Genomic DNA, 57,671 nt, shown 5'->3' with positions numbered 1-57,671 from the left:
GCTTTGCCGTGCCCTGCGAGGAATATGTGGTCAACCCGGTGCTTGCCCGTGCCATGGACCGCATCTTCATCCTGCACGCCGATCACGAGCAGAATGCGTCGACATCGACGGTTCGCCTCGCGGGCTCTTCCGGCGCCAACCCCTTCGCTTGCGTCGCCGCCGGCATCGCCTGCCTCTGGGGTCCCGCTCACGGCGGCGCCAACGAAGCTGCGCTCAACATGCTGACGGAAATCGGCACGGTTGACCGCATTCCGGAATATATCGCCCGCGCCAAGGACAAGAACGATCCGTTCCGTCTGATGGGCTTCGGTCATCGCGTCTACAAGAACTACGATCCGCGCGCAAAGATCATGCAGAAGACGACGCACGAGGTTCTCGGCGAACTCGGCATCAAGGACGATCCGCTGCTCGACATCGCGATCGAACTGGAGCGTATCGCGCTGACCGATGACTATTTCATCGAGAAGAAGCTTTACCCGAATGTCGACTTCTACTCCGGCATCACGCTGAAGGCTCTCGGCTTCCCCACGACCATGTTCACGGTGCTGTTTGCGCTTGCCCGCACCGTCGGCTGGATCGCCCAATGGAACGAGATGATCGAAGATCCGGAACAGCGTATCGGCCGCCCGCGCCAGCTCTATACCGGCGAACCGCAGCGCGAATATGTTCCGGTTTCCAAGCGCTGAACGACATCCGTGACGGAACGAAAGTCCGGCTGCTCAGCTGCGATCTCGCAGGATTGAATTCAAAAGCCGCCGAACAGGCCCAATGGTGTCTGTCTGACCAGCCTCGCTCCATTGCAACTGGCGTCGGCTTGCCAAAGACGTCGAAAGCGACCGTTCTGCTCGTTGGCGCAGCCACTTTCGCAGACGTCAATTCTATCTATGCTTCCTTCGTCAAGACCCCCTACCCCTGCTTGTAGGCTAAGGCGTTGCCGAAAGGTGCAAAAGTGAAAATCGAGACCTTGATCGCTCTCAGCCAAGCTGCGCGCCGCCTGCACCGCAACGATCATGAACAACCATTGCTCCGGCGCCCCTGTTCAGCATAAACGTTCGGAAGAACAAAGCCATAGACGTTGACGATCGGAAGAGGAAAAACGGGGATGACGCTCACTGCTGCATTAACGAGGCATCTGAAAAATCCGGAGCAATTCCTCCACCTAACCTCCGAGCCTGGCACGCACGCGGCTGCATCCATGAAGCGCTTTGCGGTCTTTAACCCGTCTACCGGTGACCTGCTGGCCGAAGTGCCGGATATGAGTGCTGAAGAGGTTTCCGTCGCCATTGACAAGGCGCATGCTGCCCAAGCGCGTTGGGCGGGGCTCACCGCCCGGGAGCGTTCGGACATACTGTGGAACTGGCACCGGCTGATCCTCGAACATAGCGACGATCTTGCCGTGATCTTGACGGCCGAGATGGGAAAGCCATTGGGAGAGGCGAAGTCGGAAGTCTTGCACGCGGCGGCATATCTTCAATGGTACGCCGAAGAGGCTAACCGCATTTACGGCGAGACTATTTCAGCCCCCTCCAATGACAGGCGCATGCTGGTGATCAAGCAACCAATTGGTGTTGTAGGCGCCATTACCCCTTGGAACTTCCCGGCCTCGATGGTAGCGCGCAAGATTTCGCCGGCGCTTGCCGCTGGCTGTACCGTTGTCTTGAAGCCCGCTGAGCAAACGCCTCTCGTAGCCGGGGCCATGTTCGCTCTCGCGCGTGCAGCTGGTTTCCCGGAGGGCGTTCTCAATCTGGTCTATGCGTCAGAGGGTGAGGCTATCGGTCGTGAATTGTGTTTCAACCCGAAGGTGCGAAAGATCAGTTTCACCGGATCGACCGAAGTCGGCCGATTACTGATGCGCCAGTGCTCCGACCAGATCAAGCGCATCAGCTTCGAACTCGGCGGAAACGCGCCTTTCATCGTCTTCGACGATGCTGATATCGACGCCGCCGTCGATGGCGCGATTCAAGCCAAGTTTCGCAATGCTGGCCAGACCTGCGTGTCTGCCAATCGGCTGTACGTCCAAAAACGCGTCTATGACGAATTTGCTGAAAAGTTCACCGCGCACGCGCGCAGACTTCGCGTTGGCGACGGTTTTGAACTGGACACCGCGATCGGGCCCCTAATCGACAATCATGCTCTGACAAAGATCGAAGCGCATGTCGATGACGCTGTAAAAAAAGGAGCAATAGTGCGATGTGGTGGGCGCCGGATCGGCACGTCCGGAACATTCTTCGAGCCGACTGTGATTACAAATGTCGTCAGCTCAATGCGCATTGCCCAGGAAGAGACTTTCGGTCCTCTGGCGCCAATCATCCGTTTCGACGACCCGGAGCAGGTCGTGCGAGACGCCAATGATACAATCTACGGCCTCGCCGCCTATTTCTATGCTTCGAACCTCAAGCGGGTCTGGCGTGTGGCCGAGGCGCTGGAATACGGAATGGTCGGCATCAACACCGGCCGCATGTCGTCGGAGGCTGCACCCTTCGGAGGGATCAAGCAGTCAGGCATTGGACGTGAGGGGTCTCGCCACGGCCTCGAGGACTATCTTGAAATGAAGTACCTTTGCCTGGGTGGCCTATAACGCGGGTTACGACCTCCCGCGATTTGACGATGTTGAAACTGGTCGATCGTGGAATAAAGAGGCTGCCGTCGAAACTAGTTCGGCGGCAGCCAAGTCACTTGGGAGGCGAATTTAAAGCCCAAGCCACTGATCACAAAAGCGAAGCCCTTGAGCGGCGTGCGGCCGATCAGATACCTATCGCTTCATAGGCATCGGCAATCTGTCGGATAGATGCGACATAGGCGGCGGTTCGGTAGTCACCGAGTTCCGGTTGCTGCTCCCTCAGGTCGGCGATGCGTCCCCAGGTGCTGCGCATCACGTCTTCCAGTCCGGACCGAACGAGATCGATTTCCGCCCCACCTTCGAGGAACTCCTCGCGCATGTCCGCCGGAAAATCCTTGCCGGTCATACGTTCGAGTGCCGTGGCGATCGTCTGGTTGCGCCGCTCGCGCCGGCGCCGTTCCATCAGGCCGAAGGGAATATGCGTCAGGTTCTTCACCCACTCGAAGTAGCTGACGACCACGCCGCCGGCATTGACGTAAAGGTCGGGAAGGATGGTGATCCCACGGGCGCGGAGAACCTTGTCAGCCTCGAAGGTCACCGGGCCGTTGGCAGCTTCGACGACGAGATTTGCCTTGATGCAATCTGCATTCCCCGCATGGATGGCATTTTCCATCGCCGCTGGAATGAGAACATCGCATGGCTGCTCGATGCCCGTCATATTGCCGGGAAACGATGTGGCACCTTCAAAGCCAAGGATGCTGCCCGTTTTGATCTGATGCTGCTTCAGCGCCTCGATCGCGAGGCCCTCGGCGCTGGCGACATAGCCGTCCCGTTCTGCAACGACGGTCACCCGGGCACCATCCTCATCGGACAGGAATTTTGCGGCATGGTAACCGACGTTGCCAAACCCCTGAACGATGACCGCAGCACCCTTCAGGTCACGCTTGCCGTTCAATCCGGAGGTTCGAGGATCGCGGAGATAGCTTTGGATGGCGAATTGGACGCCCCTACCCGTTGCTTCCGTCCGGCCGGCAATTCCGCCCTTCGACAGCGGCTTGCCCGTGACGCAAGCGCGCGCATTGATCACGTCGGTCGGATTGGCGCGGCGGAACTCGTCCATCATCCAGGCCATTTCTCGCTCGCCTGTGCCGATGTCGGGAGCCGGGACATTGACGCCGGGACCGATCAGGCCACGTTTGTTGAGTTCCTGTGTGAAGCGGCGGGTGATGCGCTCGAGCTCCTGCGGCGTCCATTCGCGCGGGTCGATCTTCAGGGCACCCTTCGAGCCGCCGAACGGAACATCGACCAGCGAGCATTTGAGCGTCATCAGCGCTGCCAGCGCTTCAACCTCCTCAGCATCGGCATTCGATGCATAGCGTATGCCGCCCTTCACCGGTTCGCAGTGCTCGCTGTGGACCGATCGCCAGCCGATGAAACTGTACATGCGGCCGCGTAGGCGAACACCGAAACGAACAGTGTAGGTCGAGTTGCACTGCATGATCCGTTCTGACAGCCCTTCCGGCAAAACAAGGAACGTCATTGCATGGCGGAAGTTCTGGTCAACGCTATCCAGAAAGCCTGCGGAGCTTGTTTCTCCGAGGTGTACTTCGCGTTGAGGTATTGCATTCACTTGGGGTTCCTCCTTGGTCTGCAGTTGGGGGCCACAGCTATCTCAGCTCAGCAGAACTCTATGGTCGGCATTGCGCACGAGCAGGGCGTAAATCAGCGTGAACAGCCGGCGCGCGGTGTTGTTGTCGATGGTCACTTTCGTTGACAACCGGGCTCGAAGCAGTTCGGCAGCCTCGTTGTGGACGCCACGCCGACCCATATCGATAGCCTCAAGCCGCTCAGGTCCAGGGTGGCGGATGGCGTCGTAGTAGCTCTCGCAGATGCGAGCGTAGTCTCTAAGCAGCCGGCGGAAGGGCGTCAGCGACAGATAGTGACTGGCGACATGCTCGCCCTGATCATCAGCGACATGCAACGCCAGGCGCCCGTCGACCGCTTCGATCCTGAGACGATAGGGGCCACCGTCGTGACCGACCGGAATGAATGTATTGCATTCCAAAAGGTCGATGACCGCGAGCGCCTGCTCTCGCTCAATTCTCGCATCCCGGCCACGGAACGATCGGTCGAGCGATACGTCGCAAAGACGGTATTCCGCCGAGGTCATGACGCGGTCCTCCCTCACATCTCTTCCACGCACATGGGGACACCGATGCCGCCGCCGATGCAGAGTGTTGCAAGCCTCTTGGAAACGCCGCGGCGCCTCATTTCGAAGAGCAGAGTGTTAAGCGCGCGGGGGTCCGAGGCGCCGCGTTCGCGCGCCGGCGTATTGCCGAAACCTCCGTCGAAGGACCCGACCGCGGTGCGGGCGGCGCTGGCGATGACGATCGATGGGGTGCTCATGGTGGTCTCCTCTATGGTCCTTGCGAAGCCGGTAGAGACCGGCTCCAGCGTCTCGGCAATAAGCCGCAGGCCTAGTTGACGATGGTCGCCTCGGTCGCGCTGCGGATCTCGCCGTCTGTCACGCCCTCGGCAAGCTCGACCAGCTTCAGTCCGCCATCGACGACGTCGAACACACCAAGATTGGTGATGATCCGATCGACGACGCTCTTTCCGGTCAGCGGCAAGGTGCAGGCCTTCAGCACCTTGGATTCGCCGGCCTTGTTGGTGTGGTCCATGACGACCACCACCCGCTTGACGCCGGCGACCAGATCCATCGCGCCGCCCATGCCCTTGACGAGCTTGCCGGGGATCATCCAGTTGGCGAGATCGCCGTTCTCGGCCACTTCCATGGCACCGAGGATTGCCATAGCGATCTTGCCGCCGCGGATCATCGCAAAGCTCTGCGCGGAGTCGAAGAAGGCCGAATGCGGCAGCGCCGTCACCGTCTGCTTGCCGGCATTGATGAGATCGGCGTCGATCTCGATTTCGGTTGGAAAGGGACCGATGCCGAGCAGGCCGTTCTCCGACTGCAGCGTCACATGGACGCCTTCGGGGATGTAGTTGGCGACAAGCGTCGGAATGCCGATGCCGAGGTTGACGTAAGTGCCGTTTTCGAGTTCGCGGGCAGCGCGCGCCGCCATCTGGTTTCTGTCCCAGGCCATGTGTCTTCCCCCTGCCCTTCAAGCCACCGCGCGCGTGGTGCGCTGTTCGATGCGTTTCTCATGCTGACCCTGGATCAGACGATGCACGTAGATTCCCGGCACGTGGATATGGTCGGGATCGAGGCTGCCGACCGGTACGATCTCCTCGACTTCGGCGACGCAGATCTTGCCGCAGGTCGCGGCCGGCGGATTGAAGTTGCGGGCGGTCTTGCGGAAGACGAGATTGCCCGATGTGTCCGACTTCCATGCCTTGACGATCGAGAGGTCCGCGACGATCCCGGTCTCGAGAACATATGCCTCGCCGTTGAAGGACTTCGTCTCCTTGCTCTCGGCAACGACGGTACCGACCCCGGTCTTCGTATAGAACCCGGCAATGCCGGCGCCACCGGCACGCATCCGCTCGGCGAGCGTTCCCTGCGGGTTGAACTCCAGGTCCAGTTCGCCGCTGAGGTACTGGCGCATGAACTCGGCGTTCTCGCCGACATAGGACGAGATCATCTTCTTGATCTGCTTCGTCTTCAGCAGCACGCCGAGACCGAAGTCGTCAACACCGCAATTATTCGAGGCGATCGTCAGATCCTTGGTACCCGCCTCACGGATGGCACCGATCAGCAGTTCCGGAATACCGCAAAGACCGAAGCCACCCGCCGCAATGAACATGCCGTCGAACAGCAAGCCATCAAGCGCCAACGTCGGATTCTCGCAAATTTTGTTCATACTGCCCCCATCAGGTTCGTCGATCGCGACGCCGAGGCGCCTCGCAATTCAGTCTATTAGTTTCCGAACACCGCAGCGGTTCCGAACAGCTGCGTGCCATCTCGCTCACCCGCGATTGATGCAGATCACCTTCGGCTGGGTCATCTCTTCATAGGCGAAGTGCACGCCTTCTCGGCCCATGCTGCCGTATTTGAAGCCACCGAACGGCATGGCGTCGAAGCGATAGTCCGAGGAGTCATTGATCATCACGCCACCGGCCTCGATCCTGCTCGCCGCCTCCAGCGCCACAGACAGATTGCTGGTGAAGATGCCGGCGTGAAGGCTATATTCCGGCGCGTTGGCCAGATCGATGGCCTCATCGAGCGTCTCGAACGGTGCAAGCATGACCACAGGGGCGAACACTTCCTCGTGCCAAAGGGGGCAGGTTGTCGGTGTACCTTCCAGCACCGTCGGATGATAGAGCGACCCTTCACGCTTGTGACCACAAAGCAATTTGGCGCCGACAGCAATCGCTTCATTGACCGCTGCTTCGGTGCGCTCTGCCACTTCCTTCGAGATCATCGGACCGACATCTGTGTCCTCCCTCAGAGGATCGCCGGCCTTGAGCTTGTTCGTCGCGGCCAGGAACGCGTCACGGAATCGCTCATAAAGCTCGGCCTGGACAAGAACACGCTGCGCGCCGATGCAATTCTGTCCCGCGGCCCAGAAGGCGCCGGATACGCACCCTTCAACCGCCTTGTCAAAATCGCAGTCATTCATGACGACGACGGGCGCGTTGCCGCCGAGCTCCATTGCGAGTTTCTTGAGGCCCGCCTTCCGGCTGATCGCTTCTCCTGTGGCAAACCCACCGGTAAAGGAAACCATGCGGACGTCCCGTGCAGAGACCAAAGCCGTTACGATCTCTCTATCGCCGTGAATGACGGTGATAATCTCGCGAGGCAAACCTGCTTCCACCAAGGCTTCGACAAGGTTGATCGAGGAAAACGGCGTCAGGTTCGACGGCTTCAGCAGGACCGCGTTGCCGCCGGCGATCGCAGGACCAAGCTTATGAGCCACTAGGTTCAGCGGGTCGTTGTAAGGCGTAATTGCGGTGATGATGCCGAGGGGCTCGCGCGTGAACCAGCCCTGGCGCTGCTCCGATCCCACATAGGCATCGAACGGCACGATTTCGCCGGCATTGCGCTTTGCCTCTTCGGCAGACAGCTTCAACGTGTTGACGCAGCGAAACACTTCCTTGCGCGCCTGAACGATCGTCTTGCCGGCTTCGCGCACGATGGTTTCGGCGAAGATGTCGCGACGACGTTCGATGATTTGCGCCGCACCTTCAAGAATGGTTGCCCGCAGGTGCCTCGGCAAGGCACGAGAAAGCTCAGATCCGCGTTTGGCTCGAGCGATGAGTTCGCAGATTTCGCTCGCATCTGTCGGATCGATCGACCCTAAAAGAGACCCGTCGTAGGGACTGTAAACCGGTATAGACGACAAGCCCGACGTGATATGTAGTTTGGCAGCGGTCATAAAGCCAGCTTCCCTTCTCAGATGATACGCCAGCATGCGTGGCGGTTAACTTGCTTAATCAATGCACAACCCCATGACCGCCGCCGTGCTCCACTCGTCACGACGCACGAATGAGACCGGAGCTTGCATGGCGGTCCGGCTGACCCGACCGACTTCGCTTAGATTTTCTTGCCGTCGCGAACGAGGTCGTCGATCACACAGCGCACCGCCTTTTCGGCGATCGAGACGATCTCGTCGATTTCCGCCTTGGTGGTGACGAGCGGCGGCGCAAAGCCGAGGATGTCGCCATGCGGCATGGCCCGGGCGATGAGGCCGCGGTCGCGTGCGGCCTTGGAGACGCGAGCACCGATCTTCAGCGATGGATCGAAACGGGTTTTGTTCTCACGGTTGGCAACGAACTCGATCGCACCCATCAGGCCGACGCCACGCACTTCACCGACGATCGGCAGCTGTGCGAACTTCTCCTTGAGCTGCGCCTGGAAATAGGCGCCGACTTCGCGGGCGTTGCCGGGCAGGTTTTCCTTTTCGACGATGTCGAGCACCGCGTTTGCGGCGGCCGCGCCGATCGGGTGGCCGGAATAGGTATAGCCGTGCGAGAAGGCGCCGACCTTGTCAGCCCCTTCTTCCATGACCTTGTAAACCTTCTCACCGACGATCGAAGCCGAGAGAGGGAAGTACGCCGAGGTCAGGCCCTTGGCGACCGTTATGAGGTCGGGTTCGATGCCGTAGTGCTGCGAGCCGAACATCGAGCCGGTGCGGCCGAAGCCGGTGATCACTTCGTCGGCAATCAAAAGCACGTCGTGCTTCTTAAGCACCGCCTGGATCGCTTCCCAGTAGCCCTCCGGCGGCGGCGTGATGCCACCGGTGCCGAGCACCGGCTCGGCGATGAAGGCGCCGACATTGTCTGGACCCAGCGTCTCGATCATCTCGTCGAGCTCGGCAGCACGGCGGGCCGAGAACTCACGCTCTGTTTCGCCGGGGTCGGCACCCCAATAGTGGTGCGGAACGCCGGTATGATCGATCTGAGGCAGTGGCAGATCCATATGGTCGTGATAAAAGCTCATCCCGGTCATCGAGCCGGAGACGACGCTGCAGCCGTGATAGCCGCGCTCGCGCGAGATGATCTTCTTCTTCGTCGGCTTGCCGCGCAGATTGTTATAGTACCAGACGAGCTTGGCCTGGGTCTCGTTGGCGTCCGAGCCGGACATGCCGTAGAACACCTTGCTCATCTTGCCGGGCGCCATCTTCACGAGGCGGTCGGAGAGGATCGCCAGTTCGTCGGTCGTGTGCGCGGCGTAGGAGTGGTAATAGGCCAGGCGATAGGCCTGACGCGAGATCGCCTCGGCAACCTCGGTGCGGCCATAGCCGACGTTGACGCAATAGAGACCGGCAAAACCGTCGATCAGCTGATTGCCGTGCGCATCCTGGATACGGATCCCCGTGCCGGTCTCGACGATCGTCGGTTCGCCGAGTTTGCCAGTGGCAAAGTCCTTCAACTGCGTGAAGGGATGCAGGACCGAGTTGCGATCTTTTTCAGCGATGTCTTTGATGTTGATGGTCATTTTAACCCCTTCGGCCTCCGCTTTTCGGCTGCGAGTTGTTCTTCCTGTGAAATGGGCCAGATTAAGTGCGAGCAGCAGAACCTCGACCTGAGGATAGCTTTCGCTCGCCCGACCCGCTCAGATGATATTGCCTGCAGGTGCTAGCTTCATCGCACCATTTCGCTCGGGGGTGACGCAGGGTTCCTGCAATCTTTCTCGCTTTTTGCAGTAATTCGCTATCCATGCGGGCTTTGCTGACCCGTGCGGCCGGCTCCTTGGGTTGGATCGACCGCGGAGACATAGGTTAAAGAACAAAGCGGGGATCGAGGTTGTTTGAGGACAGACCCACCTCCGGTGAGATTGGAATGGTCAGGCCGCACTACCCACCTATCGCAAATCACGCCGGCAGCCGAAAATATCCACGAGGCCTACTTGACCAGCACTGTTCCCCCCAGGACATCGCGCTCGTTATGGGCACCATGGACGCTCCATTCAACCCGGTCGACTAATAGTGCGAACACACCCATCGCCAAAGTTTGCGACCTATCGATCGTTCCGTTCTTGTAGATCGGCACCGTCTCGTCGAACAGAACGACTTCTGCATCTTGACCGAGCCTTTGTCCCGCAGTCACCCGGTCCACAGCCGCCTGACGATCGCGGGAAGAGGCGCTAATCGTCTGCTCCAACTGGGCGAAATCTTCGAAGATCAAGTGGTTCGCATGGCCTTGGGGGCTGACGGCCTCCCGAATGGCGCAGCCTGAAGCGGGAGCCTCGATTGAGACAAGCCGCCGTGTTTTCGCCTCGCCGAGATTATGATGGAATCCACTGGCACGGTCCTTACGCTTGAGGATTTCTGCCGCATCGTCCAACGTCCTTGAGTCGAGGATGGCGCGGCAGATGATGTGTCGGGGCACCCCAGGCTGAAGATCATGCGCGGTGATGTTATTTATCGTCTGCACGAGCCCCATCTCATTGACGCCAAACGTGTGGCCGGGCAGCATGCCAGGATACATGAAACTGGCCCAGGCTGGTCCCTCGTCCGGCTCGACTTCAACCCAGAAGCAGGCACCGAGGAGCGCTTGGTCACCGTCCTCGTTGTGGGCAATCATTGCGGGACTGTCGCCCTGCGCCGGCAACAGAAGTGTCGTGCATCCATTGGCAGCAACCGCCCTTGTTGCCGGGGAGACATCCTCGGGAAGCCGAAGGTCTCCGCGGCAATTCCAGAGGAAGATCGAATCGAAATCTTGACCGGCGCCTTCGGCGATGCCCTCGATTTCGCGCACAAAACGGGGATAGGTTGCGCGCGCCGCAGCTTCTAGAGCCTTCAAATATCCAGATCGGCGCCACCGGGTATCCAACGCCCGATATTCTTCGGTGTACAAGACGCGCTCGCGGAAAGCAGAAGCGCTTGCTCTTCCGAGTACTATACCGATCGTGAAGGCATCGCCCTTCGCGCGGACGGGCGAAATGGGATTGTTGGCCATGTGACTTCCTCATCGTTTCTTTCGCAGAAGATAGGCAAAGAGAGCGGGTAGGAACGCTTTAATGGCGTGAGATCGCGTTCCCCGTTCAGAATCGTAGGGTGTCGGTCACTCTTCTGCAGGCGATCGATGCCACGGTGAAAGCTCGGTCGGAACGCGTCCCAGGTGCACGATGAACGACGATCCGCTGGCCGGCGTAACCGCCGGCCAGGAAACAGTGGGATCTATCTCTGCCCGCCGGCGAAAAGGCATTAGGCCTGTTGCTGAGGTGCCCAATTCAAGGAGACCACCCCGGCTTGTGACGAGACGTCATCGGGGGCGTTGTGGGATCAAGATTCCCCCCAAGGGATCGGACTCACGCAATGACGAGCAATTTGCGGGGGACATTGGACAGGAATTCGACCTCCCCCTCCGTGATCAAGAAACTTTCGGTAATTTCGATACCCCAGTCGTCGTACCAAAGCCCGGACATGAAATGAAATGTCATGCCTGGGCGCAGTACGGTCTTATCACCGTCGCGGAAGCTGGCGGAGTTCTCGCCCCATGCCGGCGGGTATCCCATGCCAATGGAGTAGCCGGCGCGGCTTGCCTTCTTCAAACCGTATTTCGCAAGGGCACTTCCGTAGGCCAGAGCGATATCTTCGCAGTAATTTCCAACGACAGCCCTTGCAAGGCCGGCGCTCATGCCCTCCAAGACGGCCTTCTCAGCATCCAGCATTTGCTGGCTCGGCTTACCGAGATAGTACGACCGAGAGAGTGGGCAATGGTATCGTTTGTGTACACCAGCAAGTTCGAAGAAAATGCTTTCGTTCGCACGAATGGGCTTATCGGTCCATGTCAGATGGGGAGCTGAGGCATCGGCGCCGGCCCCAAGGTTGGGTACGGCCGACGGATAGTCTCCCCAGTAGTCGCCCACACCGCGGGTGCCAACATAGGAGATTTCAGCGATTATGTCCGACTGTTTCACTCCCGGCCGCAGGACTTCTGTAATTCGCTCATACATTGCTTCGACAATCTTGCCGGCGCCGCGCATATATTCGATCTCACGAGGGGATTTGACGATGCGTTCCCAGTTGATCATCCGCATGGCGTTTTTGAAGCGCGCGTTCGGAAGTGCGGCGGTAAGGGCTTCGAAACCGGCCGGTGAGAAATAGTAACTGTCCTTCTCCAGACCGATTATGGCTGAACCGTGCCCCTCGTCCGTGAGGAACTGGCCAAGAACGGTCATTGGATGCAAGGTGTCTGATTGAACGTAGTGGTCCTCGTACCACCTGATCCGATCCTCGCCGATATATGCCGTTCGACGGCATCCATTGGCATCCTGACCACGGCCGAACCAAAGGGGATCCTTGTCCTTCGATACAACAACACATTGTGGCACGTAGAACGAGTTGCCCTCGTAACCGGTAAGCCAGCCCATGTTAGCGGGATCGGTAACGACCAGTACGTCTATGCCAGCTCGCTCCATGGCGCTGCGTGCCTTCTCGAGGCGTGTTCTGTATTCAGAAAGTTCGAACCGTAGTTTCTCGTCAGACATTTCAGTTCCTTTAGATTTGGGTGCGCTTAGTCAGACGCGGGCGGCCACAGTCGCGAGCGTCAGTTTGCAGAGGTCGGTGATGTCGTAGATAGGCAGTCCTGTCTTCAGCCGAAGGGCATTTGCAACGACAGGAAAGCCAGTGCACTCGAAGAGAATCATCGCAATCTCGGGATGATCGGAGCGCAGTTGATCGATACGGGCACCGACTTCCTGCTGGATCTGATCCAGCGCTGTGCGCACGAACGGCCGCGCCACGGCATTGCGCACGTATACGCCACCTTCGATACCTCCGACGACCACGCGCTTCCGATCCGCCGGGTGTTGGATGCCCAACAGGTCTTCGGTGCAATGTCGCGAGTCCGCTGTTAATACCGCGAGCTTTTTCGCGGGCGATAGCTGACGCAACAAAGTCGGGATGAGTAGCAGGCTTGAGGTTATGATGGGTACATTGACTGCTGCAGAGATTGCAGACTGGTGGCGGATAAGGAAACCGCAGTCAGCGGCAATAACGTTGGCACCTCGATCGACCAATCGCTGTGCAGCCGCAATGCAGGCGTATTCCAGCGAAGCATCACCTCGAATGACAACATCTGCAAAGGCGCCTTCCACCATTTCCGTGATCACAGGCCCGCCAAACGTTGCCGGGTGCAACAGGGATCCTTCGCGCGGGCTAAAAACCGGACTGTCTGGCGACACGCCTTCATCCAGCTCAAGTAGTCCAAGAACAGTGCTGCTTTGCGAAGTCATAATGAAGTCCTTGATTTCGAATGGGTTTGGTCAACGCGAGTATCGTAAGACGTGTGAACGTGCTCGACCGCGCCTCACGTCCAGGCGGCCCCCGACTTCAGTTTGCCGGCCCAGACTTCCGGCACGTCATCAGTCGATGGTGGTTCCGGCTTTGATGGCCAGCGCTCTTGCGAAAGCAAGATTTGCAATGGCAGTGTCTTGAATACCCGTCCCTGTCAGATCGGCGATCGTGATCTGGCGATCGTCGGTGCGTCCGGCCACAGCACCCGCAACAATCTGGCCGAGTTCGCGAAGGGCACGATCTTCCGCGACAGCCCCGGCCTCGATTGCGTGATGCAACTCACCAAGGCGTCGCGTCTGAGCGAGGCTGTCAGCCACGTAGAGATCGGCGCGCGCAATAGCCTCGGCCTCTACTTCGTTCTTGTGTTCGGCATCGGAGCCCATCGCCGTGATGTGCTGTCCTTGTTCGAGCCATCGAGCTTCTAGGATCGGTCGATCAGCCGGCGTTGTGGTGATGATCACATGCGCACCGGTAACGGCAGCTTCCCGGCTATCGCAAGCGATGACACTGATGCCCAATTGGTCAGACAGTTCTCGGGCCGTCTTCTCGGCTTTGGAAGCGTCACGCGCCCAGATCCGCGCCTCACGAATTTGTCGGACCAGCATGAGCGCCTGCAATTGCAGGCGCGCCTGCATACCAGCGCCAAAGACAGCAGCCACCGACGCGTCTTTGCGGGCGAGGTGCATTGCAGCCACGGCACCTGCCGCGGCTGTGCGAACATCGGTGAGATAGCCATTATCCAGCAACAATGCCTGAACCAAACCGGTCTTGCTTGACAGCAAAACCATCAGGCCGTTTGTACTCGGTAAGCCAATTTCCGGATTGCCGAAAAAGCCGGGGCTGATCTTGATGGCGAAGCCATCGAGACCAGGTACGTAGGCCGTCTTGACGTCGACCTCACCGCGATGCTCCAAAATATCGAGGCGAAGAATTGGCGGCATCACCACTTTTTTTGTTGCAAGCGTGCGAAATGCCTCTTCCACACAACGCACAGCCTCCAGATCAAGAGTCACCAGATCTCTCAGTTGCCGTTCAGTCAAAATAGTCATTGATTTCATGACGCGGTCCTCGGAAGAATATCTGCTGTCTCATCGCCCACGACGCGACGATGTAGATTCATATCGATGTTGCGGCCCGACAGCACAATCACGACGGGTCCGTGAAGGTTGCGCACTTTGTTCGCTAGGAGCGCCGCGATGCCAATCGCCCCTGCGCCTTCGACGATTTCGCGCTCCTGGAGATATGCATGTCGGATGCCAGCCGCTATTTCGGCTTCGCTCAACAAAATGACATCGTCCAACAGCTCGCGGCACATGGAAAAAGTCCATTGATTGGCGAGACCAATCCCGCCGCCGAGCGAATCCGCCAGACTTTCAAACTCATCAACATGCACCGGGCGACCTGCATCGAGGCTTGCCTTCATCGCGGCTCCGCGATCCATCGTGAGCCCGATAATCCGCACATCCGGCCGATGGCTTTTCACTGCTGCCGCCACGCCAGAGGCCAGACCGCCGCCCGAAAGCTGGATAAGCACGGTTGCCACGTCCGGCAGCGCTTCGAGGATTTCTAGCCCTAGCGTACCTTGGCCGGCGATGATTGCCGGGTGATCGAACGGCGGGACGAGGCACCGTCCCTCGCCCGCCAATCTCTCGGCCTCTTCCTGAGCGTCATCCTGGGATTTTCCGACGATACGGACCTCGGCGCCCAGCCTGCGAATCTCCGAGACCTTATTTTCGGGGACCAGGTTTGACATGCAGATCGTTGCCGTCACACCGCAGGTGTTGGCAGCGAACGATAGAGCACGACCGTGATTGCCCGTCGACGCGGCCACAACGCCGCGTGCCCGCTCGCCTTCGGACAGTTGAAGAATGGCATTGAAGGCGCCGCGCAACTTGAAACTGCCCGTCGTCTGGTGGTGCTCAAGCTTTAGATAAACAGGCACAGTGCAGTGGTTCGACAGGGACGGAGAGTGCGTGAGCGGCGTAGTAAGTATGTGGTCTTTGATACGCCTTTTTGCGCCTTCAATGTCATTGAGATCAATCATCAAAGTCCTCCCTCCGCACGCCGCTCGTTACGCGCTCTGAAACAGTTCCCAGCAGTAGCGGATCGCCAGTTCGGTTGTCGGCACGAGGGTCTGGTCGGACACCCCGAACGTCGGCGTATGGACGCCGGACTCGTTTCCCGGCTCCTTGCTGCCGAACCAGAAATAGATTGACGGGACGCAGCTGGAGTAAAAACCAAAGTCATCGCTGCCGGAGCTTGCCGAACCCTCGACATATCTGTCCTCGCCATCGGACTGCACGACGATCTGCTTGAACCGCTCGACCATTGAGCTGTCGTTGACCACAGGAGGCTCGCCCGCGTGTGAGCTAAATTCAGCCCGGCCCCGATGGATCGCAGCAACGCCCTCGGCAATTTCGCGCACCCGTTGAACCAGCAACTTTCTCCTCTCGGGACTGCTTGTCCGGATTGTTCCGGTCATTGTGACCGAGGGGCAGATTATGTTCGTCGCTTCCCCACCGTGGATCGTGCCGATCGTAACGACAGCGCCATCATCAACCGGCATTTCGCGCGACACCACCTTCTGAACTTCGTTGATAAAGGCGCCTGCTATCGCGATCGCGTCCACGCCCAAGTGAGGCTTGGCGCCGTGCGCCATCGTTCCGAAAAATTCGAGCGAGAACTGATCCGCCGACTTTGTTACGGCGCCGGCACGCGCTCCATAGGAGCCGGCTGGGATGTCAGTTCGGACATGAAATCCCACTGCAGCGTCGAACCCGTCCAGCAAGTCCTCTTCAACGACAGTCCGGCCACCAAGTGGTTCTGCTTCTTCCGCAGGCTGAAAGAAGACCCGCAGCCTTCCTGAGAAATTTTCGCGCATGCGATGGAAGGCGAGCGCCGCTCCCAAGGCGATTGAGCCATGCATGTCGTGACCGCACGCGTGCATGACGCCTGGCACTTGCGACCGATACGCTAGGTCGTCGCGGGCTTCCTGAATGGGAAGCGCATCGATGTCTCCACGCATTGCGATCGAACGATTTGCGCCTGGAGCCAAACCCTGGATATCGACATAGACGCCGGTCTTGTGGAACGTCTTTGCTTCGGTAAGGCCGAAGGCAGCCAAGGTCTCGATGATCCGTTTCTGGGTCTTCCACTCGTTGTTGGAAAGTTCGGGCTCGCGATGCATGGCGTGCCGCATCTCGATGACTGCATTACGCTCGACCTCGGAGAGGAAGTTGTTCGTAGTGGCGTTCATGGTGGTCTCCTGGTCATTCGTCATGGTGTCTGTATTGTCGCAGCTAGCAGCAGCGGAGCTGCGCGGCTCGTCGATTTGAATGCACATCACGCAGGGTTCCTGCATAAATGGACGCTGGCTTCGGTCGCCGCGACCTACGCCTCGAGTGGGATAGCGAAGCTTGCCTTAAGACGGTCCATCACAACCATGGTCTTGAAGCCTTTGATATCCGCGTTTTCATAGAAGAACCGACGCGTGAAGTGCTCGTAATCCTGCATGTCTTTTGCGGTGATCACGAGCATGAAGTCGGCATCTCCCGTTACGTAGAAGCCCATCATTACCTCACGCGTATTTCGTATCGCCGCCTTGAAACGATCGACGATGTCGGCCCTTTCCCGTTCAAGGGACACCATGACGATCATGGTGATATGTCGTCCCACTGCCTTGGGCGAGACGATGGAGACGTCTCCCTCGATTACGCCCTCGTTGCGTAACCTTCTCAAGCGCCGTTGGCATGCCGTCGGCGAGAGGTGGACCATCCCCGCGAGTTCTTCAGAGGTCAGGCGGTTGTTTTTCTGAACGGCTTGGAGAAGCGCAATGTCGGCGCGATCGAGTTCAACCATCACCTACCTCCCCGAACAGCAATCTGGGGAGCCCGTGCGGAGCCTGCAACGCCGATACGGCCTCGCATGTCGGTTGCTTCTCGGTTTCCGGCGCAGATACTCGTCCGAACTGGGTCACACCATTTCGGAAACGAGCAAGCCATACTGGAATCAGACGAGTATGCACCGAATTCAGTCTCTATTTGAAGAAGAGCTTGCGCGGAGTCTTCGTCAGGGGCTCGTAACCCGCGTCGGAGACCGCAAAGCTCTGAGTGATCGTGATCCCGACATTGTCGAGCCACAGACCAGGCATCATGTGGAACACCATACCCGGCTTGAGTACGGTTTCGTCGCCCTTGCGAATACTAGCGGTGCGTTCGCCAGAGGCCGGAGGGAACCCGATGCCGGTCGGATAACCGATGCGGGACTCTTTCTCGATGCCGTGGCGGGCAAGAGACTTCCGGAAATCGCCGTCAACCTCCGAGCAGGTGCGACCGGGTCGAACCGCTTCCAGCCCGGCGTTCAAGGCCTCAACAGCAATTTCCGAGAGGTTCAAGAAAGCGGATGACGGCTGGCCGACGACGATCGTGCGCGCCAGATTGACCTGGTAGCGATGTCGGCATCCGTTCAGTTCGAGATTGACAACGGTAGACTCCGGCAGGGGGTCGTCCGTCCAGGCGGCATGTGGTGCGATCGAGCGCTCGCCAATGCAGAGATCCGGAGGGCAACAGGGATAATCACCACCGAACTCAGGTGTGCCAGAAATCTGCTGGTGATAGATCGCAGCCGCAATATCGCACTCACGAACCCCGGCGCGCACCGTATCAATGACGCGCGTCATGGCGGCATCTGCAAGTTGGCCAGCTTGACGCATGATGGCGACTTCGGCCGGGCTCTTCACGAGGCGGATCCATCCCACCAGAAGGTCGGCGTCGACGAACTTGGCATTGGGCAGTGCCTGGGTCAGGTCGGCGTGGCCGCGAGCAGGATAGTAGTAGCCCCCCATTTCTACGCCGATACGCGCCTTTTCGCCGCCGAGCTCCTTCACGATATCGGCCATGAAGGTATAGGCTGACAGCGTTGGCGATTGAACATAAGTGTCGGGGTAGGCCCGGATGTTGTCCTCGGACAAATAGGTCGTCATCGAGGCCGAAACGCGGTCCATGAAACGACCGATCCAAATCGGTTCTGCATGGTTCTGAGCCACAATCACCATTTGGGGCGTATAGAAGGAATATGCATTATAGCCGGTAAGGTAGTTCTGATTAGGTGGTTCCGAGAGAAGCAGGAAATCGATCCCTCTCTTCGCCATTTCCGCCTTAACGGCTGCGAGGCGCGCCCGGAATTCACTAATTTCGAAATGCAGTTCCTTTATCACGTCATTCTCCAGGTACGAAATAATGGGATCCCTCGACTAGGGAGAGTGAACACGGGCCAGAGTTTGCGTCTCTGTGCCGCTTGCCCACTAGTCGATCGTCGAGCGCCGCTGTCGAAATCATGATACAGGAATCAATACTGTCGTGCAACAATCGTTTTATTTTCTTCCTTGTGGCACGAATGTATCGGCGGAAATCTGGGATCAGGTTATCCAATATCCGATCGCTCAAAGCGGATGCGTTGCGAACTCACGAGCTACGTTTTCATCGATTGGGGTATCGAAGGTCATGAGAATGTAACCGAGTACGGAGTAGAAGCCGACGGTCGCCATCAGGTCAAAGACGGCTCGCTCTCCCATGGTGGAAGAAATCGCCCGCTCAATGTGAGAAGGCAGACGCCGTTCATCAAAGAGCGCGTCGACAGCAGCGGCAATTAGGCCATCCTCTCCATCCGGAGCGCCAGCCATGGCCCGTATGCGTACATCCGCAATACCAAGAGCACGGGCGCGGCTGACGTGATGGGCCCATTCGTATGCGGACCCCATCCGATGTGCCGCGCGCAGAATGACCAGCTCGGACCGGACAGCGCCCAACGCGCTTTCCTTGACGACATGCTGCCGCAGCGGCGCCCACGCTCTCAGGAGCGCGGGGTGATGAGCCATGGTGCGATAGACATTGAGGGCGCCCGCAAAGCCAGCTTTCATATCCGCAATGTCTGCGGGCCACATGTCGTCTGAGATTGGCGGGCAGGATGATGTCGTCATTTGGAGAAAACCCTCAGTCTGCTACAGCGGCGCGGATGGCGTCGGAAAGCCGTTCGACAATCAAGTCGACCTCATTGGGTTGAATGATATACGGCGGCGCCAGCAGCACATGGTCGCCCTGCGCGCCGTCGATCGTACCGCCCATTGGGTAGCACATCAGGCCTCTACGCATGGCTTCCTTCTTGATCCGGGAATGCATCTTGCGGGCCGGGTCGAAGGGTTGTTTGGTGTCTTTGTCGGCGACGATCTCGACGCCGCGGAAAAGACCGCGGCCACGGATGTCGCCGACATAGGGCGACTGTCCAAGCGCTTCATCGAGCCCGGCCTGGAGGCGATCGCCCATCCGGATGACGTTTGCCATCATGTCCGGGCGCGTGATTATTTCAACCACCTTACTGGCTGCCGCTGCTGCGATCGGATGCCCGATATAGGTATGCCCATGCTGGAACAGACCAGACCCGTCGGCGAACGCACGGTAGATCTTTTCGGAGAGCAATACCGCCCCAATCGGCTGAAAGCCTCCGCCCAGTCCCTTCGCAATCGTGACCAGATCCGCGACAATGCCTTCCTGCTCCATAGCGAAGATTGTGCCGGTACGCCCCATTCCGCACATGACCTCGTCGAGGATAAGCAAGATGCCATACTTGTCGCACACCTGCCGAACCCGCTTGAAATAGTCCGCAACCGGGCCAACGGCGCCCAGCGTCGCACCGACCACCGGCTCGGCGACGAAAGCCATGACCTGGTCCGCGCCAAGTTCAAGAACCTTGTCTTCCAACTCCACAGCAAGACGCTCGGCATAAGCCTCCGGCGTTTCGCCCACCTTCAGGTCGCGGTAGGCATAGCAGGGAGAAACATGATGCGTTTCAGGCAAGATTGGCTTGAACTGGGCACGGCGCCAGGCATTGCCGCCTGTTGCCAAGGCACCGATCGTATTGCCGTGATAGCTCTGCCGACGTGCGATGATGTGGCGCCGCTGCGGCTGCCCGACTTCGACAAAATACTGGCGCGCCATTTTGAGAGCGGCCTCTACAGCCTCCGAACCGCCAGACACCAGATAGACATAATCGAGGCCTTCGGGCGCAAGTTCGACCAATTGCTCGGCAAGCCGCTCGGCGACATCGGTCGTGAAGAACGACGTGTGGGCGTAGCTGATCCGCCCCATCTGTACCTTCATTGCGTCCAGAACTTCTGGATGATTGTGCCCGAGGCAACTGACTGCGGCGCCCCCCGACCCATCCAGGTAGCTCCTGCCCTCGCTATCCACGACGTAGATGCCCTCCCCCGCGACCGCGGTTGGCAGAGTTGTTCCGATCGTTCGATGGAGAATTTTGGTCATGGTCATCTCGGGGTGCTTATCCGTCCGGCTTTCGAACGTTTCCATCCATTGATTTGCAGGTTTTGCGAAAATATGCAACAACTGTTTTATAAATCGTGTTTTGATGCATTTGTTTTCCTGCTCTCAGGTCAGTGTTTTTAGAGCGGTTGTGATGTGAGATAGCCGCCGGCTGTTTGACTTTTTAGTTCCAGAGAGAGATGGTCCAGGTGAATTATGACATCGTATGTGAGGCAAATGTTGCAAAAGGGCCCATTACACGCTCGGATCATCGAGCGATTCGACGACATGTCCGAGCAGTTGCAGCAAGCGGCTCGACACATATTGGAACATCCTCAGGAGGTGGCGCTCGTTTCGATGCGCGAACTCGCGCGCAATGCCGGTGTTCAGCCATCGACAATGACGCGGTTGGCGAAGTTTCTTGAATTCTCAGGATATGAAGATTTCCGAGAGCAGCACGCCGACGTCATCAGGGTGAGCGCCGACGGCTTTGCGGCCCGGGCTTTACAAAGAGATGAAGGGGCAGCGAATGGTGAGGGCTTGGCTTATAGGATGCTCCAAGGTCTCTCGGCGCAGATCGATCGGCTCCGCGACCCTGATACGATTTCGCGTTTGGATACAATGGCAGACCACTTGGCAAAAGCCAGGCGGATTTTCGTGCTCGGCTTGCGCTCTTGCCACTCGGTGGCGTGGCATTTCCACTACGTCATGACCTTGCTCGGCGAAAAAACTGTCCACTTGGATGGTCCCGCGGGAACAAGCGGCGACCCCCTCATCCGCGCAACTCATGAGGACGTGCTTTTGGCGATTTCCATCAATCCTTATTCGCTTCAGACGCTTGAGCTTGCCGAGGCCGCTCGTGAGAAGGGGCTGCCCATCCTGGCGATCACCGACAGCGAAGTGTCTCCCCTAGTGACGATTGCCGAGCACGTTGTCTTCTTCCCGACTGAAAGCCAAACATTCTTTCACACGCTGGCGCCGGCGCTGGCCGTCTCTGAAGTTTTATGTGGTCTACTGGCGAGCCGAGACCGTGCGGCGGCGTTGAAAGAGTTGAAGCTCGCCGACCGCCATCTTTCCGCGCTGAACACGTATGCGACGTCCATTCCGCGACGAAAGATTTAGCGACATTGACGAGGCCGGCTACTCGCGCAGTGGCCGTCTTCGAGCAACTCCCCACCTCGGCCACTGCGATTGACGTCTCTCGGACATCCGTCGATGTCCACTCAGCACCTGGCGCATGACGTCTGAATGCGTCAATGAGCTCAGAGCCTGCCGAGAAAGTCACATTGGCACCGTCGGGTCGGACCACAATGGACGGATGAGATCCGTTACGCTGTCAATGCATGGAGCGTCTGCGAGCAAAGAGCCTGTCCCAGTTCGCTCCGGGACAGGCAATTGGTTTCACGGCCGCGAGCAACGGAGCCGGCATGCGCGTGATGCCTCAGGTCGCAGCGACCGGAGCGCTCTTCAACGCCCCTCTTCCACGCCAGAGCGTGAAATAAAGCGCAACCAGCCAGACGATTGGCAACATTGTCAACAAAGCGCCAACGGCAGCGATCGTCGGGTCAAGTTGCTGCTTCAGGTTTTCCAGCATTTTCAGTGGCAATGTCGGGATCGCATAGCCGCTTACAAACGACGTGATGATGACCTCGTCGAAAGAAGCCAGGAACGCGAACAACGCGCCGCCGATGATACCCGAGCGGATCAACGGGAGTGTAACCCGCATGAAGGTCTGTGTCGGCCCGGCGCGCATGCTCATTGCCGCCTGTTCCAGCCTCCTGTCGAACCCTGCGAGTGTCGCCAGGACGATGACAACGACATAGCCGATGGCTCCGATCGTCTGGCCCAGGATGATCCCTGTATTCGTTCCAACCAGCCCTAGTTTGGCCAGTCCGGTGTAGACGGCAACACCAACAACAATGATGGGAAAGGTGATCGGCGTCAGGATCACCATGGTAAGACCCGAGCGCAACCGCGACGAGCACCGGCTGAGGCCAAATGCTGCCAGTGTGCCGACTATGGTGGATACGACGCTGACAATTACGCCGAATTGGAAGCTGTTCCGCAATGCACCGATCCACGAGGGGTCGTTGAAGAAGGAATAGTACCATCTGAGCGAAACAGCCTTGGGCGGAAATTCGAGGAACTCGCCTGCATTGAACGAGACGATGATGACTATGAAACCGGGCGCCAACAGATAGATGACAACGAGGGCAAGGAATGTAGCTCCCGCGATCTTCGACCATGGGGTTTCCCGCTGCGCTTGATGGAGCTTTGCTGCCCAGCGTCGCGCCCGATACGGGACGAGAAACTCGTTGAGATAACGGGACGCCTTGTCGAATGAAGGCAGTTTACGTCGGCGGACATTCTGCTCGCTTGATGCAGCCTGTCCATGTGCGCCGGCGAGATTGACGCCCGCCACAGAAAGAACCGCGAGCGCCATCGCCAACAGTATAAAGGCTGCCGCGGCAGTCGCCGCCATGTTCAACGATGTTGTAAGCTGGGAGTTGATGAGGGTTGAAAGCATGGTGTCGCCCAAGCCGCCCAGTGCTTGGGGCGTGATGTAAAAGCCAAGGCAAACAACAAAAACCAGTATGCAGCCGCTTCGAACGCCCGGGATACTAAGTGGTACGAAGACCCGGAGGAAGGCGGTGAACGGCTTTGCACCCATGCTGCGAGCAGCTGCCATCAAGGAAGTATCGATGCTCATCATCACGCTGACGATCGGCAAGATCATCATGGGCAACATGATGTGCACCATACCAACATAGACAGCGAAACGATTATAGATGAGGGACAATGGGCTGTCGATTATGCCCGAATTGAGCAACACGCGGTTGATCAATCCACTATCACCCAAGACGACAGTCCATGCGTAGGTCCGAACCAGAGCACTCGTCAACCAAGGCAGGAAAACAAGCACCAGGAGGATTGGTCGTGCACGGCCGGCGATCGTAATCAAGTAGGCCGTCGGGTAGCCGATAATCAAACAAAGCGCCGTGGCTATGAAGCTAATCTTGAACGTCTGAATCAGGATCAGGACAAATGAGCGCTGTTCGAAAAAGGCGACATAATTCACAAGAGAGAGGTTGGGCGCATTCAGGCTGGTCGCGAAAAGAAGGAGCATGGGTATGCCGAAAATCGCAAACAGCACAGCGAACGCTGGCAAAGTAAGCAACATCGGCGTGGACCGGATTCTCTGAAGTGTCGTCATAGATGCTGTCCTTCCGCTTTATGCAGCGACAAACCGGATGTCGGACCGAAGCCAATCAAGACGAACCTCTTCGCCCGGACGGAAGACCTGCTGGCCCGATGCGACATGTTCGCGCGCGATCAGCGTCGCGTTCCCAACCCGTACCCGGTACTTCCTCAAGGGACCGGCGTAGATCATATCGTCAACAATCCCCGAGACGGACTGTCTTTGATCGGCATCTGCGCGCCTTGCTGCTGAAGGCGCGCTGACGCAAACGCGCTCAGGCCGCAGCATTGAAACCATACCGGAAGAAGGAACAACGTCCGATTCAACTTTGAAATCAACGCTTTCGAGGATATTTGCTTCTCCCAGGAAGTTGGCGACAAAGCGCGTTTTGGGGCGATCGTACAAGGCCTCCGGTGTATCGATCTGCTCGATTTGACCGGCGCGCATGACAACGATGCGGTCCGACAGCGTAAGTGCTTCTTCTTGATCGTGGGTGACGCAGATGGTCGTTTTTCCGAACTCCTTGTGCAGCTCTTTGATTTCCACTTGCATCTGCTCGCGCAGGTTCCGATCGAGGGCGCCAAGCGGCTCATCCAGCAGCAAAATCGGTGGATCTGCGATCAAGGCGCGCGCGACGGCCACGCGTTGTTGCTGGCCCCCACTCAATTGTGATGGCATGCGCTCGCCAAATTCACCCAGGCGAACGCGCTCAAGCATTCTTTTGACCCGCGACGATCGGTCAGAGGCCTTGATGCCGCGCATTTCGAGGGGGAATTCCAAGTTGCGATGCACCGTGAGGTGCGGGAAAAGCGCATAGCTCTGGAAGACAATGCCTTGGTCGCGGCGGTAAGACGGGACCTCGGACACGGACTTGCCGGAAATGAGGATGTCCCCTCCGGTCGGCGTCGTGAAGCCGGCGAGCAGCATCAATGCTGTCGTTTTGCCAGAACCGCTCGGTCCAAGAATCGTAAGGAACTCGCCGCGCGAAACAGAGAGGGAGATATCCTTAACCGCAGCAACGGCCCCATACATCTTGGTAACATTGCGAAATTCGATTTGAGCGGCATCCGGAAGTTTCTGCAACACTTCGTCCTCGGCAGGAAGATGATTTTTCAGATTCAAGTTCATTACGATACTCCGGCAGGACCGATGAGCAACTTCGGCAAGCAGTCCCGTAAGGCAGGTAGTGGGATGAGGTGGCGCTGTCTTTGACGGCCGGAGCCGACTGGACGAGCGCCACCGATAGATCGTTGGGGACAGAGGATTACTGAAGAATCCACTCGTTCCAACGCTGCACGAGCCGCTCCTTGTTCGACTTTCCGTCCGATCCAACCTCGGCATACCATTTGGCGTTCATAGCGAAGCTGATGGCCTCGTAGTCGGGATGCGATGCCAGTTTTCGGGCGTTATCGTCGGGAATCAATTTGAAGGCGTTCTTGTTCGTCGGGCCCTGCGCGATCAGCTTTGCAAACTCGGCCTGTCGGTCCGGGCGGCTTGTTAGCGCAATAAATTTTTGAGCATTTTCGGTATTTGGGCTGCCCTTCGGAATGCACCAATAGTCCGTTGTCAGCTTCGCCTGGTTGCGGTTGATCTCGATTGGCCCACCTTCATCAATAAGGGTAAGGGCGCGCGCGTCATAGGACTGCACGATGTCGGCGATGTTGTCTCGCATGATCTGCAGAACTTCCGACCCGCTCGTCCACCATTTGCGAATGTGCGGCTTGATCTTATCCAAGCTTGCAAACACGCGGTCGATATCCATCGGGTAGAGCTTATCCATCGGAACGCCATCCGCGAGCAACGCTTCTTCCCAAGGACCACTCCCGTATTCGCCGGTATTGATGGAGCGAACGCCAGGGAACTTCTCGACGTCCCAGAACTCCGCCCAGGTGGTCGGCCGGGGCTTTCCTGCCGGGAACTTCTTCGTGTTCCAGACCATATTCACCGAGTATACGTACGAAGCGAAGCCGTTTGGTTGCCTCCAGTTGTCGGCGATTGCTTCAAGGTCTTCCTTCTTCCAGATCGAATAATCGATCTTTTCAAGGTAGCCCTTGGCAGTGAGTGGATCGACATTGGTTTGACCAAGGTTGACGACATCGGCCGAAACGTTTTTGGTGTCGACCATCATCGCAATCTGTGTCGATGAGAAGTCCGCATTGACTCGCGTCACCTTGACTCCGGTCTCGGCCTCAAAGGGCTCTACGTAAGCCTTCATCACCGCATCGCCCCAGTTGCCGCCGCTCATGTTGACTTTGAGCTCGCCGGTGGAGGCGGCCGTTGCGCGGCCGGCCGCGGAAGCCAACGCGCCTACCGCAATTGCAGTCGAAGTAGCCTGCATGAACTGCCGGCGATTTATCAGAATGCTCATCTCGTTCTCCCTCTTTTAATCCCTTGCACATGGCGCAAGGGGATCTCACTTCATCAGCTTACGGCGAACACGACCGGCGATGTCAGGTCAAAGCACGCGGGTTCCTGCGTTGCGACACTCGGTCCCGCATTCCACCAAAGAGGTGGCGCATAAACGATTGCAGTGTTCGGGCAGCGGCCTCCTCGACCGCTACCATCTATTTCCTAGCGCAACGCGATAAGGAATGCAACAAATGTTTTATAATTCTCAATATGCATCAAGCGTATTATTTAGGTGGACCTAAGTCGTCGCAGCTCACCATCTGCCGAACACTGCTGCCGACGCCAAGCCCTACGGCAGCGCCTGCAGACGCGTTAGTCCCGAGGACGGCTTTCCCATTACGTGATCCAATTGGATCATTGACACAACAGTGACTCATATGTTTCATTCGATTTCAAAGAGGCTGATTCAGCTGCGTGAACGCGGTTCCTGATCGGTATCAACTCACTCAGCGAACCGCCGGTCGAAGACTCCGGGTAAGCTTTCAGGAAACAGAGAAGAGGTCAGATGGCATACTTGGGCAACGATGTGCGTGAGTATCGGTACAAACTACTAAATGAGCTGATGGATCGCGAAAACCTGGATGCTGTCGCTTTCGCAAGCACAGAATTCTTTCAGTTCGCGACCAACTTCCAGACGGATGTCACCACGTGGGAGCGGCCAATTCTGTGTGTCGTCCCGAGAAACGGCGCGCCGTTTGTTGTCCTGAATGAGCTTTCGACCAACAATTGGCGATATGCGCACGAAGACGGGCGCCTCTGGGTATCCGACACAAGCTTCTATGCGGAGCATCCAGTCCTCTCCAATCGAATGCATCTTGTGCATGAATGGCCGGAGATGGTTGCTGAAAAGCTACGGAGTGCAGGCCTCGGGAGAGGTCGCATTGGGACCGATGTTGGCGGCGGTCCATTGCAGAAGGCGTTCGCGCTGCTACCTGAGGCCCGTCCTCTAATTAAGACGCAAGAGTTTCGTTCGCTTCGTTGGGTGAAGCATCCCGAAGAGATCGCACTCATGCGAGAAATAGCAGGCTTGACCGACTGGTTACAGGATCGCTACCGGGAGAATATCCGTCCAGGACGGCTTCTGATGGAACTGGACATGATGATGGGAGCCGAGTTCGCTCAGGAGGCCGCACGACGCTTTCCAGCGCAGGACGTTGCCTTGCTCGACCTGTGGTCGATCTCAGGTCCACCGTCGGCAGCTCCACACGGGGATGGCAAGCGATCCGGTGCGACCCTCGAAAAAGGACACGTGATGATCAACTTGATTATCCCGCGCATCAATGGAGTGGTCGTGGAGAATGAGCGGACCTGGTTCTGTGGCAAGCCAGATACTCTGCAGGAACGCTTCTTCGAGGTCGCGCTCGCTGCAAATGAAGCTGGAATTGAAGCCGCTGTGGCGGGTAGACCGGTGTCCGGAATAGACGCAGCAGCGCAGGCGATAATCGAAAAAGCGGGATTTGGAAGCTACATCATGCACCGGACAGGCCACGGCATGGGCTTGTTGTGCCACGAGTACCCCGGAGATATGGCATTCAATTACCGTGCCTTGCTCGAAAACGAAGTTTATTCGGTCGAGCCCGGATTGTATGTTTATGGACTTGGCGGCTTCCGACAAGACGATACGGTCGTGATCGGGGAAAAGCCTGAAGTGCTGACGCAGTCGCCCAAGGATCTAAGAAGCCAGACGGTTTTGTGACACTCAGTCTCGAGCGATCAACCGATCAAAGCTCTAGTCTTGGCCGCGATTTTGCCGCTTTACCGTTCCGCTATCGCTGCAGTCGAGCGGTGGCAAGAGCATTCGGGAAAGAATATTGAAGATCGGACAATAAAATAATGGCGATTGCTAATAGTGAGAGCCATGGTCGTTGATCGATCGTAACGCCAAGGGCCGCGTCGAAAGGCCTACCAAGAAGCCCCCTATGCTGGTGGCGGTCGCTCTCGCTAACAAATCGCGCCCGGCATTCGGAGACATTGTGCAGACGAAGCAGATAGATCGGTATCAGTGTTGTCGACGATGATCTACCTCGCATGGTTTTCGAAGGTGGGTCAAACCTTCAGGACCTTTCCCGGGGACCATCAACATGCATTAAGCAGACCTCATCACGCGCCTTAATGGCGAGATAATGCGTCGCACCTTCCTGCTATGCCCTGGTGCGGTCAAAATGGAGACGTGACGCCACTCCGCCCCTTCGAGCGCGAACCCTGCAGTAACAACTTAAATGCTGCAAAAACTACCTAATGATACAAAAGTCGCGATCACAGGAGCGTCTTCATGACCGATGCTCGCCGCCACGGAGATCGGCGACAGTTCGACCCAGTTCGACTGGCGTATACTAGCGACCCGCCGGAGAGCGGTCTGGAGATCACTGGGCATCCTGTTGTGGATCTGAACATAACTTCAACCCGCGAGGACGGTATTTTCCTCGTCTATTTAGAAGGAGCGAAACCTGACGGGACTTCCTGCTACCTTACAGAGGGTCAGTTGCGTGCACGTCATCGGAAAGTATGGGCTGCCTCGCCTTTCGCCGCGCTCGGACAGCAACAAAGCTATCTCGAAAGCGACGCGGAACCGCTCACGCCAGGTGAACCGACCAGATTGGAGGTTACGTTGCTGCCGATGTCGGCGCTCATTCCAGCGGGCTATAGCTTGAGGGTGTGCCTTGCGGGAAGCGAGAGCACGAGTTTCGCCAATGTACCCGCTGACGGAGCCCCGCCGCAGCTCAAGTTCCATCGCGGTCCTCACGGTTGTTACATTGACTTGCCCGTTGTTGAGCGGTGAAGCGCGGTCATGACCTCTCCGATAAAGTAGAGTGGCGGCGCTTACTAGGTGTCGCCGCCGGCTAATGGAAATTGGGCAGCCGACGCCCGATCGGACTAGTTGAGGACGAGTGGGCGATGTTGGCCATCACCTCCTGTGCCGATGGACTCGCCGTTTGTCACGATCTTGGTCGATCCGCACAGAGCTCGCCGCCGCCGCGCCAACAGGCGCGTGGAAGTATCCGATATTCGAACCCGCATTCGCCTCTTGTCACTCTCCGAAAGTGAAAACGCGGCTCAGCCAAATAATTTAAATGTTGCATGTTTTGTCGATACGATACATATGTCTCAGTATTTCATTCGACGCAGGGAGTAAGTTGCATGACCGATATACGTTGCGATTCGTACGGGACAGACGCGCCGACCGGGACAAAAGCGTCTCCGCAGCGGGGAATTGCAGACCCATATGAGACTCCCAGCTCGATCTACCGCCTCGATGTCAGTGGCGAAGCCACGCCCATAGAAAAACTCGGCCCCTTGAAGTCGGTTTATGTTCCCGCGCACGAAGGTGTTAGGTTGGCTCTGGACATTGTGCGTCCAAGGGGCGACAGCGCCGAAACTAAACGCAACACCATTCTGGTGATGACTTGCTATGGGCGCGGAAAGAACGGCGAGCCATCCAATCAGTATGCCGACCTCTTTGTTCCGCAAGGCTACGCGGTGATTGTCGGAGATGTTCGGGGCACCGGAGCCTCGTTCGGCGCTTGGCCGGGCCACCGCTCTCGCGAGGAAATCCTTGACTTCAGTCATGTGCTGGACTGGATTGCTGCGCAGCCTTGGTCGACTGGCAACGTAGTTGCCTATGGCGTGTCCTACACTGCCAACTCGGCAGACTTGATCGCCTCACGCAATCATCCCGCGTTGAAAGGGATCGTGCCGCGTTATGTCGATTACGATGTCTTTTTTGAGACCTATCCCGGTGGCGTCCCAAACCTCACGCTCGACAGATGGAGCGAACTGGTCGAATCCTTAAACAGAGATGAGAACAGCAAAATCAATGCTAATCGCGCGGTCAGCCTTCGGGCAGGCATTCGTCCTGTAGATGGCCAAGCGGAATTATCCGCGGCGTTGCGCGAACACGGGAAGGCGCCCTCATATTTGCCGGTGGAGAAAACCAAATCCCGGGAAGAATGGTTGGACCGGGTCTCCGGATTTGATTTTTCGCCACAGGCGTCGGCGGACCTCATTTCGAAGTCCAGAGTCCCAATACAAAACTGGGGCAGTTGGTTCGATTCAGGCACAGCGCAAGGGTCCATACGCCGGTTTCTGCTCCAGTCAAATCCGATGAACGTCATCATCGGCCCGTGGAACCATGGGGGTCGCATACCTTACGACCCTCTCCGTACTGACGTTCAGGACTTCGTTCCAGTTATGGCGAGTCAGCAGGCAAATGACATTCGATTTATAGATGCCTGTTTCAAGGGCCAGGCGGCCGAAGAAGCTGATAAGGTCATCCACTACTATACATGCGGTGAAGGGATGTGGAAGACGACCCGTTCTTGGCCAGTACCGGCCACTCGTCGAAGATGGTACATGGCAAATAATTCGCGCCTGAGCTCATCGCCCGATGTGACAGGATTCGATACGCTGCAGGTGGACCGTGAGTTAAGGGATGTACTTTCAAACAGGTGGGATACCAATGGCGGAATTGGGACGTGGGAAGTAGATTATGGAGATCGGCGAGAGTTTGACGCGGCACGCCTCGCGTATACCAGCGAGCCGCTGACGCACGACCTCGATATCACTGGACATCCCGTTGTAGAGCTGATTATCACCTCGACCCGCGACGACGGAAGTTTCTTTGTCTATCTCGAAGCCGTGAGGCCGGACGGAGTATCTTGCTATCTTACAGAAGGCCAATTGCGCGCACGGCACAGAAAGGTGTGGACTGCCTCGCCGTTCAAGACACTCGGACCGCAGCAAAGCTATCTTGAATGCGACGCCGAACCGCTCACGCCAGGTAAGCCGTCCACATTGGCGTTCACCTTGTTGCCGATGTCGGCGCTTATCCCAAGGGGTTACAGCTTAAGAGTTTGTCTCGCGGGAAGCGAGAGCACAACTTTTGCCAATGTACCCGCCGACGGTGAGCCGCCGCTGCTCGAGATTCATCGCGGTCCCGACGGTTGCTATATTGACTTGCCCGTTATTGAGCGGTGAGCAACCATTCGACCAATACTTTAGCAGATTTACCGGCCATTTGAGATGATAGGCAATCTTTGTGTGCTGTCACTTCCGTGCACGAGATGGCGGAGTCGGATATTGCACTGGCGGATCAGCTAAAGCCGTTCGTTCAGAAGCTGGGTCCCAGAAATAGCGGCAGATGGGCCCGGTGTATATTCAAGCGGCATCGGGCCGATGGCGGAAACGGCTTCGCTTGATCACTAAACCACCTACATCAGCCTGGATGGACTTCGGAATGCCGGGCCCATCGAGGCGGAACTGGCGATGCATGCCGGCAAGATTGTCAGACTTTAGATGCTTTTCTGGTGATCGATGACACAGGTCTGTCGAAGAAGGGCAATCATTCTGTTTGGCCGCGATGCCTCGCTCGCCCAACGCCTCCTCCAAGACATGCACAGAAATTGTGGCTCAATCACGATCAGATGCTGTGTCGAAATAGCGCCTAAGTGTCGCATGCTGCGAAATTCGCTGAGGCGTTTTGAGCGACGCGCCGCTAATCAGAAAATTGTAACTGACTCTTCAAATAAGATTTACAAGATCTTTGCGACCATAAATCGCCGACGATGATACGCTAATCGCAAGTCGCATGTCAGTCACGACTGTCAAGGCTCAGTCACGACTGTCAAGGCCGACGCCATTTACGCTCAACCCCCACACAGCCGCAACGAAGGGTCAACTATCAATGACGACAAGAGCGCTCATCCTAATCGAAGGCAACGAACACGGTACTGGTCTGCAATACGTCCGAGCCGCCGAGAATTTGGGCCTTCATGCAATTACCCTGTCGGCCGACCCGGCTCAGTACAACTATCTTGCGGCAGAAGGCGTCGAAGCAATCCAAGTCGATACAGACAGCCTCGACGCGCTCATCTACGAATGTTCGCGGCTGCGTGAGACTTATGAGATTGCCGGCATTACGAGCGCCCAAGAGAAGGACAATGCTACAGTCGGTAAGCTCTGTCGGCATTTCGATCTACCTGGACCGAACCCCGAGTCGATTGAACAGTGCTGTGACAAATTCACTCAGCGTCAGCTGCTCGCAGAAGCTGGCGTTCCAGTACCTGCTTATCGCTTGGCAACAAATGCGGCAGAGGTTGAAAGCTCTGCCGCGGAAATTGGCCTTCCGGTGGTCGTCAAACCAGCGGTCGGTGGCATTGGCTGCATCGGTGTTCGGCTATGCCGTACGATTGACGAGTTGGCGGAACATACGACCTATCTATTGGGAGGGAAGCACATATGGTCGTCTGCTCCGAGGGTCCTGATCGAAGAATTCGCACGAGGTCCATTCTATGAAGTCGACACAATGGGAGATGAGGTCATTGGTATCAGTGCCGCCGACTTCGACCATCCACCTCATTTTCGCTTTCGTGAGAGCATCTTTCCGGCCCTACTGACTGATGAGGAGCATGAGCGTATCACCAACGTTTCGCGGAGCTGCTTGAAAGCTCTGAGCCTTGGGTGGGGCCCGAGTAACATCGAATTGCGGTGGACGATACGTGGCCCAGTCGTCATCGAAGTCAATCCGCGTATGGCAGGAGGAACCCGTCCTGGTCGAATTCAGTTGGCTTACGGTATAGATCTCGTCACCGAGCACCTCAAACTTGTTATCGGTGCGAAATGGGACTTGCGCCGAAGATATTTGCAGACCACCGCCGTGAGGTTTCTCTTACCTGATAGCGATGGCATCCTTGAATGGATTGAGGGCAACAGTCGGGCTGCGGCTGTGCCGGGTGTCGTCGACGTAAGTTTGTATGTTCAGCCTAAGATGTCGATCGTCAAGAAGGGTGACTACCGCGACCGAATTGGACATGTGATTGCCGCTTCACCGAGTTTTGCTCAGGCCAAGGCGATACTTCAGCATGCGGCCGAGCTAATCGATTGGTCTATCGCACCATTTACTATCCCTAGCCAACAAGAACAAGCTGCGCTTCTAGCCTCCCAGCCACCCCGCTAACCGTAATCTCGGTCGACCGTGCAACAGCCAGGCTGTCCACCGCCGCGATGGACGAGATAGCTGCGAAACGTCATCAGGTTCCCAAACACCCACCGCCGAAGCAAACATTGCTGCAAAGCTTGCGGCACCAGCGAAAGCTGCAACGTTGTGATCTGTATGAAGAGGTGATGTGCCTGCGTGATGCCGGGATGATCTGCAAGGCATAGGCCACATGGACGCCAGAATTTCGCGCCGCGGCGGGCGTGTAACTCGGATCGGGGGTACGCCGTCCCTTCGTCAGACGCCCCGCCAGGGTCTCATCCTGATTGACTCTCGAACTCGTCTTGTTTGTCGCCGCGGCGTTGGCGACCGCCATTTCGGCGCGCATGCGCACGGCACCTGGGCTAGGACCCGCAATCTTATGATGTGAAGACCGAGTGTTTCCTGAATTATATTTACGAACATACGCCTAGTATCAGACTTCCTTCATCGAACCAATGAGCCTTGCTAATCTCGATGACTACCTCATGTCCGACAGCTCTCCAGCCGAGAGTATGCTGCTGTCCGGGCCGAACGACTTTTTTGACCGAGATCGCCGTCGGGCGTGAGGTAATTCCGTCTGAGGAGTGTTGCCGGTCATCTGGGGCGGAACTGCGCCTCGGTTTGATAATAGCCCGGGCTCGTTCCCATCATGCTGCCTGAACTTGCAACCGAGGAAAAAGAGCTGGTGGCTGACGAAGCAATTGAGGCCCTGCCGGACACCATTTTGGCGATTGGGGCCTATTGGCGTATTCCGAACTCGAAAAAACCTCTCTGCCGACCTGCGTCATTAGATAGCCAGCACGGCCTGAACGATCCATCCCGTGTGGATCAGGCAAAAAAATCAAGGAATGCTGAAATGCTACGGGACTGGCTCCAGGCAGAGAACCTGACCCGAAACAAATATGCGGAAAAACGCTTGATTGACGCCCTGCATCTGCTGGTGAATCGATGCAAACAATCCCGGACGGTTACCGTTCACCAGACGTCTCATTCGATGTGATTGACCAACCGATAAGGTCGACTGCACGTCGGATTATGCTCTTAGTCCGGGTATTGGTCGGTGACGCGGCGATGACATGTCCGATTGAGTCCAGGTAGTCACCTCTCCTAACGATCGGTGTTTTGGCCTTAACATAGAATTTGACTTCGGAAACGCCCGCTATTGCTGACGCATGACTGACGCCATCGATCCAATCGAGGATGCCATCACGATCAGGAATTAGGTTCCGCGCAACCGCCACATGCGAATGCGTTGCGCGCAAATCCCATTCCTGGCCGGTGACAAGCTTAATGTGTTCGGTGACGAGATCGGCACCATAAGCCAATTGAATGAGCCGAGGGGTAGTCCAGCCCGGAAGGCGAGGATTGACTTCGATGACAACTGGGCCGCGCTTTGTCCATCGGAATTCAATATTACTGGGCCCCCAGCCAAGTCCGAGCGCACGTAAACAGCTCAGCGAAAGATCGGCGATACGTTTATATTCATCATCAGTTAGCGAGGCCGGGAATATGCACTCATGAACGACGAAATGCGGCAAGGGACCGAACTCAGCCGCACCAACCGCAATGAGCGATTCTCCCATTGTATCAGTACTATAGTATGGACCATCTGCGAATTCTTCCACCAATATCTTTTGTGATAATGGACACATATGCTCCCCGCCCAACAGATAGCTAGTGTGCTTGGTTAATTCATCCATATCTCGGCACAACCGAACACCGCTACTGCCGCTGCCTTTGGCCGGCTTAACAATCACTGGCAGCCCGATCTCTGCGGCAAAGCTCTTTACTTCCGTCACATTTGCAGCCAAACGATAAGCAGGTGTTGGAACGCCAGCTTCTGCGAGCAGCTGATGTTGAGTGAATTTGTCACAGCATCGTTCAATCGATAATGGGTTCGGTCCTGGTAGATCGAAATGCCGGCAGAGATTTGCAACTGTCACGTAAAGTGACTCGTCAAATCCGGTAAATCCAGTAATGCCACTAATGTTATATGTTGCTTGCAACCGGGAACATTCGCGAATCAGGGCCTCTTGGTTGTTTGTATCAACGCGAACTGCATCAATGCCTTCCGCCGCAAGATAGTCGTACTGGGCCGGATGAGCCGACAAGGTGATTGGCTGAAGACCTAGACGTTGGGCCGCTTGGATGTATAACGGACCGTTAGCCCTGTGACCTTCAACCAGAATAAGCGCTCTTATTGCCATTGGGTTGACCTTCACGTTTTATCTCTTGAAGCAGCTGAAATAACTCGGCTCCGTCACTCGCTGAGTGCCTTCGTAGTGAACGTACCATTGTCAACAGCTTGCAGTCGTAAAGATTTTGTAAATTGATTTTGCCGGTTTGTTGTAGTGGTAGACTAGGTCACTTACTCCTATAATGGTTTTGGATTTGAATGATTTGTGATGCTTTGTCTCTCAGGCTTGGAAGCAGTGCTGGCGCGCGTTGATTTGACGGACTTCGAATGGGCGGTGATTGAACCTCTTCTACCCACAAAGGTTCGTGGTAAGGCCAGCCTTGATGACAGGCGCGTATTGAATGAGATCTTCTGGCGGCTGAAAACTGGTGCGCCGTGGGCGGATATTCCCGCGCGCTATGGCCCTTTACGACCTGTCTCAACCGCCTTAAACTGTGGCATCGTGCGGGCCATCGGGCATGTATTCCCGATCCAAATGCCGCGCCGGGCGGTGAACCGCGCCGGGTTTACCGGAGGCCGTTTGGTTTAAGTTATGCAGCCATGGCTGGTTCGTCCAGCATGGCGTAATACTGCTCCTCGGCTTCGGCTGGCGAGATGTTTCCGATAGGCTCCAAAAGCCGTCGATGGTTGAACCAATCGACCCATTCGAGGGTGGCGAATTCAACCGCTTCGAAGCTCCGCCATGGTCCGCGCCGATGAATGACCTCGGCCTTGTAGAGACCGTTGATCGTTTCGGCGAGCGCGTTGTCATAGCTGTCGCCGACGCTTCCGACGGAAGGCTCGATTCCCGCCTCGGCCAGGCGCTCCGAATACTTGATCGAGACGTATTGGACACCGCGATCGCTGTGATGGACGAGGCCGCCGCTATGAACGGGACGCCGCTCATGAAGGGCCTGCTCCAGGGCATCGAGGACGAACCCGGCATGCGCCGTCCGGCTAACCCGCCAGCCGACGATGCGGCGGGCGAATGCGTCGATGACGAACGCCACGTAGACGAAACCCTGCCAGGTGGCGACATATGTGAAATCCGAAACCCAGAGCCTGTTCGGCGCAGGAGCCTTGAACTGACGGTTCACCCGATCGAGCGGGCTGGGAGCCGTCTTGTCCGGGATCGTCGTGCGGATCGGCTTGCCCCGGATGATACCCTGAGGTCCCATCGAACGCATGAGCCGGGCGACGGTGCAGCGAGCTATATCGAAGCCTTCCCGCTTCAATTGCCGCCAGACCTTGCGCACGCCGTAGACGCGGAAGTTCGCCTCGAACACACGGCGTATCTCGATCTTCAATGCAATGTCGCTGCGGGCGCGGACCGACAACCGGTCCACGTCCAGGCGTTTGGCAACCTTCTCGTAGTAGGTTGATGGAGCAATCGGCAGCAGTCTGCAGATCGGCTCGACCCCGAATACCGACCGGTGTTCGTCGATGAAGGAGATCATCGCTTCAAGGGGCGGTCGAGCTCCGCCATCGCGAAATAAGCGGACGCTTTGCGCAGTATCTCATTGGCCTGCCGAAGCTCGCGGTTCTCCCGCTCCAGAGCCTTCATCTTCTCGGCCACTTCGCTTGGGAGTCCGGGCCGGGAACCATCGTCCACTTCCGCCTTCTTCACCCATTCATTGAGTGTCTGCGCCGTGCAGCCGATCTTGGCGGCGATCGAGGAAACCGCCGCCCATCGCGAGGAATATTCGCCTTGGTGATCCAAAACCATCCGCACTGCTCTGGCGCGGACTTCCGGTGAAAATTTGTTTGTTGTCTTGCTCATATCGGCTCCACTTTCTCAGAAGTTGGAGCCTCCGGCAAATCCGGCGCGGTTCAGTTTCGTTCAATCCTAGTTCGTTTAGTCACTACACTCTAGCATTGTTGGCCTGGACATTGCAAAGCTTGTGTTTCAATTCACGACGCCCGAAGCGATAGCGTCGTTTTGTTGCAGGACGCTGGCACGCATGTCATTATATTCTTTACAGAACTGCCAAAATGCAGGGCTGCGATGGAGACCCACGCGACGCGCATTATCGGACTCGCGAGATTGGCAAACTTGGATATAACGTCCGCTTGATCCCGCCCGCCTACGCAAAGCCCTTCGTCAAACGCAGAATAATGATGCGGCTGATGCCGAGTGGTGAACGCCTTGCGTCAACGGGAGCATCTGTCCATGGTCTCGCGTTCAGGAAGTTTGATATATATATTGGCAATTAAGAAAATATCGTAGGTTAAGGCCGCAATTATGACCAAGAAGACTCCTAAGCGCCAATCAGGACCTTTGGAACGTTATACACTGGTTTTAGAAGCAATTGCCGGTTCGGTCGATGGCCTTACCGGGCGCGAAATCGAAGCAGTTCTAGGCCTCCCAAAGACGACGATCAATCGGCTTGTGAATGCTCTGGAAAGCAGTAACTTGGTCGCCCGCAACGGCCGAGGAGGAGAGTTCAAGCTCGGCGGGAGGCTCCGGCGGATTCTTGAATCGGACACCTCTTGGGTCGTTGCTGCAAGCAGGCGACGGCTTAAGGCGTTGGCCGAACAAACTGGTGAAACCTGCTTCGTAGCTCGCCTCTCTGGCTCATCCATCTATTCCGTCTTGATGGAGTCGCCGGACGCAAGTGTCGGAGTATACGTTACACCCGGGCATGTGTTGCCCCCTCATGCGACCGCTTCGGGGAAGGTTCTGACGGCAATGCAACATCCACGGGTGCGCGAGGCGATTCTGAGTACCGAACTCCGGATTTTGACGGAGAGGACGCTCGGCGACCGCCAGGTTCTTGAGCGCGAATTTGCGAAAATTCGAGAGAATGGTTATGCTATCGAGAATGGAGAACACATTAGAGGTCTCTACACGCTTGCCTGTCCAATAATTTTCTCACCGGAAATTCCGCCGCTCTATGCCTTGGGGCTCACAGGCCCAGCTGAGCGTGTACGCCCTCGGGCAGTCACGGAACTTCTCGAGCACCTCAAATCCACGGCCGCCGAACTTGCGAATGCTTTCATGCCTGGGAGCCACTTTGACGGCCGTTGATCGACGCTCTAAGGGCTTCTGTTGTGGCAGGCGCTGTCCTGCCGCTCCAAAACGTACCATCCTTCGAGCATATAAACTTCGGCAGAATAAATGGTCATTTGCGATGATGAGCTATCTGTATACGTTCACCGGAGTGCGCGAGATGGCGGATTTGGATAGTGTACTGGCGGATTAGCTCAAGCCGTTCGCTGACAAGTTTGATCACCAGAACGTCCGCAGATATACACGGTGTATATCCGGCCGGGAGCTCGCGAGAGCATTGAGCCTATCGCTCGCTAATTTGCCAATGTAGTGTTAAGGCTGCTTGCTTCCGAAACCTGTCAAGAACGCGGTGAGGTTGTCACCGAGCGCGCCGCAAAGGTAGCCGCCTTCCTGCACTATCACCGTAGGGAGGCCGAGCCCAGCAATAGCTTCGCCGATGCGCGAGAAGCCGAACGTCGACAACGACAGGCCGCTGAACGGATCGCCCTCGAAGGCGTCGAGACCGAGCGCCACTACCAGCGCTTCGGGCGCGAAGGCGCGAATGCGTCGGAGGGCTGTTGCCAACGCGTCCAGAAATGCCGCATCGCCGGACTTGTGTGGCAGCGGCAGGTTAAGGTTGTAGCCGAGGCCGGCCCCTTCGCCGCGCTCATCAGCATAGCCCCAGAAAAAGGGATAGAACCCAATCGGATCGGCATGCAGCGACACGGTCAGCACGTCGGACCGCGCGTAGAATATGCCTTGCGTGCCGTTGCCATGGTGCAGGTCGACATCAAGGATCGCGACGCGCGCAGCACTCCTGCGCAACGCCTGCGCCGCGACCGCCGAGTTGTTGATGAAGCAGAAGCCGCCAGCGACATCGGCGAGGGCATGGTGGCCCGGCGGTCTACAAAGTGCATAGGTCGAAGCTCCCCCCCCCATCAATGCCTCGGCAGCCTCCACCGCGCTCCAGGCACTCCATAGCGCGCTGTTCCAGGTCTCGGTCGAGATTGGGCAGGCAGTGTCGGCTATGTGGTAGCCGGCCTGACCGACCGCTGAGGAAGGATATGACCCGTTGCGGGCGATCGGATGGATGTGTGGAATGACTTCCGCCGAGGCGCCTTCGATGCGCTGCCAGCGCGAGAAAATATGCTCGAGGAAGTCGAGATATTCGGGTGTGTGCACGGCGGCGATCGGCCCAAGGCCATGGTTCCTCGGTCGTTCGACGATCAAGCCGGCCGACGATGCACCAGCTAACAACATCTCGACACGTGCCGGCTTTTCAGGATGGGACTGAGCTGTGCCTCTGGAGATGTAGGTTCCGGGATCGTGGCGCTTTTGCTCCTCGGCATAGAAGGCTTTCATCGTCGTTCCTCCGGGGCATCGGCAAAGGCGAGGAACGCCTCGCCGACAATCTTTCGCACCTGCTCGTATCTCGACCAGCCGATGCCCAAATTTTCGTAAAACGCCTTTGCGGTCTCATTGTCGGTGTCGACGGAAAGCCTCAGATACGCGCCGCCTGCCTCGAGGCACTGCTTGGCTATGCGCCGGAGCAGTTTCTTTCCGATTTGGCGCCCTCGGAAGCGGTGCTCGACATAAAGGTCCTGAACATAGACGCCTGGCCGGCCCAGCCAGGTCGAGAAGATCGGGAAATGCAGGCAGAGCCCGGCGAACTCTCCGTCGACCTCGGCAATCAAGGCCGAACAGGCAGGATTCTCGCGGAAACCGTAGCGGCGAAGGTCCTCGGCCGTTGATTTGATCTCCTGACGCGCACCGCTATGGGAGGCGAGCTTCCGCAGCGCTGCATGGATGGTTTCGACATCCTCAACTCGGCCGGGTCGGAGCGTGATAGTTTGATAAGCCATCAAAACGCCACACGGTCGCTACGGTTCAACGCTGGCATTTTGCGTGATTCGGCGGGCATTGCGACCTCCTGCGACAGGATATCAAGAATGCCGCGGATGCGTCGCATCTGATCGGTATTGGACTTCGTCAGTTGTCGATTGCGTAAATGCGCCAGCAATTGGCCGACGTCGTACCATTGGAACTGGAAGCGTCTGCTGGCTCGTTTGATGTGCGGTAGGAACTGCATGAGCACGTCACGATCGGCCGTCAAAGGTGGGTTCTTCGGGTCGGAAGCGTGCAGATGCGGGATCGAAGCGACGGCATCCTCGGCGTCGGCCGTGATCTGGTCGAGTATTAGCGGCAGGTTCGGTAGTGTATCCGTTAGGCCCGTGACGGTGCAGGTGGTTTTCCTTGGGGTCATACTTTGTCCCTCTCATCGTTCGACCGGCAGGTCGAGTTCGGCGCCTAATGCCTCCAGCGAATCGCCGATGATGGCGACGATCGTGCTGATCTGCTCGCGGGTAATAATCATTGGCGGCGCCACCATAAAATTATCACTGTCGACACCTCCCCTTACCTTTCGACCATAGATGATCAGGCCCCGAGCATAGGCGAGTTCGAGCAGGCGCTGCGTCGCTTTGCGAGCGGGGTCGATCGGTCTAAGCGTTTCTGGATTGGCGACCATCTCGGCGCCTAGAAGCAGACCCCTGCCGCGAACGTCGGCGACGAAAGGGAAGCGCTTTTGTAATGCCTTCAACTCCCTAATCAGCACGTTGCCCATGGCAGCAGCGTTGGAGATAAGATGGAGCCGGTCCATTTCGCCGATCACAGCAAGGCCGGCGGCGCAAGCAAGCGGATTGCCGGCGTAAGTGTGGCCATGCTGGAAGCCGCCAGAGTCGAGCAGTGGCTCGACTAGCCGCATGGGTGCCGCAAGCGCACCAAGCGGCGCATAACCTGAGCCCAGCCCTTTCGCCAAGGCGACGATGTCCGGCTTGCAGTTCCAATGGTCCCCGCCGAGGAACTTTCCGGTACGGCCAGCGCCGCTCATCACCTCATCGTGGATGAGCAGGATGCCATAGCGATCGCAGATTTCGCGAATACGCGGATAGTAGCTCTCGGGCGCAACCAGCGCGGCGGTCGCAGCACCGCCAATCGGTTCCATTATGAAGGCGAGCACGTCCTCCGCGCCTTCCGCGAGGATCTTCTCCTCCAGCATGTTAGCGTAGCGGATGCCACGCTGCTCCATCGACAGATTGTCGCGGTCGCGCCATGCGGTGGGCGCCGGTACCGTCGGCATCACCCGCATCATTGGAAAAAAGGTCTCGGCGAGCGCATCGTCACCGGTCACAGAAAGCGAGCCGAGCGTGCCGCCATGATAGGAGGGAAAACGGCTGATCACCTTCCGGCGGCTCGCCTGGCCGGTAACGACCGCCCATTGTCGGGCAAGCTTGATACAAGACTCCGTTGCTTCCGAGCCCCCAGATACGAAAAATATGCGGTCCATGCCCTCGGGAAGCTTGCGTGTCAGTTCCCGGGCCAACTCTTCCGCCGGCTCATTTTCAAAATTTAACCGATAAGCGAAGGTGGCCTTGTCCATCTGCCGTTTCATGGCATCAAGTACATTGCGGTTGGAATGGCCAATATTAGCGACCATCGGCCCGCTCGACCCATCAATGAAACGGCGGCCATCATTGGTCCAGAAATAAATACCTTCGGCGCGGGCGACGCGCGGGCGGCGTAGCGTGGGAAGGTAGAAGAGATGCGACGGCGGCTGCACTTCCAGTTTCGGCATGGCAGGACTTTCCGTATTGCGAGCGGTCCTAGGCTGTGATGATGGCGGTCTTTTTTACATCGGAGCACAGCAATCGTCTCACTGATGTTGGCATTGAACTGACAACGTCGTTGTGTTCATTTGACGATGTTGGAAGGCGAATATAGCCGCTCATTGAAATCTGCTGCTCGCCTGCCGCCTAATCTTCTCCAAGTTAAAACGCCTGCTTAGGTTAAAGCAGCAATGCCCTTACGATCCCACCCGAGAAAGCAATTTATTCGCTGTTCCTCCGATAGAATGCGCGGAGCCTTGTCATTGGGATGAGATGCACTGAGCAGTACTGTTATCATTGCATTCGCAGCATCATTGTGCAAATAGATAATGAGAATAAGGACATAGATTTTAAGAATGCAATCGCCACCAATCGAGCGGCTCGTCTGGGACTTAGATTGGAACCTCTTGCGGACCTTCATTGTGATAGCAGAGGCCAAGAGCATCACCCGAGCAGCCGAGCGCCTGAACCTGAAGCAGCCGAGCGTTAGCAATGCGCTAAGACGCCTGGAAGACCGGGTGGGTCGCCGTCTCCTGGAGCGCGACGCGTCTCGTTTCGAGCTCACCGACGCCGGTCGTCTTCTCTATGAGCAGGGTATCGAGGTATTCGGGACCATTTCCCAACTTCCGTCGCTGCTGCGTAGCGTCAGTGACGATGTTGTTGGTCATGTCACGATCGCGGTGGCGAGCCACGTGATTTCACCGCTGTTCGACCAAGCGTTGGCTCAGTTCCACGCAGAATATCCTCGATCGAGCGTAACGATCTTGGCGGCGGCAAGCTCCGAGGTTGCCAAGCAGGTGAAGGAGCGGCGCGCGTCCTTTGGCATCTCACTAGTCAGCCAGCGCGATCCCGAGCTTGATTATGAGATGGTCTACCGGGAATTCTTCGGTTTTTTCTGCGGTCCGAGCCACAGGCTGTATGGCCGCAGTGGGCTGACCCTGGACGATCTCCAGGGCGAATCCTCGGTGTCCTTCCAGACCGACCACATCTTTGATGCGTTGAGGCCGGTCGCGCTGCTGCGCAGCGAGGCGAAGCTGGACGCAAATATCGTTGGAGTATCGTCGAGCCTGGAAGAGGTTCGCCGCTTGATAATTGTCGGCCTTGGCATCGGGCCGCTGCCGCTGCATGTCGCACGTCGCGACATCGCGGACGGCGTCCTTTGGCGTCTGCCACCTTACGATGCGCCTCCAGCAATCGATATCTTCCTCCTGGTCAATGCTCACAAGGCACTGAACCGCGCCGAAAAAGCGTTGCTGTCTGGACTTCAGACTCTCATTGCTGAAACGCCACTCAAGGACCGCATCTATGGCGGCTAAAAAGGTGACCGTGGTCCCGTGCGGCACGTTCAGTGCCATCACCAGTTGAGCGACGAGATTGAAGCGCCGCTAAGCGACCAGCCATCAAGTGCTCGAAGATACGGCCAAACGGCCGATCTTCAGGACGTAAGAGCAGATAGCAACCAGCCAAGCGTCTTTTTGTTTGCTGCTGTACAAATTGACTCGCACGTCGGCCCGCCAATTTGCAATACCAGATTGGTCGCCATATCCGCGATATTGCCGAGACGTGGGAACCGGCGTGGCGAACATCGTGGCAAAATTTATTAAACCAAGCTGCAGCAGTGCTGGTTCCAGATCGAATGTAACGCGGGTTGGAATCTATATGAACTGGTCCTCCATAACCAATAGATACTGGCTGAAGATCTCCGTCGGCGTCTGAAATCCCAGGCACTTTCGAGGTCTGGCATTGATCCGGTCAGATAAGGAACGGATCTCCTGATTGGTCACCCAACACGATGGTTTCCGGGGGGCAGATAACGACGAACCCGTTTGTTGGTATTCTCGACCGTGCCTTTTTGCCATGGCGCTTGCGGATCACAGAATCAGGCTGTCGTTCCCATGTCCAGCTCTCCATGAGACAAATTCGAGGCCTCGGTCAAACGTCAAGCTTTGCCGGGCTTTCACGGGCAGGGGTGCTAGATGGCTTATCAGTTGGTTCATGATCGGTTTTGAACGCCAGTCGTTGTTGCGGAAGAGAACGGTATAGCGGCTCTTGCGCTCAACGATTGTGGCAACATTGCCAGATCCATGTTCCTTCCTGAAGATCATCAGATCCGCCTCCCAGTGACCAAATTCGTCGCGGGAATTGATGGCTTCAGGCCTGTTTCGAATGGCGCATTCGATTGGAAAAACGAAACTTCTCGGCTTGCGCGCATATCTTGGACGCCATTTCCTTCGCCGCTCCGGCAAGTGCCGAGCCAGTTGCTGATCCCGGCCTTCCTGAGAATAGACATACTGATAGATCGTCTCATGGTTCAATCTCGCAGACGACTCGCTGACAAGCCTCGGGCGCCCTGAAATCTGTTCCGGTGACCAGCCGTCCTTCAGCCGGTCGATCACCGCAGCGCATAGATGTGGATCGCGCAACAGCTTGCGATAGCGACGCCGGCGGCTCTCGGCCATCTGATGCGCCGTCACATACCAGTATCCTTCAGCGAATGGAACTTCGCGGTCATGCCAGAAAAATCCGACGCGGCTCTCGGCTTATCGTCGAGCGGTCGCGGCGAAGGTGCGAGCGATTTCCGCCTAACTGATCTTCTTCTCATGAATCCGTGCAATGATGCGACGTTCGTCCATACTCAACTGCACAAAAGAGCGGGCCATTCCATCCTCCTGAAATCATGGCCACTATTGTCTTCGTTTCATTGAAATTGGAATCTGCTCAGATTTTCACATAATGCCGCATAATCCTAACCATCGCGAGTGGCTGGTAGTGCTATGCTCGCGGCATATTTCGTGGCCTTCGCTGAGTCCGAGGTCGCCACAGGTATGAAAAGCGGACGCTGATATACTCTCTGTCGGCAGCGGGAATGTCGCCATGGCATCGATCAGTACCCGTGAACCGAAATCCGGTTCGGTCGGCAATTATTATTGTTGTCCTCGAAGCGATCGCTGGGCCGCCCGATTGGCTCGTTACGCGGGAACTTAAGGCGATACTTGGAATGTCCACGACCGCGGCGGAGGCTCCGTACCGGCCGCCAGCTGGCGAGCACATACGCTGCCTCTTGATCATTGCTTATCCCATTGGTCTTATGCCGGATCAGCCACAGATATATGCGCTCAGGAGTACAGGCCGCACGAAATGCGGATACAACCTGTATCGGTTCCCGCACGCTTAAGCGGACGGCCACTGAGTTCGCAAATGTTTTCTCACTTGGTCGAAGCGCGGGCTAGTGTTAATTAGCTCCCACGCCGCGCGATCTGACGGTCGCGCCAATCAAAATAACGCATAACGAGGCCGAGAAACCAGGGCCTCCCACTATAAAAGGGCATCGTTGGAAATACGCTGCTCGCGAACATGCTTTCAACGCCAGCCTCGCCAAGAATGCGCCCGGCGATTTTCCTGCCGAAGGTGGTGCCTAAAGTGATGCCTGAGAAATTATATCCCATGCCATAGTGGACGCGCCCGTTACAGCCCATATGCGGCATAAGGTCGAATGTGCCCGCACAATAACCGTTCCACGTATGGCTTAACCTGAGGTCGCGCGCGTCCGGCAGTACACGATCGAGAATCGCTTTCATGCGGATTGTGATCTCTTCGTGCCCGCTAAGCGGCGCGCCAGTTGCACCACCGAACAAGATCCGGTTAGAATCTGGTGCGGGGCGAAAGAAGTCGATGTTCGTGTTGGAGTCAATGACTGTCCTTCCACGGGGAATAAGCTTCTCCAACAGTAGCTGCGGCATCTCCTCGGTGGCAGCCATATAGGCACGGAAGGGAACAACGCGACGGCGGAACCATCCCAGCTTAGTGGTGTAACCATTGGTGCCCACCACCACGTCACGTGCTCTTACAACCCCTCTCGTGGTGCGAACTTCGTTGCTTCCGATACTGGATGTGATGATCTCCTCTACCTCTGTGCGGCCGAAAACGGCCACCCCTGCGGCGATGGCTCGGTCAAGCAAGCCTTTGTGGTAAAGACCGGGATGAAGGCAGCCACTTTCCGGAATCACGGCTCCGCCCAAGTAAAGATCGGTATCAAACTCTTCTCGTTGGCGTTCTGCTTGCACCATCGTATAGTCGAAGCCCATCTCTGCCTGCATCTTGCCGAGATCCGCTGCGAGCGCATCAAAATGCCCCTTCGATGTCGCTCCGATGAATCGGCCCGGACGTGAAGCGAAGCAGTCTATTGCCTCGCTTTCAATGAGATCCAGCGTGAAGCGGTAGGCGGCTTCAAGTTCAGTATAGATGGCCTTGGCGGTTCCGTTTCCCTTCGACGCGGAGAGATCGGAATACGATTTTTTAAGAACCCTTCCGATGAAGCCCGCATTGCGGCGCGAAGCGCCCGCGCCCGGGTCTTGCCGATCAAAAATCGCGACACTTCGTCCGGCGCGCGCAAGATGGAGCGCCGCGCTGACTCCAGTGTAGCCGCTGCCTACAACAACCACGTCGTATTCGGCATCGAGATTACCGCCTTCGATTACAGTGGGCGCCGCAGCGTCCCACCAATACGGTTGGAATTTGAAGTCGGAGGTCGTGACATCAGGCATTTGGGTGGCCAATCTTTTGGTACGTTTACAAAGAAAAACCGTTTTTCGGTATGAAATTCCGTTTACTGGAACATACTTGCCGTATATGGTAACGTCAATCGCAGTTGTAGGTCACCTTCTGGCTGGCAAACTAGGATCCTTCGTAGGAGTTTCTGATGAGCCATGAGCTCCATCGTACCAGGCGATCGCCGCCGCACTTAGTGTCAAGGGCAGGCCGGTTGGCTCGCAGACAGCAAGGGCAAGAGCAATCTTGGTGTCCCGGCCGAAGCGGCCGTGTCATGCATCGGGTACACGCGCAATTCCTTGTTCACGAACGGATTTGCCGAGCAGCTTGCAGATCTCTTCTTTCCGGGCCCGCACAAGCTAGTCTGGTAGTAGTACGCGGACCGCGGGGAATAGAAGGCACCGTGATGATTCCGGGCCGGCAAAGCTTCGGAGTTGGTCGCATTTGAACGACGCATATATAGGGTTGAGGGACCATCGATGGGAAATTTGATGCCCATCTCCTGCATTCCCCTAGTTTGCCGCCGAGGAACTGGTCATTGCCGTGGATGGACTGACTGAGCGTATCGATCTTGGCGTTGCTATATCTAATCCTGACCACTTCAACAGAAAGGAGCCACAATGAACGGAGATGCAGTGAGCAGACTGCCGCGCGTTACATACTCAAATCTTTACGAGGACTTTTCGGGTGTTAACACGGTGCTTGACCGCGTGATTCCGGAGGTAAAGGGCAGGCTCGGCCGCGAGCATGCTAACCTTATCGACGGCAAAGACAATCGCGGCGGCGAAACGTATCTGGCGCCCTGCCCGGTGGATCGCTCTAAAAGTCTGGGAACGTTCTTTAAGGCATCATCCACGGCCGTAGAGCTTGCAGTCGAGGCCGCCAAACGCGCCTATCCGAATTGGCGTCAAATCGGCTGGCAAAAGCGTGTCGAAATCGCTGAAAGGGCAGCCGCCTTATTGGAGATACAAAAATTCGAAGTCGCCGCAGCTTGCCTGTTGGAAGTCGGCAAATCGAGAATGGAAGCGATTGGCGAGGTCGAGGAAGCAATCGATATTATACGCTTTTACAGCTCGGAACTGGCGTTGAATGGCGGATTCGCCCGAGCAATGAAGCGAGCGCAAGAGCGCGAGGAGACAATCGACGTCCTGCGTCCCTATGGAGTGTTCGCCGTAATTGCGCCGTTCAATTTCCCAGTGGCCCTCTCGATCGGCATGTCGATCTGCGCCCTTCTGGCAGGCAACACGGTCGTCTTCAAGCCAAGTCCGATGGGAGGAATGACAGGTCGACTAATTGCGAATTGCTTCATGGAAGCTGGCTTCCCGGAAGGCGTTTTTAATTTGATCAACGGCGACAACGAAACCGGCGCAGCATTGGTCGCGCACCCCGGCATCGACGGTGTTGCCTTCACCGGTTCGCACGCCGTGGGAATGTCGATCATGCGCGGCTTTGGCACCTCCGGGGCACACGCCAAGCCGGTGTTGGCCGAGATGGGAGGTAAGAACCCCACCTATGTTGGAGCTTCGGCGAACATTGACATCGCTATCTCAGGTATGCTCCGCTCCGCATTCGGTCTTCAGGGACAAAAATGTTCTGCAGGGTCGGTTGTCTTTCTGCACGAATCCGTGAAAGTTGAGTTCATGGAGAAGATCGAGGCGGCGGCGCGTGCTTTGAAGATTGGCGATCCGTACGTTCAGGACGTTTTCATGGGACCGCTGATCAATGAATCGGCGCGTGACCGGTTTCTCCGCGCGGTGGAACAAGCCAAAGCAGCCGATGGCATTGTATGTGGTGGTGCTTTGCTCACCGGCAGCGTTTACGACAACGGCTACTTTGCCCAACCGACAATTGTCGCCAACCTTCCGGACGATCACATCCTCCATAGGAACGAATTATTCCTGCCTTTTTTGACCGTCCGCATCTTCACTGACCTTGGTGATGCTATTGCACGCGGAAATGCAGTACCGTACGGCCTGACAGCCGGGATCTACACCGAGGATCCGGACGAATTAGAGTTATTCCTGGATACCGTGGAGGCGGGTGTGCTCTATGCAAACCGGGCCAGTGGCGCAACCACGGGAGCGTGGCCTGGAATTCAGACTTTTTGCGGATGGAAGGGTTCGGGGACTGGATCGAAAGGTGGCCTCGGTTCTTGGTATTTGCCGCAATTCTTGCGAGAGCAGAGCCGCACGATTATGCGATGACGCGCTATAGCCTGAGGTATGATACCTCAGGCTTTCACAATCCAACTGCGAATGCACGCCGGATGCGCTTCGTTGAACTGGAGTTACAAAACCAGCGGTTGCCGCCACTATGGATCAAAAACCACTTGCATATGCAGCATGCCCGCGGTTCCGCACAATGATCGCAAAGCTTCGAGCCAATAGAAGAGATATGCTCTGCGGAGCACATGCGGACTCGCGCGTGAAATACCGCCGTCCACCTGTGGAGGATTCACTAATCGTCACGGTTAGCAAATTCGACGCGCTATTCTACTTGCCTTCGCCTTTGTAATGCGTAACGAATGAAGGCGGCCGGCGTTCCGATTTTGAAGTCGTCCATTTCTCCTGGGTTCTTTTGATGTTCGATCTGCTTTAGGTCAAGCGTGTCGTGTTCTCGGCGCCATGGGCCCAGCGCTGTTTTCGCATGCTTTTACGGGTGAGATCGATGCGATAGACATTGTGAACGAGACGATCCAGGATGGCCCCGGCGAGCATTGGGTGGCATCGCGCTTCGGATTGTGCGTCGTATATTGCGCACTTCGCGAAAGGTTGACAATCATTTCGCCAATTTCCAGACAGCATTTTCTCCAAAGTCCGAGCCTCGGCACCCTGGTTTCTGTCCGGAGATTGCCGGAAATCCTGTCCGAACTTTTCCGAAACGCGTCGCCTGTGATCCGGGTCACTTATGTGGCCCGGACCGCCATAGCGGTGCCGATGCGCCGCGACGCGCTTACAGGGTGGAAGACATCGATGGTGCGTGCTGTCGCCCTCAGATCACGCTCGACACTCTCAAACAGTTGCCGGCGACTCTCAGCCGGGCGCATGACATGATGGTGATGCCATCCGGTGCCTGGCCAATGGCGGCATTGGTTACAGCCAGCAAGGAGAAGGTATGATTGCGCAGCCGCCCGAAATAGCAGAGTGGGCAAAACGAATTCCCTTTCGAGCTTTCTTTCAGACGCGCATCAAGAGCGATTGACGCAGAGGCCGATTGCTGGTGTTAGGGGCACGCTGGATCTGATCTGCGACGCCGTCGAGTATTGTGGGAGGGGACGGTTTCCCTCGGAAAAAGTTATGCGGGCGCTCCGCTTTAAGCGTCAAGTTCCTGCCGACGTCGGTGTCGACCGTCATTTGCCGGTCGCACACTTTTTTAAATGCGCGATTGCTAACGTTCAGGCACCTGAGCGGCACCATCAACTCCATATCGGAGTCAGGACCCTTGCCGGTCCACGTGCAACCATCGCATCAATTCCCTGCGTCGTGCTGACAGCAGCGCAGAGCCGTCTCGTTCAGTCCAATCATAGATTCCCTTGCCACTGGAGGCTCCGCAGTGCCCACTACGGACTAGAGCCGCGATCGATTCAGGTGGATCAGACGAAGTGTCGAGAGACGGTTCCAGCAAGCGTGCGAAATGATACATCGTGTCCAGACCGCCGAGATCCGCTGATTCGATCGGTCCAGTCACCGCGAGCCGTCTTCCGATCGAATGCCGGACTACGGAGTCAATGGCTTCGGCCGAAGCAACACCCGCGGCCCAAAGCGCCCAAGCCTCACGAAGTGCTGCAAACTGGATGCGGTTGCCGATGAGTCCAGGAACTTCGCGGTCAACGACGACGGGCATCTTTCCGATACACCCAACAATCACGCACGTACGCTCGATCACTGTTTTGGTCGTAGCATCGCTTCCACAAATCTCAACGAGTGGAATTAGCTGCGGCGGAGACCAAAAATGCGCTGCGATGACCCGCTCCCTGTGTTCTACGCATTTGTCGACGGCACTGGCCGGATGGCCGCTGGAGGTGGCGAGGACGGCATCGGAACGACATATCCTGTCGAGTTTAGAGAATATGCCGAGCTTCAGCTCGATATCCTCGGGTAGGGCTTCGATAACGAATTCTGCCGCTGCCGCAGCTTGTATTTCAGTCGAAATTCGTATCTTCGCAATCGACGCTTGCGCCGATGGAGCGTCCAGCAACCCTGCCTGGACAAATTCGTTGACGCTCGCCTCGATCCGCTGAAGCGCGCGCTCAAGACTCGCCTGACTTCGGCCGATGAGATTGACCTCCCAGCCTGCCTTCGCAAATACCTCTGCGATTCCGTGTCCTATCATCCCATTGCCGATAACGGCCATGCTCCCCAAGCGAGAATGCTTCATTGGCAGCCTTCCTCTGTTCACTATTTCGACTATTCCGATTGCGGTCAGTGCATGCTGCCAATTCATTTCGGGCGCGGCGTCTATTCTGTATCAAACGATCCATGACATAGCCTGATGGCGGACCGTCAGGGAGCTGGGTGCTAGTTCAGAGCCCGTTGGAGAGATCGACTGCGCCCAAAAGGCGCATTGCCGATCTCAAATCGCAAACGCTCATTGGTGAGATTCTCGAGACTCTATCCCGCTGCATACGCCGCCCCCTCAAACCGTCATACCAGTTCCGCGATCACTCTATCTGCCGCAGGATCACTCATTCAAACAGCCATCAATTTTGCTCGAGCGGCCTCAATTGCATCGCTCAGCATACGATTGGCGCGTTGTGGATCTAACCACGCAGCCTGCGCTTCTGGAGAGAGAGACTGCAATGGATCCGGATAGGTGAACAGTTGCCCCGGCCGGACAGCTGGGGCCTGGTACACAGCAACTCCTGTCTGATTATCATAATGCTCAAAGCTATGAACATCGCGCTTTCCACCGCCTCCTGGCGTGTCGACAACGAAAAGCGGGGTATTATATCCAGCCGTGATTCCGCGTAATGCCTTTTCTATCTGACATGCTAGCCTTATTGAGCAGCGCATGTGCTCGAGTCCGTCGACGAGGTCACAACTGTACACATAGTACGGCTGAATATGCAGATCCGAGAGTTTTTTGACGAGCTGTTTCAAAACCTCTGGATCGTCGTTGACGCCAGCCATCAAAACCGACTGATTGCGCATCCTTATTCCCCGCTTGAAAAGAAGGTCCGCAGCCGCAATCGTATAGTCGGTGACTTCTAAAGGATGGTTGAAATGAGTATGAAATGAGATCTCTACCCCCTGATCCCGGCCAGCATTGCTAATGCTGACAAGAGCATCAGTCCATTCATGATCGCTTGTGACTTTCATAGGCAGTACAGCAAGGCCTTTCGTCGCAAATCTCACACGGCGAATTGAGGGGACGGACAGAAGGCCCTTTCCGATCGTTAGAAGTCGCGATGGTTTGAGGCGAAAGCAATCGCCTCCAGACACCACTACATCAGCGATGACGGGGGTCGCACGAAGATATGCCAAGATGGTATTCCAGCGGCTCTGGAAAGGCGGCGCCCTTTTTTTGAAGAACGATTGCGTGTCTAAACCCACGCTGTAACTGCGGGTGCAATAACGACAATAGACAGGGCACCGGTCTGTCGCAAGTAAAAGTGCCTTGTCCTGATAGCGATGCACAAATCCATCTATAGGTGAACTTTCTTGTTCGTGTAACGAATCCATTTGTAGCAACGGGTGAGAGGGAAGCATTTCGCTTCCAACGGGAATGAACTGTTTGCGGATTGGGTCTTGGAGGAAGTTCGACCAGTCGATCAAGTTCAGGACATAAGGCGTAATCCGCATCGCCATAGGCGCGCGCGCAAGGCCGAGCTCAATATCTCGCATAAGGGTACTGTCGGTGTCGTCCATCCATTCGCGCAACTGGTCAACGCGAGTGACAGCATGACGCTCTTGCCATGAAGCGTCCGCGAACTTTTCATTCATTTCATGTGCGATGCGGCTCATCGGAACTTCGCTTGAGCTAAAAAGAGGAAAGATACTGACCCCGTGGATGGCGCCGCTTTTCGCGAGGACTTGACGGTTGCAACAGCACAGTCGGCAATAGTCATGGGTGATTCCCCAGTTGATATCGCGTTTGCGGATACCGAAGCATGAACCGTGCCAAAGGAAAAACTCTTTTACAACAACATAGATAGCGCGCTAACAGTATTGCGCGGATGCCTGACATTGTCGGAAATGGGACCAATGAACGTCTACAGCCAAGCCTTCGGATCGACATCGCTGAAAATGGCGATGAGCGTGAGCATGATGTCGGCAATACCGGTAACCACGTAAATAGCTCGTCCGACCGACGTAGACTCTCGCTCGTCAGCACCGGCCTATCCGGTACGAGCAACGCGCGGCCAATTCACATTGACAATGCACGTCAGGAGGACGTTATAAAATTTGTTCATAAGTTATCAGCACACGCATCTTGCATATATTGTTGACTCGCCAGGGTTGGTCTGCGGGTTCAGCGGATCGAAGCGGAGGGGCTAGTATAGGCATAGATTGCGTCCACGGCTTGAGGTCCCTCGCGCCATTGCTCCTTGAGCAGGAGTTGGGCCTCTGGCGGTTGGGGAAGGACTATAACCGGCCGACTGTTACCGCGAAGATGTCGGTTTGATGCGGGCGATTGCGTCTGGAGTTTAGAGGAAGTCGAAGTCGTCGAGGAGGCTTCGGGGAACGGCAGGCAGCGGAAAGCATCTGCGTCAGCTCGTCGATGCCGTCGTTAGTTAGAACAGTGATTGATTCATCATCACCGTGTATGACGCTGATTATACTTCCATCGGTCAAATTGTCGAATTGCTGACGCTCACCGAAGCTGCCGAGGACAGTAACGTCGCCGCTCATCGTATTCGCAGTCTTATCGCGCCCGGAATCTGCTATACCAGATTAATGCCTCGGATTTTTGAGATCCTCGCGTCGCCACTGTGATGAGGCGTAAAGTGGCGCTCGCGTTAGTGGCCGCCGGAGTCAAGTACAAATGTACTCCGTAAATTCCCAACCAATCTAACAATTTCGAACTTCTGCTCGCCGCGCCACACACGCCGACGTTCCTACCCGAGAAGCTCGACACGCATCCCATACCTCGCCCAAGACGCGTCACTAACGATTAAACACGTATCGAAGATTATTACGAAGCTGTCCGGCAGGCGCTAACATTCGAAATCGGCGCATAGGCACCAGGCGTTGTGAGCTGATACCTATCCTGTTGTAGTGATCAACAACGGTGTCGATGATGGGCTTGACCGTGTTGCCGATGAACGCCAAGGCGTCGGCCTGCACGATCCCCCTATAGCCCGAAAGCTGACTTCGTATCTCCCGGCCACCTCGGCGTTTCGTCAAGATGTAGACCACCGCCGACGTCGCTCAACCGATGTGATCACCTCAACATGCTGCTTCGTCATAGGACTAGTCCTAGTGCTACCACTAGGACTTGCGACGTTCAGCCTAAGCTCGCCAAGACGGCCGTCACCGTGGGGATACCTTGGCAATGTCATCTCGTCGCGCTCTCCGAGCAATTGTAAGCGGACAGGCCATCCCACGTAGCATGGAGACGCGAAATCGCTCATTTTCAGCATGAATCATGCTGGGAATCCTATGAGTGAAGATATGAATCATGATCGTACGTTCGAAATTCTGACGGCGGAGCCGGTGCGAACGCGGCGGAAACCGAAGTCGTGGTCAGATGAGGCGAAAGCTCTGATCCTGGAGCAAGCGTTGGCTCCGGGCGCAAATGTCTCTGCGGTCGCGCGTGCCCATGGAATGGACCCATCGCAGCTCTTTGGATGGCGGCGCGTAGCCCTTGCATCTGGTTCGGTTCAGCGGTTGAGAGCAACCGAAAACGATGAGGCCTTTACTCGTTTCGAGGCGGTGCGGACGGACACTGTCGAGATCCAGGTGGGCGACACGACACTTCGCGTCAGCGCTTCGATCGATCCGGCGCTGCTGAGCGGCATCGTCAGGGCGGTACGGCAAGCATGATCGCTTCGGGTGTCGTGGTCTATGTGTCGTGCCAACCGGTTGACTTCCGCAAAGGCGCGGCCTCGCTGATGGCCCTGGTGCGCGATGGCGGCCTCGACCCTTTAACGGTGCTCTTTATGTATTCCGCTCGAAACGTGCAGACCGGATCCGCATTGTTTGGTGGGACGGCAGTGGGGTCTGCCTTTACGCCAACGATCGGCGTTCATACTACACCTCTTTCCTCGCCAGTTGATGTTCTTGGCTCGGTTTGCATTTGTCGATACGCAGCAGCGCGATCTTCGAGTGGATTCCATCGACTGCATTGCTTTTGCGGCAGGTCTCCATCGGCGATTTCGTACAGGCTATAGTGCCCGTTATAGGCATGTCTGGTGATGAGGCCAAATTTGGCCCATCTGGCGACGGTTTGCTCGCTGATATTGAGATGCACTGCCGCTTCCTGTCTTGTCAGCATTCCCCGCTGTCGCAGTCGATCATATCGTGATCGCAGCTTATATTCGTGGATGAGATAGGCGACTTTGAGGGGTGTAAAGCGGGCGTCCTGGCAGCCGCGACGTGCGGTTCCACCTGGGCGATGCCCCTGCTCGTTTAGAATCTCGGCGATCTCGGGATAAATGTAATCGTCGAGAAGCCTATCGACCAGTTCAATGATGCTGGGCTTTGTCTTGATCTGCTGAGGAGAGGATTTTGGGTTCATGGTGGTGAGCGTCTGGATTTTGCCGCCCTTGAAGCGAACGTGAAGCTTAGTGGTTCCTTCCGCTGGCAACTTTAAGAGAGTGACATCCTCAATGATGTGGGCCAGCAATCGCTTGCGTTCGCGGCTTGGGGTATCCGGATCTTTCCAGAGCTGGTTGAAGTCGGCCGTCATCGCGACTAACCGTTCGTGGACAGCTTTATCGAGGATGAATTGATCGTGCTCTCGGCCACGTTCGCGCTCTTCGCGGGCACTGGCCAGCGTGCGAAGCTTCTCGTTCCATTCACCTTCGAGCGTGTCGGCGACGAGGCGGTTACTAGGATCGACAAGCATGAAGCGGCGCTGAGCGAGCTCGGCTTCCGTTTGGGCGCGTTCGATTGCGCGACAGCGCAGCCGGTCTGCTTCTTCATGCCGGGCTTGGATCTCCTTGCGGACTTCGAGAGCGAGTTCGACGGCCGCCGGCGTCATCTGCTCGGCAATCAGCATACCGATGGCTTCATCGACGGGAGGCCCAGCGATCGACTGACACATAGGCTCCGCACGATAAATGCGGGCACGATTACAAATGTACCAGGCTTCCTGCCGGCCACGTCGCGCCGCATAGCGAACCCTAAGATGGCTGCCGCACTGCCCACACACGGCCCGGCCTTGCAGCAGTGCCGGTCCCTCCCTTGGGATTGAAGCTCGTGCCGCTTCAAATCCACGGCCATTCGCCTTGAGGATCTTCAGATTCTCCTGATGTCGCTCCCAGCTGATATAGCCGGGATGAGCATCGGGAATGCAGGCCGGCCAGTCATCAATGTCGCGCGCACGCAGAGTCTTTGCCGTCGATGGTGCGTCGAAACTGTCGTCGGCCATAGGTATAGGCGCCAGCGTAGCGGGATTGTTCAGGACACGCATCGCCGTCGATGCGGTCAGCGGCCGAAATAGCGTGCCGCCGTTGTGTAGGCGCGATGGAAACAATAGGCCTTCATTGCGAAAGACCTTGACGGTCTGGGAGGCGGACCCGAGGCGAGAGAACATCTCAAAGAAATGAATGATCGTTTCTCTGACTTGCATGTCTGGATCAAGAGTCACATTGCCGAAATGGTCATAGACCAGCCCGGTCGGTAGGAGGCAACGAAACTCGCCGCGCCGCACCTTATTGAGAATGCCGCCGCGCAGCCGGGCTTTGATCACATGCAGCTCGGCCTCACTCATTGTTCCCTTCAGGCCGAGCAGGAGCCGGTCGTTGAAACTTGCCGGATCATAGACGCCGTCCTCGTCGAGGATCAGGGTGTCGGCAAGGGCACAGATCTCCAGCAGACGCTGCCAGTCGGCATTGTTGCGCGCCAGACGGGAGACCTCCAGGCCCATGACGATCCCGGCATGCCCCATGCCGACATCGCTGACCAGCCGCTGAAACCCCTCGCGCCACGCCGCCGATGCACCGGACTCTCCTTGATCGTTGTCGATGACGATAATCTGCTCGTCGCGCCAGCCGAGGGCGACAGCGCGTCCCCGAAGCGCATATTGCCGCCTGGCGCTCTCAACGTTCTCAACGACTTGCCGCATGGAAGACTGGCGGATGTAGAGGTAGGCGCCGCGTTCGAGGTGATGAGGCTGGACTTTGAGATGTACATTCATGGTGACCTCCGATCGTTGGTGCTCATGGCGATTGTCGCAAGGACGTGAACGACGGCGCTGTGTCCGCCGTGCAGCGGACAAGCAAATGACGATGGGTAATTCTGCTCGCGGAGTGCTTGCTGCTGCGGTCAGCGCCTGAACCCATCCCCACATCCCCGGCGCAGAAAGAGCATCAGGCCGCTACGGGCCATAAGCGGCAGCGCTGCGCCGAGGGCTGCCTTGCGCAATACCTCGTACTGGGACGCGATGGTCGACGGTTGGATCGGGCATGCCGCCGTCGCGGCAATGTTTACGTGCCGCTTTTTTAGAACCCGCTCGATCGATCTGGGATGAAGCTCGATATCGAGTTCCTGGCGGAGCAGCTTGGCCAGTTCCCGGGCGCGAACGGGTTCTCCTGGGCGAGCTGCGCCTGCAGAAATGCCAGGACTTTGTCGTCGATCTTGTGGGGACCGCGGGGCCCCGGCTTCGTCGGCACCAGTCCGGCAATGCCGGCCATATCGAAGTTCACCTTGGCCTGGTAGTAGGTTGGCCTGGAAACACCGTACTCGTCGGAGGCCTCCGTCACCGACACCTTGTCGATGGAGACGCGACGCAGCATCTCGTATTTGACCTGCACGGCGTCGTGCGGATCGAAGAACTCGCTGCCCGAAACTTTGGATCGCGCACCTTCTCGGGGTGGGATTGAACGTGCCCTCTTCGATGAGGCCATCCGTCTTTGTGCGCTTGCTGTCGTACTTCGCAGACATCGATGGCTCCGAGGACATGAAGCGGTGTTAGCGTAATGCTAATTATGACGCATTTTGCTGCCTCGTCAAGACGATGCTTATGGTC

43 protein-coding genes, 4 pseudogenes and 1 other annotated feature (1 of these 48 only partly in view) are annotated in these 57,671 nt (G+C 56.9%); of the genes and pseudogenes, 13 read left to right on the top strand and 34 right to left on the bottom strand.

Annotated elements, in window-relative coordinates; genetic code table 11:
• A protein-coding gene (gene gltA / locus QA648_RS33620; RefSeq protein ID WP_283054395.1) for a citrate synthase crosses the window boundary here: on the top strand, positions 1-686 show its 3' portion. The gene continues 604 nt to the left of window position 1, outside the view; only the last 686 of its 1,290 coding nucleotides appear in the window; the start codon falls outside the window, past its left edge; the stop codon is at positions 684-686.
• Between the two features lie 416 nt (positions 687-1,102).
• Positions 1,103-2,578, top strand: coding sequence for an NAD-dependent succinate-semialdehyde dehydrogenase (locus QA648_RS33615; RefSeq protein ID WP_283054394.1), 1,476 nt, complete (start codon positions 1,103-1,105; stop codon positions 2,576-2,578).
• A 166-nt stretch (positions 2,579-2,744) separates the two neighbouring features.
• Here QA648_RS33615 and QA648_RS33610 read toward each other — a convergent pair whose 3' ends face one another.
• From QA648_RS33610 to QA648_RS33530, 17 genes and pseudogenes are all read right to left on the bottom strand, one after another.
• The gene (locus QA648_RS33610) at positions 2,745-4,190 is read right to left on the bottom strand and encodes a Glu/Leu/Phe/Val dehydrogenase (protein ID WP_283054393.1); all 1,446 of its coding nucleotides are present in this window, start codon (positions 4,188-4,190) and stop codon (positions 2,745-2,747) included.
• A 42-nt stretch (positions 4,191-4,232) separates the two neighbouring features.
• On the bottom strand, positions 4,233-4,730 hold the full coding sequence (locus QA648_RS33605; RefSeq protein ID WP_283054392.1) for a UPF0262 family protein: 498 nt from the start codon (positions 4,728-4,730) through the stop codon (positions 4,233-4,235).
• Between the two features lie 14 nt (positions 4,731-4,744).
• Positions 4,745-4,873: pseudogene (locus tag QA648_RS33600) on the bottom strand (acetyl-CoA C-acetyltransferase); the annotation flags it as partial.
• A 164-nt stretch (positions 4,874-5,037) separates the two neighbouring features.
• Entirely contained in the window at positions 5,038-5,667 is a 630-nt protein-coding gene (locus QA648_RS33595) for a 3-oxoacid CoA-transferase subunit B (RefSeq protein WP_283054391.1), read from the bottom strand.
• An 18-nt stretch (positions 5,668-5,685) separates the two neighbouring features.
• Complete coding sequence (locus tag QA648_RS33590) at positions 5,686-6,384, bottom strand: CoA transferase subunit A (RefSeq protein ID WP_283054390.1); 699 nt, start codon at positions 6,382-6,384, stop codon at positions 5,686-5,688.
• Between the two features lie 105 nt (positions 6,385-6,489).
• The gene (locus QA648_RS33585) at positions 6,490-7,899 is read right to left on the bottom strand and encodes an aldehyde dehydrogenase family protein (protein ID WP_283054389.1); all 1,410 of its coding nucleotides are present in this window, start codon (positions 7,897-7,899) and stop codon (positions 6,490-6,492) included.
• A gap of 158 nt (positions 7,900-8,057) precedes the next feature.
• Positions 8,058-9,461, bottom strand: coding sequence for an aspartate aminotransferase family protein (locus tag QA648_RS33580; RefSeq protein WP_283054388.1), 1,404 nt, complete (start codon positions 9,459-9,461; stop codon positions 8,058-8,060).
• Between the two features lie 407 nt (positions 9,462-9,868).
• Complete coding sequence (locus QA648_RS33575) at positions 9,869-10,924, bottom strand: C45 family peptidase (RefSeq protein ID WP_283054387.1); 1,056 nt, start codon at positions 10,922-10,924, stop codon at positions 9,869-9,871.
• Between the two features lie 352 nt (positions 10,925-11,276).
• On the bottom strand, positions 11,277-12,458 hold the full coding sequence (locus tag QA648_RS33570) for a Xaa-Pro peptidase family protein (protein ID WP_283054386.1): 1,182 nt from the start codon (positions 12,456-12,458) through the stop codon (positions 11,277-11,279).
• Between the two features lie 30 nt (positions 12,459-12,488).
• Positions 12,489-13,205, bottom strand: a complete 717-nt coding sequence (locus tag QA648_RS33565; protein WP_283054385.1) for a hypothetical protein — start codon at positions 13,203-13,205, stop codon at positions 12,489-12,491.
• Between the two features lie 129 nt (positions 13,206-13,334).
• Entirely contained in the window at positions 13,335-14,324 is a 990-nt protein-coding gene (eutC, locus tag QA648_RS33560; RefSeq protein ID WP_283054384.1) for an ectoine utilization protein EutC, read from the bottom strand.
• A complete protein-coding gene (gene eutB, locus QA648_RS33555) occupies positions 14,321-15,310 on the bottom strand; it encodes a hydroxyectoine utilization dehydratase EutB (RefSeq protein ID WP_283054383.1) in 990 nt (329 codons plus the stop codon). Before eutB ends, eutC begins: the two co-directional genes overlap by 4 nt.
• Positions 15,311-15,337: 27 nt before the next feature.
• Positions 15,338-16,522: a M20 family metallopeptidase gene (locus QA648_RS33550; protein WP_283054382.1), complete on the bottom strand. Its 1,185-nt coding sequence runs from the start codon at positions 16,520-16,522 to the stop codon at positions 15,338-15,340.
• Positions 16,523-16,656: 134 nt separating this feature from the next.
• Positions 16,657-17,124, bottom strand: coding sequence for an Lrp/AsnC family transcriptional regulator (locus QA648_RS33545; RefSeq protein ID WP_283054381.1), 468 nt, complete (start codon positions 17,122-17,124; stop codon positions 16,657-16,659).
• A gap of 178 nt (positions 17,125-17,302) precedes the next feature.
• Positions 17,303-18,481, bottom strand: a complete 1,179-nt coding sequence (locus QA648_RS33540) for a Xaa-Pro peptidase family protein (protein WP_283054380.1) — start codon at positions 18,479-18,481, stop codon at positions 17,303-17,305.
• A gap of 225 nt (positions 18,482-18,706) precedes the next feature.
• Positions 18,707-19,243 (bottom strand): carboxymuconolactone decarboxylase family protein, encoded by a 537-nt coding sequence (locus QA648_RS33535; protein ID WP_283054379.1) that lies wholly within the window; start codon positions 19,241-19,243, stop codon positions 18,707-18,709.
• 13 nt (positions 19,244-19,256) lie between these two features.
• The gene (locus tag QA648_RS33530; RefSeq protein ID WP_283054759.1) at positions 19,257-20,582 is read right to left on the bottom strand and encodes an aspartate aminotransferase family protein; all 1,326 of its coding nucleotides are present in this window, start codon (positions 20,580-20,582) and stop codon (positions 19,257-19,259) included.
• A gap of 234 nt (positions 20,583-20,816) precedes the next feature.
• Here QA648_RS33530 and QA648_RS33525 point away from each other — a divergent pair, with 234 nt between their 5' ends.
• Entirely contained in the window at positions 20,817-21,701 is an 885-nt protein-coding gene (locus QA648_RS33525; protein ID WP_283054378.1) for a MurR/RpiR family transcriptional regulator, read from the top strand.
• A 319-nt stretch (positions 21,702-22,020) separates the two neighbouring features.
• Here QA648_RS33525 and QA648_RS33520 read toward each other — a convergent pair whose 3' ends face one another.
• From QA648_RS33520 to QA648_RS33510, 3 genes are all read right to left on the bottom strand, one after another.
• Entirely contained in the window at positions 22,021-23,793 is a 1,773-nt protein-coding gene (locus QA648_RS33520; protein ID WP_283054377.1) for an ABC transporter permease subunit, read from the bottom strand.
• Positions 23,794-23,811: 18 nt separating this feature from the next.
• Positions 23,812-24,906: an ABC transporter ATP-binding protein gene (locus QA648_RS33515; RefSeq protein WP_283054376.1), complete on the bottom strand. Its 1,095-nt coding sequence runs from the start codon at positions 24,904-24,906 to the stop codon at positions 23,812-23,814.
• Positions 24,907-25,042: 136 nt separating this feature from the next.
• Positions 25,043-26,146 (bottom strand): ABC transporter substrate-binding protein, encoded by a 1,104-nt coding sequence (locus tag QA648_RS33510; RefSeq protein WP_283054375.1) that lies wholly within the window; start codon positions 26,144-26,146, stop codon positions 25,043-25,045.
• A gap of 546 nt (positions 26,147-26,692) precedes the next feature.
• On the opposite strand from QA648_RS33510, the gene QA648_RS33505 reads away from it, so the two are divergent.
• From QA648_RS33505 to QA648_RS33495, 3 genes are all read left to right on the top strand, one after another.
• The gene (locus tag QA648_RS33505; protein ID WP_283054374.1) at positions 26,693-27,883 is read left to right on the top strand and encodes a Xaa-Pro peptidase family protein; all 1,191 of its coding nucleotides are present in this window, start codon (positions 26,693-26,695) and stop codon (positions 27,881-27,883) included.
• Positions 27,884-28,459: 576 nt separating this feature from the next.
• Positions 28,460-28,966: a CocE/NonD family hydrolase gene (locus QA648_RS33500; RefSeq protein WP_283054373.1), complete on the top strand. Its 507-nt coding sequence runs from the start codon at positions 28,460-28,462 to the stop codon at positions 28,964-28,966.
• A 359-nt stretch (positions 28,967-29,325) separates the two neighbouring features.
• The gene (locus tag QA648_RS33495; RefSeq protein ID WP_283054372.1) at positions 29,326-31,161 is read left to right on the top strand and encodes a CocE/NonD family hydrolase; all 1,836 of its coding nucleotides are present in this window, start codon (positions 29,326-29,328) and stop codon (positions 31,159-31,161) included.
• 180 nt (positions 31,162-31,341) lie between these two features.
• Here the strand turns inward: QA648_RS33495 and QA648_RS33490 are convergent, their stop codons facing one another.
• On the bottom strand, positions 31,342-31,560 hold the full coding sequence (locus QA648_RS33490; protein WP_283054371.1) for a hypothetical protein: 219 nt from the start codon (positions 31,558-31,560) through the stop codon (positions 31,342-31,344).
• Between the two features lie 307 nt (positions 31,561-31,867).
• Here QA648_RS33490 and QA648_RS33485 point away from each other — a divergent pair, with 307 nt between their 5' ends.
• Positions 31,868-33,139, top strand: a complete 1,272-nt coding sequence (locus QA648_RS33485) for an acetyl-CoA carboxylase biotin carboxylase subunit family protein (protein ID WP_283054370.1) — start codon at positions 31,868-31,870, stop codon at positions 33,137-33,139.
• 670 nt (positions 33,140-33,809) lie between these two features.
• Positions 33,810-34,160: a hypothetical protein gene (locus QA648_RS33480; RefSeq protein ID WP_283054369.1), complete on the top strand. Its 351-nt coding sequence runs from the start codon at positions 33,810-33,812 to the stop codon at positions 34,158-34,160.
• On the opposite strand, the gene QA648_RS33475 is transcribed toward QA648_RS33480, so the two are convergent.
• The gene (locus QA648_RS33475) at positions 34,129-35,367 is read right to left on the bottom strand and encodes an acetyl-CoA carboxylase biotin carboxylase subunit family protein (protein WP_283054758.1); all 1,239 of its coding nucleotides are present in this window, start codon (positions 35,365-35,367) and stop codon (positions 34,129-34,131) included. The genes QA648_RS33480 and QA648_RS33475 overlap by 32 nt on opposite strands.
• A gap of 228 nt (positions 35,368-35,595) precedes the next feature.
• Here QA648_RS33475 and QA648_RS33470 point away from each other — a divergent pair.
• Positions 35,596-35,807, top strand: a pseudogene (locus tag QA648_RS33470) (transposase); the annotation flags it as partial.
• An 80-nt stretch (positions 35,808-35,887) separates the two neighbouring features.
• On the opposite strand, the gene QA648_RS33465 reads toward QA648_RS33470, so the two are convergent.
• A protein-coding gene (locus tag QA648_RS33465; RefSeq protein WP_283054368.1) for an IS3 family transposase occupies positions 35,888-37,116 on the bottom strand; the annotation gives its coding sequence in 2 pieces (ribosomal slippage) (positions 35,888-36,822 and positions 36,822-37,116; 1,230 coding nt in all).
• Positions 36,719-36,835 (bottom strand) — a sequence feature (AL1L pseudoknot). (Overlaps the previous gene by 117 nt.)
• 462 nt (positions 37,117-37,578) lie before the next feature.
• Here QA648_RS33465 and QA648_RS33460 point away from each other — a divergent pair.
• Positions 37,579-38,364, top strand: coding sequence for an IclR family transcriptional regulator (locus tag QA648_RS33460; RefSeq protein ID WP_283054367.1), 786 nt, complete (start codon positions 37,579-37,581; stop codon positions 38,362-38,364).
• Between the two features lie 294 nt (positions 38,365-38,658).
• Here the strand turns inward: QA648_RS33460 and QA648_RS33455 are convergent, their stop codons facing one another.
• From QA648_RS33455 to QA648_RS33440, 4 genes are read right to left on the bottom strand one after another with little or no spacing between them, the layout of a single operon-like run.
• Complete coding sequence (locus QA648_RS33455; RefSeq protein ID WP_283054366.1) at positions 38,659-39,687, bottom strand: histone deacetylase family protein; 1,029 nt, start codon at positions 39,685-39,687, stop codon at positions 38,659-38,661.
• Positions 39,684-40,187, bottom strand: coding sequence for a GNAT family N-acetyltransferase (locus QA648_RS33450; RefSeq protein WP_283054365.1), 504 nt, complete (start codon positions 40,185-40,187; stop codon positions 39,684-39,686). Before QA648_RS33450 ends, QA648_RS33455 begins: the two co-directional genes overlap by 4 nt.
• Entirely contained in the window at positions 40,187-40,588 is a 402-nt protein-coding gene (locus tag QA648_RS33445) for a hypothetical protein (RefSeq protein ID WP_283054364.1), read from the bottom strand. Before QA648_RS33445 ends, QA648_RS33450 begins: the two co-directional genes overlap by 1 nt.
• 12 nt (positions 40,589-40,600) lie before the next feature.
• Positions 40,601-41,959 carry an aspartate aminotransferase family protein gene (locus QA648_RS33440; RefSeq protein ID WP_283054363.1) on the bottom strand — a complete coding sequence of 453 codons (1,359 nt, stop codon included), beginning with the start codon at positions 41,957-41,959 and terminating at the stop codon, positions 40,601-40,603.
• 387 nt (positions 41,960-42,346) lie between these two features.
• On the opposite strand from QA648_RS33440, the gene QA648_RS33435 reads away from it, so the two are divergent.
• Positions 42,347-43,306, top strand: a complete 960-nt coding sequence (locus QA648_RS33435; RefSeq protein WP_283054362.1) for a LysR family transcriptional regulator — start codon at positions 42,347-42,349, stop codon at positions 43,304-43,306.
• Positions 43,307-43,645: 339 nt separating this feature from the next.
• On the opposite strand, the pseudogene QA648_RS33430 reads toward QA648_RS33435, so the two are convergent.
• A pseudogene (locus tag QA648_RS33430) lies at positions 43,646-44,650 on the bottom strand (IS30 family transposase).
• 576 nt (positions 44,651-45,226) lie between these two features.
• Positions 45,227-46,534, bottom strand: a complete 1,308-nt coding sequence (locus QA648_RS33425; RefSeq protein ID WP_283054361.1) for an FAD-binding oxidoreductase — start codon at positions 46,532-46,534, stop codon at positions 45,227-45,229.
• Positions 46,535-47,158: 624 nt separating this feature from the next.
• Here QA648_RS33425 and QA648_RS33420 point away from each other — a divergent pair.
• Complete coding sequence (locus QA648_RS33420; protein ID WP_283054360.1) at positions 47,159-48,742, top strand: aldehyde dehydrogenase family protein; 1,584 nt, start codon at positions 47,159-47,161, stop codon at positions 48,740-48,742.
• A gap of 390 nt (positions 48,743-49,132) precedes the next feature.
• Here QA648_RS33420 and QA648_RS33415 read toward each other — a convergent pair.
• The 3 genes and pseudogenes from QA648_RS33415 to QA648_RS33405 form a co-directional block, all read right to left on the bottom strand.
• Positions 49,133-49,258 (bottom strand): annotated as a pseudogene (locus QA648_RS33415) (AAA family ATPase); the annotation flags it as partial.
• A gap of 712 nt (positions 49,259-49,970) precedes the next feature.
• On the bottom strand, positions 49,971-50,915 hold the full coding sequence (locus QA648_RS33410; RefSeq protein ID WP_283054359.1) for a 3-hydroxyacyl-CoA dehydrogenase family protein: 945 nt from the start codon (positions 50,913-50,915) through the stop codon (positions 49,971-49,973).
• Between the two features lie 311 nt (positions 50,916-51,226).
• Positions 51,227-52,501: a KamA family radical SAM protein gene (locus tag QA648_RS33405; RefSeq protein WP_283054358.1), complete on the bottom strand. Its 1,275-nt coding sequence runs from the start codon at positions 52,499-52,501 to the stop codon at positions 51,227-51,229.
• A 1,650-nt stretch (positions 52,502-54,151) separates the two neighbouring features.
• Here QA648_RS33405 and QA648_RS33400 point away from each other — a divergent pair.
• Positions 54,152-54,523 carry a transposase gene (locus tag QA648_RS33400; RefSeq protein WP_240535525.1) on the top strand — a complete coding sequence of 124 codons (372 nt, stop codon included), beginning with the start codon at positions 54,152-54,154 and terminating at the stop codon, positions 54,521-54,523.
• A gap of 202 nt (positions 54,524-54,725) precedes the next feature.
• Here QA648_RS33400 and QA648_RS33395 read toward each other — a convergent pair whose 3' ends face one another.
• Positions 54,726-56,840: a recombinase family protein gene (locus QA648_RS33395; RefSeq protein WP_283054357.1), complete on the bottom strand. Its 2,115-nt coding sequence runs from the start codon at positions 56,838-56,840 to the stop codon at positions 54,726-54,728.
• A gap of 304 nt (positions 56,841-57,144) precedes the next feature.
• Entirely contained in the window at positions 57,145-57,549 is a 405-nt protein-coding gene (locus QA648_RS33390) for a helix-turn-helix domain-containing protein (RefSeq protein ID WP_283054356.1), read from the bottom strand.
• Positions 57,550-57,671: the final 122 nt, after the last annotated feature.

The organism is Rhizobium sp. CB3171, assembly GCF_029714265.1.
GTDB lineage: Bacteria > Pseudomonadota > Alphaproteobacteria > Rhizobiales > Rhizobiaceae > Rhizobium.
This window is presented reverse-complemented; position numbering and strand designations above follow the sequence as displayed.

Coding starts and splice junctions, on each gene's coding strand:
- QA648_RS33435 (WP_283054362.1), top strand. CDS start 42,347: ATGCAATCGCCACCAATCGAGCGGCTCGTCTGGGACTTAGATTGGAAC.
- QA648_RS33505 (WP_283054374.1), top strand. CDS start 26,693: ATGGCATACTTGGGCAACGATGTGCGTGAGTATCGGTACAAACTACTA.
- QA648_RS33395 (WP_283054357.1), bottom strand. CDS start 56,840: ATGAATGTACATCTCAAAGTCCAGCCTCATCACCTCGAACGCGGCGCC.
- QA648_RS33590 (WP_283054390.1), bottom strand. CDS start 6,384: ATGAACAAAATTTGCGAGAATCCGACGTTGGCGCTTGATGGCTTGCTG.
- QA648_RS33545 (WP_283054381.1), bottom strand. CDS start 17,124: ATGGTTGAACTCGATCGCGCCGACATTGCGCTTCTCCAAGCCGTTCAG.
- QA648_RS33475 (WP_283054758.1), bottom strand. CDS start 35,367: ATGGCAATAAGAGCGCTTATTCTGGTTGAAGGTCACAGGGCTAACGGT.
- QA648_RS33530 (WP_283054759.1), bottom strand. CDS start 20,582: ATGACCAAAATTCTCCATCGAACGATCGGAACAACTCTGCCAACCGCG.
- QA648_RS33570 (WP_283054386.1), bottom strand. CDS start 12,458: ATGTCTGACGAGAAACTACGGTTCGAACTTTCTGAATACAGAACACGC.
- QA648_RS33585 (WP_283054389.1), bottom strand. CDS start 7,899: ATGACCGCTGCCAAACTACATATCACGTCGGGCTTGTCGTCTATACCG.
- eutC (WP_283054384.1), bottom strand. CDS start 14,324: ATGAAATCAATGACTATTTTGACTGAACGGCAACTGAGAGATCTGGTG.
- QA648_RS33480 (WP_283054369.1), top strand. CDS start 33,810: ATGCTGCCTGAACTTGCAACCGAGGAAAAAGAGCTGGTGGCTGACGAA.
- QA648_RS33550 (WP_283054382.1), bottom strand. CDS start 16,522: ATGAACGCCACTACGAACAACTTCCTCTCCGAGGTCGAGCGTAATGCA.
- QA648_RS33410 (WP_283054359.1), bottom strand. CDS start 50,915: ATGAAGCATTCTCGCTTGGGGAGCATGGCCGTTATCGGCAATGGGATG.
- QA648_RS33485 (WP_283054370.1), top strand. CDS start 31,868: ATGACGACAAGAGCGCTCATCCTAATCGAAGGCAACGAACACGGTACT.
- QA648_RS33605 (WP_283054392.1), bottom strand. CDS start 4,730: ATGACCTCGGCGGAATACCGTCTTTGCGACGTATCGCTCGACCGATCG.
- QA648_RS33525 (WP_283054378.1), top strand. CDS start 20,817: ATGTTGCAAAAGGGCCCATTACACGCTCGGATCATCGAGCGATTCGAC.
- QA648_RS33500 (WP_283054373.1), top strand. CDS start 28,460: ATGACCGATGCTCGCCGCCACGGAGATCGGCGACAGTTCGACCCAGTT.
- QA648_RS33520 (WP_283054377.1), bottom strand. CDS start 23,793: ATGACGACACTTCAGAGAATCCGGTCCACGCCGATGTTGCTTACTTTG.
- QA648_RS33400 (WP_240535525.1), top strand. CDS start 54,152: ATGAATCATGATCGTACGTTCGAAATTCTGACGGCGGAGCCGGTGCGA.
- QA648_RS33515 (WP_283054376.1), bottom strand. CDS start 24,906: ATGAACTTGAATCTGAAAAATCATCTTCCTGCCGAGGACGAAGTGTTG.
- QA648_RS33565 (WP_283054385.1), bottom strand. CDS start 13,205: ATGACTTCGCAAAGCAGCACTGTTCTTGGACTACTTGAGCTGGATGAA.
- QA648_RS33615 (WP_283054394.1), top strand. CDS start 1,103: ATGACGCTCACTGCTGCATTAACGAGGCATCTGAAAAATCCGGAGCAA.
- eutB (WP_283054383.1), bottom strand. CDS start 15,310: ATGATTGATCTCAATGACATTGAAGGCGCAAAAAGGCGTATCAAAGAC.
- QA648_RS33580 (WP_283054388.1), bottom strand. CDS start 9,461: ATGACCATCAACATCAAAGACATCGCTGAAAAAGATCGCAACTCGGTC.
- QA648_RS33535 (WP_283054379.1), bottom strand. CDS start 19,243: ATGACGACATCATCCTGCCCGCCAATCTCAGACGACATGTGGCCCGCA.
- QA648_RS33460 (WP_283054367.1), top strand. CDS start 37,579: ATGACCAAGAAGACTCCTAAGCGCCAATCAGGACCTTTGGAACGTTAT.
- QA648_RS33450 (WP_283054365.1), bottom strand. CDS start 40,187: ATGGCTTATCAAACTATCACGCTCCGACCCGGCCGAGTTGAGGATGTC.
- QA648_RS33455 (WP_283054366.1), bottom strand. CDS start 39,687: ATGAAAGCCTTCTATGCCGAGGAGCAAAAGCGCCACGATCCCGGAACC.
- QA648_RS33420 (WP_283054360.1), top strand. CDS start 47,159: ATGAACGGAGATGCAGTGAGCAGACTGCCGCGCGTTACATACTCAAAT.
- QA648_RS33575 (WP_283054387.1), bottom strand. CDS start 10,924: ATGGCCAACAATCCCATTTCGCCCGTCCGCGCGAAGGGCGATGCCTTC.
- QA648_RS33390 (WP_283054356.1), bottom strand. CDS start 57,549: ATGGCCTCATCGAAGAGGGCACGTTCAATCCCACCCCGAGAAGGTGCG.
- QA648_RS33495 (WP_283054372.1), top strand. CDS start 29,326: ATGACCGATATACGTTGCGATTCGTACGGGACAGACGCGCCGACCGGG.
- QA648_RS33445 (WP_283054364.1), bottom strand. CDS start 40,588: ATGACCCCAAGGAAAACCACCTGCACCGTCACGGGCCTAACGGATACA.
- QA648_RS33405 (WP_283054358.1), bottom strand. CDS start 52,501: ATGAGCCGCATCGCACATGAAATGAATGAAAAGTTCGCGGACGCTTCA.
- QA648_RS33425 (WP_283054361.1), bottom strand. CDS start 46,534: ATGCCTGATGTCACGACCTCCGACTTCAAATTCCAACCGTATTGGTGG.
- QA648_RS33440 (WP_283054363.1), bottom strand. CDS start 41,959: ATGCCGAAACTGGAAGTGCAGCCGCCGTCGCATCTCTTCTACCTTCCC.
- QA648_RS33510 (WP_283054375.1), bottom strand. CDS start 26,146: ATGAGCATTCTGATAAATCGCCGGCAGTTCATGCAGGCTACTTCGACT.
- QA648_RS33595 (WP_283054391.1), bottom strand. CDS start 5,667: ATGGCCTGGGACAGAAACCAGATGGCGGCGCGCGCTGCCCGCGAACTC.